The following is a 57,671-nucleotide window of genomic DNA, read 5'->3' as shown; positions in this document are numbered from 1 at the left end:
CTACTAACGAAAAACTTATTTTCTTTCGTTACAGGTAGTTGAACAATTCGTTCTATATACGGTATCGCTCTTTCCATTCCCTCTTGATCTGCACGAGCAAAAAAGACGAGCATAAGTCTACTCATTATCTCTCTTATCCCTTTATTCTCTTTTATTTTCTCCTCACTCAATTCTACTAACCTTTCATCCCAATCTTTCGGTCTTTTATAACTAAATAACTCACTCGATATTTGAATCTCATATAAGTGATTTCTAGCTCTTTCATCATCTTTAATTAAAATAAGAAATTGCATCCCATCACTCATAAGCATTCCTTTTATCGGCACAATTGTAACCGCAAAGATTGCAAAATGGAAAAAGGAAAAATATAAAAGATATTGATAATAACTCACCATATATATGTAACCGGAAGTAATACCAAATAGTAAACTCGTAATCGGTCCACCTAAAGTGAGCCACGCCCACTTTTTCGAAAGATTCGGTGTCTCTATAGAAGGTGGTACTAGTGTTGCAACGCCTCCAAAGTACGCCCACAATTTATTTTCTCGAATGCGTAATTTTCCCTTTTCTTTTTGAATAGTAATGGGTCCTACTGTCATAAATTTAAATGTCAAACCACCTATTACACCAAATACTACATGTCCTAGCTCATGAATGGCTAACACTAACAATGAAATTCCAACTATTGCCCATAAGTTCAAAATTACTTCTAATTTCCCAGTTCGGATTACTCCGTATAAAATGGACAGAATTAGCGCCACTGTCATTGAGCCAGCTGGCCTTCTTAAAATATCCACCTTTTTCTCCCCTTAATAAATCATTTTTCTTTGCATTTCGTACATGAACTTCCCGAGATGCAATATCCAAATAAATGAGATTAAGCCAATTAATACAAAATCGATATCACTAGCAGCTGTATATATAACGGCAGCCCACCATACATATGCCAATATTGTATTCGTAAATTCATACGCTTTATATCCAGCCTCATGCACAATGTGCTTTAATCCTTCATCTGCGTTTTTCGTCCACATTTTCATAGATTCCATATACGTTACACCTTGTTCAGGATATAGCTTATTATAACGATTTTTTGTTATAAGTCCGATAATTACTACAGTAGTTAAACAAACAATAGAAGCTACTAAATTCCACACCGCAAATGAAACATTTGTATCCTGCAACAGTGCACGTCTACATGTAATAACTGCATATACAAACCATGCCTGCGTAACTATATCGCCTACACGTAAATATATACTTATAATGCCTAATTTTCTGCCTTGTACGCTCTCTTCTTCATCGCGTGCCTCTGCTAACATACGTGTATTCTTCCAAGTATAGTACATCATTAAGATTCCAAAAATAGTACATATACCTATAAATGTATTGGATGATAATTTTCTCGGTTCATCCGAGAGTAAATTTAAAGCTATATAAGACGTTAAAAAGCCACCCATCATACTTAATGCTATTTTCCCCACAGAATCAAATTGTTTTTTTCGCTTACTCTTACTCTTCATCGTCCTCTTCCCCCTCTACTAACGTAAATATTTCCTCCACCGGTACATTGAAAATTTGTGCGATTTTTAACGACAATACGATAGATGGTGCATAATCCCCGCGCTCAATTAAACTAATCGTTTGCCGTGATGATCCAATCGCTTTCCCTAAATCCCCTTGTGATAAACGATGCTTTGCTCGCAATTCCCTCACTCGATTTTGAAGCTTCATGTCTTCCCTCTTTTTCATTTATTTAATTAAAATTGTAAATAATATCCTTATCTTTGTCAATTATAATTGTCATTACGACTATAATAATTGACAAGATACTTATTTCTTATCCTGTATCAAATTCCTATAAAGAATGTAAAATGTGCATTAAACATAGTCTTAAAAATAAAAAAGTCAGTGCTTTTGCACTGACTTCCTAAATTCTGACATAGAATGGATTTCATATTAACTTGCGTTTTGTAGTAATACTCGTTTTAACTGCTTACGGAAACGAATACCTAACGTAACCGCTACAATCACAATAACTCCAAAAATGATTTTACCGATATGACCTTCTAGCACTCCAAAGATATCATGTAAGTTTCCACCTAACCAGTAACCACCGATTAAGAAGAATGATACCCAAAATAGAGCACCTGAATAAATTGTAATGGCAAAACGACGGAATGGTAAATTAATAATTCCTGCAAAGTATCCTGTGAAATGACGTACACCAGGAATAAAGAAACCAATAAAAATTAAGAAGTACCCATACTTATCAAACCACATTCTCGTTAAGTCAATTTTTCTTTGCGTTAAAAATACGTATTTCCCATACTTTTGAATGAAAGGCATACCTAATTTATTTCCTAAAAAGTATTGAATCGTCATTCCTACACTTGTCCCAATAAAGGATAGAATAATTAAAATCGGTAAACTTAAATCACCCTTATGTGCTAAAAATCCCGCATATGCTAACGTTGGCTCTCCCGGAAACGGAAGTGCAATATATTCTAACAGCAAGCCGACAAGTACAACATAGTACCCGTATTGCTGAAATAATTCATGAATCCATTCCATGTCATCTCTCCTTTCAATCACGTACAACTTCTTACTATTATTGTATAAAAAAATTGTCGAAATAACTATCACAATAGCTTACATTTTTATTACATTTTTGTAAGGGTCACACTAGTGATTTTCGTTCTTTATTAAATAGTAAAAATCATTTTTCAAGTCGAAATAGCGAAAAGGCGCATTAATAACATGCAGATTTTATCCATTTTTTAGCACTAAAAACCTCTCTTATTTTGTTCTCAATAAAAAACCATCACAAACTCATACTAACTTCATATTAGCTTCATATATGTATTGTAAGATTATATCGGAATTTGTTGAAAAATTTAACCAATATATGACTAAGCATTAATTTGAATAAATATAAGTCGTTTTTCGAAATTGAAAAAAGGGTGAATACGAAATGGAAGCATATAAAATGCACGATTTTATTAATACAAATGTTGAATCTCATCAAAATGAAACCGTTTTTAATTTACAAATATGTGAAACAAGTGAATTTGACGTAAGTTTAACAAAATCTACAACACTATCTTTTATCGTTTCAAAAAAGAATATTAAAATTGTCACGAAAAAATGGATTAATTCAAATCAAGAAAGCATGATTGGCAAAAGCTACATCATTCCAACAAAAGCTTTTCATTATTTCTTACCAATCATCTCTGAAAATGAAGATGAGCTAAATATTCAAGTTCAAAGTTTTGGACTACGTGGTGAGCTTTTATTAAATGAAAGATTACTTATTGATAACAACAACAAACACAACAGCAAAATCACTACATTCTTTGAAACATTAGATGAAAATGTAAATAAAGCATTACGAGGATTACAACTTCATTGTATGTAAGACTCTTACGATAGTAAAAGGAGAATAACAATGAAAAAATTATTATTAAGCGCACTATTATCATTAGGATTTTTAACTCTTCCATTCTCTAGCGCAGAGGCAGCTACAACGAAAGATCAATTAATCGTAGACACTCAGTTAAATAAAATGGATTATTATCAGGATGGAAAATTTATAAAAAGTTTTACTGTCGCTACTGGAAAAGCTGCAACACCTACACCTAAAGGCACTTTTCAAATCGTAAATAAAATTAAAAATCGCCCTTATTATACAGGCAAAATTAAAGGCGGCGATCCACGTAATCCACTTGGTGACCGTTGGCTCGGATTAAATATGGCAGGAACTTACGGAACAACTTATGCGATTCACGGAACTAACAATAATCAAGCAATCGGCAAATGGACAACACTTGGTTGTATTCGTATGTATAACAATGATATACACTGGTTATTTGAGCGCGTTCAGCAACAAGCTACTGTCACTGTAAAATAGCCTAAAAACAAGATTTATGTGTAGCCAAGAATTTTATGTCTTGGCTTATTTTATTTATTCATTTACAGTAGCAAAACAACTGTATTTACATATATAATAGGAATAGATTTGATTAGCTAATATTTAAACATTGATAAACGTAGATATTAAAATTATACAGTTATAATGTTTTATAAATTTTATAATACATACTATAATAGAACTACTGTAATTCTGAACTATTCAGTAACACTAAACTATTCCCCTTGCTACCTTCATGATTATTTTATAGCGGGGGCTTATTATATGTATAAACAATCTGAGTCACTCGAAAAATGATGAATTCGAATATTGCAGTAAAAAGCGTTATTTAGGAGGTGTTACTATGACGCATATACTGGTGATTGAAGACAACCCAGATATACAAGAACTTATTCGTGAATTTCTAATGGCACAAAACTTTACAGTTGATGTAGTTGGTGCTGGAACAGAAGGTATTCTTCTTTTCCAAAAAAATTCATACGATCTTGTCCTCCTCGATGTAATGTTACCAGATATAGATGGCTATAGTATTTGTAAAATTATGCGAGGACAATCTGATGTACCAATCATTATGTTAACAGGCTTACATAATGAAGAAAGTGAAATTAAAGGATTTGAGTTAGGTATTGATGACTATATTACGAAACCGTTCCATTATACTGTATTTATTAAGCGTGTAGAGGCTGTATTAAGAAGGGCAGCAACGAAGGAAGCAGAAGCTGCAACTATACTACAATTCCATGAATTGATGTTAAACTCTACAGCATATGCAGCTTATGTTCATGGTAATCAAATTGAATTGACAACAAAAGAATTTGAAATTATTTATACTTTACTGCAAAATCGAGGAAAAGTATTATCAAGAAGTGATTTGTTGAATAAGGTATGGGGCTATGAACATTATGGTGATGTAAGAGTTATAGATACACATATTAAAAACTTAAGAAAAAAATTAGGAATTCCTTATATTAAAACGGTGAAAGGCATTGGCTACAAAATCGAATCGTAGCAAAGACAACATCACCAAAAATATTTTCATCAAAACCTTATTATTTTGTATTCTTTTATCACTTTGTCTTTATCAAATTATTTACTTTCTAGCTTCAAACTACGATAAAGAACGTTTTGCGAAAGAAAATGGAACGCCGACTACAGAACAGGCCGATTCAGATAAGCAAAACGACGGAAGTAAAACGAAGCAAAATAAAGCTGTGTCAGAGGGGAGCATTTCTAATTTCCAATCTTCTATTATAGATTATAAATCTCTTTCTACAGCTATCAATCACCTTTTGCAGCCTAGCCAAACTGTAAAGGCAAAAGAACATACACAAAATCTTTCGGGGAAAAATAGCACTTCTAATCCGCCTACAGAAGCAGAAAAGAAAGCCGCTAATAATGATGCCTTACATACACAAAATGCAGCAAGTAAAACAAATGATACAAATGATAATCCAAAGTTAGCAGATGCGTTGCAGCAATTAGCTCCACATATTGGCGCGACAATGCTTGCATTATCACTACTCGGATCTTTAATTTATACAAAACTAATTGCCAAACCTTTTCAATATATGAGCGATGCTTTAAAAGATATTATGAATCTTGATTTCTCAGATAAAAAGCTACTTAACAAAAATACAGATCAAACAGATTTTAATTTGCAAGTAGCTGCTTCACAAGTACCAAATATTGTGAAGAATTTACATGCAAGCAATCAAGATTTAAGAAATGAGCTCAAGAAGGAACAACAATTAGAACAATCTCGTAAAGAATTTATGTCTATGGTATCCCATGAATTAAAAACACCAATCGCAGCCGTTATGGGACAACTAGATGGCATGATTCACGGAATTGGAGCTTATAAAGATAGAGATAAGTATTTGAAACGTTCCTACGAGATGATGCAAGACATTAACATATTAACGGAAAAAATGTCGGAATTATCCAAAATACAAAACCCTCAATTTAAACCGAATTTAGAAGTCATTTCTTTATCTAATATTATTGAGGATGTTATGAAGAAAGTAGATTACTTTGTATCTGTAAAACAATTAAATGTACAATCTAATATTAAACACGACGTACAAATTTTAGCTGATCCTAAATTTATTCAAACTGCTATTTTTAACATTATTTCAAATGCAATTCATTATACAATTGACCATCAGCACGTATATATAAAGCTTTATGAAAAACCAAATGGTTACGCATTAGAAGTATTAAATACAGGTTCACAAATTGATGAAGATAAACTTGCTCATTTATTTGAGCCTTTCTATCGCGCAAACCCTGATAAACACGGTTTAGTACAAGGTAGTGGTCTTGGATTATATATCGTGAAACAAATATTAGATAAACATCAGTTTCCTTATGGGATACAAAACACGCCTCAAGGTGTAAAATGTTCTATTGTATTCCCAAAAGCAATGTAAAAACCTACTACAATTTCATACCCCAAATTCATACTTCGTATGAGTGGCGGAATTTTGTAGAGTATATGACTCTGTTTCGTTCGCCCGTTATCCTTATTTGGATAGCGGGCGTTTTTTATTACTTAAAAGGAGGATTTTTTATGGAAAAGTTTAAATATTCATTGCTCGTTTTATTCGGTGCTTGCAGCTATGGCATACTTTCAACTATTTTCAAACTCGGATTCATAAATGGATTTTCAGCACATCAACTATTAGGGGGACAATATGTCTTCGGATGGATTGGACTATTTCTACTCGTTCTTTTCTTTTCACGTCATAAAGTAACAAAAAAACAATTCTTTTCCTTACTAACCGTCGGAACAACAATGAGTATGACCGGGATTTTCTACGCTATTTCTGTAGAAGAACTACCCGCATCTATCGCTGTCGTCCTACTCTTTCAGTTCACTTGGATTGGTGTCATTATCGAAGCAATTGCAAATCGAACATTTCCAAGCCGCGATAAGATTATATCTATCCTTATTTTATTTGCTGGTACATTGTTTGCAGGTGGTGTATTTGAAGGCCTCGGACAAAGTTTTTCTACGAAAGGGATTATCTTTGGACTATTAGCTGCTGTCTCTTTTTCATTCTATGTTTTTGCAAGCGGGCGCGTCGCTACGGATGTTCCGCCTTATACGAAAAGCTTCCTTATGACAACAAGCGCTACTCTTATCGTATGCCTATTCTTTCCGCCAACCTTTTTAACAGACGGTGCTTTGCAAGCCGGTCTATGGAAATATGCTTTCTTCCTCGGATTATTCGGCGTTGTTGTACCTGTCATTTGTTTTTCAATCGGTGTACCAAAGGTTGGAACAGGGCTTGGTACAATATTAGGTGCAGCTGAATTACCAACTGCTATTATTGCTTCTATTACACTTGTACATGAAGTCGTAACGTTCATGCAGTGGATTGGAATTATTTTCATATTAGTTGGGATCTTCACTCCTAAGCTGCTTACGGCTAGGAAAGAAAGGAAACAAAATCGCGTGCATAGCGCTTGAAAAAATACAGAATTTATATAAAAGATATAACTGCAATTAAAATAAGTAAATTTATCTGGAGGTATAAATGACTATTTTAAGCATCGTATTTTTTGCTATTATGTGTATCTTCTTCCTAATAAGATATATGAAAGAAAAGAAATTTTACGATTTACTTCTCATTCCCGTTTGTATATATGCAGGAGCAGTGAAAACTCCTTTCGTAGAGTACTTAAACTTTAATACTACATTTAAAATAACGTATGATATTGCAGCTATTATTCTTGTAATCCTTGCTGTACTTTTCTTTTTGAAAGATAAGAAAGAGAATCATACTGCATAACAAAAGACCTTTCATTTACTTGAAAGGTCTTTTTCTCTATCTCATTTTACCGCTCCATACAGCTTCTCTATCTCATGCTCAATTTGTTTTACATCGATTCGCTCAAATAATGGCTGTACGCTATCAATTCTACTTGGCAACGTATTTTGCGGTTCCCAATTTCGTTTCACAATCGACAATGTGTTTCGAACTCTTTCACTTGAAAATGGTAAAAACGGTTCAAGGAGATTTGCAAAATTAGCGATAAGATACACACAGTTATAAATCGTTTCTTCACATGAAACTGGATCATCTTCTCTTTGTTTCCAAGGCTGCTTTTCATCAAAGTATTTATTTGCAAAACGTACTGCATCAAATATTGTTTCTAGCGCCACCTTAAATTTAGTTTGCTCAATCGCCTCTCCTACACGCTTATATAATCCTTCTACTTTATCTTTCAGCTCTACCTCAATACTTCCCTTCGGCACGATACCACCATAATATTTTTCGATAAACTTTAATGTCCGGTTCACAAAGTTCCCGTATGCACCTAATAATTCACTATTATGACTGTAAATAAATTCCCGCCATGAAAAATCAGTATCGCGATTTTCTGGTGCGTTGACGGTTAAAAAGTAACGAATAGAATCTGGATCATAGCGTTCTAATATGTCAGGCACCCATACTGCCCAGTTTTTACTTGTAGATAATTTTCTTTTTTCAACTGTTAAATATTCATTCGAAACGATATGACGCGGGATTGCTTCCTCCCCTATTCCAAGTAATACCGCTGGCCAAATGACGGAATGAAACGGAATATTATCCTTTCCGTGCACATAATATGTTTTCACTTCGCTATCCCAAAACTCTTGATCATCTTTCCCTGTTTCTTCAGCCCAATGTTTACTCGCTGAATAATAGCCTGTCACTGCTTCAATCCATACGTAAATTTTCTTATCTTCATACCCTTCTACTGGAATTGGTACCCCAATTGGTAAATCACGTGATACGGCCCTATCTAGTAATCCTTCCTTTACATATCTCTCTGTTAGTTGAATCGCATTGTCGCGCCATGTCCCTGTTTGCTTGGCAATTTCTACAGCCCTTTTAATTTGCTCCTGAAATGTATGCAATGCGAAATAGAAATGCTCTGTTTCCTGTACAGATGGTGTACTACCACATAACTTACATTTCTTTTCTAACAAATCGAGTGGATCTAAAATAGCAGAACACGCATCGCATTGATCTCCTCTTGCTGCTTCATGGCAATGTGGACATATTCCTTCTACATAACGATCCGGTAAAAACTGCGTACACGTTTCACAATACGCTTGTTCCACTATTTTTTTATAAATATGTCCTTCTTCTAATAAACGTAAAAAAACATTTTGAACCGTTTCATGATGGTGCTCACTATCTGTACGTGTATAGCAATCATAAGTAAAACCAAGGCTACGAAAACATCGCTGGAACTCTTCATGATACTGATCAGCAATTTCCTTCGCCGTCACACCTTCTTGTTTTGCCCTAATTGCAATCGGTGTTCCATTACAATCACTTCCTGAAACATACAGCACATTCTCACCTTTTGACCGGTAATAACGTGCTAAAATATCTCCAGGTAATAAACTCGCAATATGACCAAGATGTAATGAACCATTCGCATACGGCCAAGCGCCCCCAATAAAAATACTCATCTTACATTCCTCCTTTAAAATATAAAAAGCCCCGCCCCTATCTTAAAAAAGATAAGGGCGGGGCTGTATAAACAGTCGCGGTACCACCTTATTTCGCCAATCACTCACATAATTAGCCTTAACAAGTACGGAGCTCTATGCTCTTATACTGTGGTTTTGATAACGAGTACCAACTCTCGTCGCCGCCTACTATTATCATTTGATAAGTTCAGGACGAAGCTCAAAGGCCATTGTTCAAATGAATATTCTTGCTTCTTCTCAGCTACCGAAGCTCTCTGGAAAGAATGTGTTCATCCTACTTTTCCTTTTCAACGCTTTTACGTATAACAAGTATTGTACGACTTAATCACAGAAAAATCAAACTTTTATCCAGAACGAAAAGGAAATCCCATCCTCCCGCAGAATACCTATACGTTCACAAAAGGAGTGATAACATTGAACCAAAAACAACTAAGCGCTATAAATGAAAAAAGCTGGAATACAGCTGCTTATGAAGCTTGGACGAATCGCCATGGGGCACCGGAGGATTATGCGAAAAAAATTATGGAAGATCCCACACGCGAAGTAGCACATTATTTACCTTATATACAATCTCCAAAAGGAAAACGTATTATTAACTTACTCGGCTCAAAAGGAAATAAAGCTGTCGCACTTGCCCTTTTAGGCTCTGACGTAACAGTTGTTGATATTTCAGCAAGTAATGCAAAATATGCAAATGAACTTGCGGACGCAGCAGGTGTCTCTATCCAGTATGTCGTTTCTGATGTATTAAATGTGCAGCTCTCCGAATCATTTGATATCGTATTGCTGGAACTTGGTGTACTCCATTACTTTCTAGATTTAAAACCACTCTTTCAAAAAATTGCTACTTTACTTAAGCGAGATGGAATGCTTATCCTTCGTGACTATCATCCTGTTTACACGAAATTATTAGGAGTCGACCACCCATCATTTCAGGCCAATGGAAATTATTTCGATGAAGAATTAATTGAAGATGATGTTGCTTATAGCATCCTTCTTACAGAAGCACAGAAAGAATCGCTACCTAAAACAACCATCCGTCGCTGGACGCTAGGAGAAATCATTACAACACTTGCGGAAGAACGTTTTAAAATCGAAAAACTAGTTGAAGAACATGGATCTCATCAAAGATGGGTCTTTTCTTCTACTGCACCAGAAGGAATCGAAGAACGTATCCCTGGTCTATATACAATAATTGCGACAGCATGCAAAAAAGGATCCCTTCACGGATAGGATCCTTTTTGCATGCTCACGCATATAAGTTGAGGTTGGAGATTACCATAATTCTGTAGAATAGGACACAAGATATTTCAACATTTCGTCTCTGACTTACGTCGTCAAAAAGGGGTATGACCAACATAACGAAGAGTAATGTTTTTAGTTGATACTGATAATCGTTATCAACTAATTAGAAGTATACATGATGTCATTTCAAATTTCAATAGCATTTCTAATATTTATTTATGAATTTTATGATATGCAAATGTATACATTTTAAGAACTTTTTCTAATACTAATCTGACTCCTTCCATTATCTGCTATAATTTTCATTGAACAGATTAATAACTTCATAATAATGTTTTTATTAATTTCGTTTTAAATATCTATAAATCATAATAAACAGTTTAAATGAGGGTAGGGGTAACGATGAAATATGTTAGTATTCGAAAAAAACTACTGTTCACACTCTTAAGCATTTCTTCTTTATTTAGTATTGCTCTTATTGTTATTCTTTCATTCGCCATGAATCAAGCAAGTGAAATCGAAACGTTAAAAAATGATGTATCAAAAAGAGCGACGATTTTAAAAGAACGTGGCGATTGGTTCCAAGCACAAGTTGCTGGTTTACAAGAATATTTGCTATCACATGATCAAAAAGGATTAGATAAGTTCAATCGAGAAGGGAAAAAATTAGCTGATACTAGAGAGAAAGTAACAAGTGACAAGAAGCTCCCAGAAGGAATGAAAGAAGCTATTTTAATGGGTGGAAAATGGCGTAGCGTCATAGATAATGAGGTACTACCTCTTGCGCGTGAAGGAAAATGGGACGAAGCATCCAAAATTGCTTTATCACAAACAGATTATGTAAATGATCTTTTAGGTCGTTTTAATAAATATACAAATGAAGAGAATGAGAAACGTGACGCATTAATTGCTGATGTCGAGTCTTCTTCATCACTTATTCAATATATTATTTTCTTCTCACTTATTACATGTACATTAACGTCTATCTTATTAGCATGGTGGTTCTCTGGTAAACTCGTTAAACCAATTCGACAAATTGATGAGAAGTTAAAAGAATTAGCTTCTCAAGACGGAGATTTAACGGCTAGATTACACGTAACAAGTAAAGATGAAATTGGTGACATTGCAAATTCCTTTAATCAAATGCTCACTAACTTACAGCATATAATAAAACAAGTTCAACAAACATCAACAAGTGTAAAAGAAGCTTCCGAAAATGTATTTATCGAAACAACCGCTTCTATGGAAAATACCGCAAGAACCCAAGAAACTATGAATGCTCTTGAACACAATATTCGTTCACAAGTTTCTAGCATTGAAGAAAGTTCAACCGCAATGGATGACATGGCAACGAGTGTTCAGCGTATCGCTGAGTCCGCCTCTTCTGTTACTAGTTTAGCTGTCACAACTTCAGAAAAAGCAGATGATGGGAATAAAGTCATTGAGAAATCTATTACACAAATGCATACAATTAACGAAGCTGTTAACGCTACATCACAAGTAGTTGAGCGACTCATTACACATACAAATCATATTGATACTGCACTTCAATCTATTTCGAATATCGCTGAGCAAACAAATTTGCTCGCTTTAAATGCTTCTATTGAAGCAGCTCGTGCTGGTGAACACGGCAAAGGATTCGCTGTTGTTGCCGATGAAGTTCGAAAACTTGCTGAACAATCTCAACTAGCCGCAACTGACATTAACCATTTACTTCATCAAATTCAAGCTGATACAAAAATAGCAAATGATATGATGACACAAGGTCAAGCAGAAGCTTCTGAAGGAATTACGGTTATTCGTACCGCCGGATCTTCATTCTCAGAAATTGTTAACCACATTAACAAAGTCTCTACACAAATGCAAGAAATGTCTGCAACTGCTGAAGAGATGGCTGCAAGCTCTGAAGAAATGAACGCAGCTTTAAATAATATCGCTTCTATTTCAAACGAAGTTGCTGCAGAAACATCACAAACAGCGCATTCGGCTGGTGATCAAGTAAACAAAATGAGTATCGTGGCTAACAAATCATCTGAAATGAAAACAATCGTACAAGAACTTGAAGTTCTCGTCTCTCATTTCAAAACAAACGCTTAAAGTGAAAATGACACGAGCTCAAAGGTATAGGAATGAAAGTTTTACAGTCTCTCTTTTTTCACTTTAAAATATCTCTTTCTATCTCTCATTCCGTCTGCTATAATTCCTAAAGGAAATAAGAAAGCTTTATTCCAACTGGAGTAAAGCTTTCTTTCAATTTTTTACATTTATTAATTCTAATACTAAGATTTCACAAAGGAGGCTTTTAATTATATGAATTTTGTAAGTATCAGAAAAAAACTTATGTTCATGATGGGAACGATTTGCGCTTTATTTGGTGTCGCCTTAGCATTTATTTTATTTTTTGCTATCGACCAATCTCGTAAAGCTGAAACATTACAAAAAGAAATTTCTCCACTGGCAACAGAATTGAAAGAGCGTGGAGACGCTTATCAAGTACAGCTCTCTGCTTTAAGAGGTTATTTACTACAACATGATCAAGTCGAATTAGACAAGTTTAATGAGATGAGTAAACGTCTTGAGGATTCAAAAGATAAACTTCTTTCTAATCCAAATCTTTCTTCGTCCGTAAAAAGCACAATGGAATTAGGGTCTACTTGGAGAAAGTTCATTGAAGAAAAAGTATTCACTCTTGCAAAAGAACAAAAATGGGAAGAAGCTTTACAAGTAGCTTCTTCAGAAAACGGAACGGTCTATAAAGTAATTGGTGACTTCACAAATTACAGTAATGAACAAGCTAAATTACGTGAACAATCTATTGAAAAAATTGATCAATCTGCACTCTTAATCGAATATGTTATTTTCTTATCACTTGTTGTATGTATTATCGTTGCAATTATTCTTGCATGGTGGTTCTCTGGTAAACTGGTGAAACCAATTCAACAAATTGACACGAAACTAAAAGAATTGGCCTCTCAAGAAGGTGACTTAACGGCACGTCTACAAGTAAATAGCAACGATGAAATAGGTGCTATCGCAACATCATTTAATAAAATGTTAGAAAACCTACAACATATTATTAATCGTGTTCAAAAAACATCAGTGGAAGTACAAACCGCTTCTGAAAATATGCTAGAAAAAACGAATACATCACGTGAGGCGACATTAAGAGTCCAAAGCTCGATGTCCAACTTAAATGCAAGTATTCAATCACAAACTTCTAGTATGGAAGAAAGTTCAACTGCAATGGATGATATGGCAGTAAGTGTTCAGCGCATTGCTGAATCTGCTTCATCTGTAGCGGAACTTGCTGTTGCCACATCTGAACATGCTAGCGATGGCAGTACCGTTATCCAAAAATCTGTTTCACAAATGACAACAATACACGAAGCTGTAAATGCTACGTCAGAAGTGGTTGAACGTCTAATCACTCATACGAAATATATTGATACTGCTGTACAATCTATTTCTAATATTGCTGAGCAAACAAACTTACTTGCTTTAAATGCTTCTATTGAGGCAGCTCGTGCTGGTGAGCAAGGAAAAGGATTTGCTGTCGTAGCTGACGAAGTTCGAAAACTTGCTGAACAATCTAAAACAGCTGCAACAGACATTAATCAATTACTACATCAAATTCAAAATGATACAGAAACTGCTAGCTCTATGATGTCTCAAGGCCGTTCTGAAGCATTTGAAGGTATCAATGTTATTCGTGAAGCTGGTACTTCTTTCACAACAATTGTAGAACAAGTAAATAAAGTATCTACTCAAATGCAAGATATATCAGCAACTGCTGAAGAAATGGCTGCAAGTGCTGAAGAAATGAACGCTTCACTTAATAACATCGCTTCTATCTCTACTGAAGTATCGAGCGAAACTGCCGCAACGGCACAATCTGCTGAACAGAAAGTTATTGTTATGAATGAAATGGCAGTAACTGCCGGAAAAATGAAACAAACAGTTGAAGAGTTAGATCAACTCGTATCTCATTTTAAAACAGAATAGATGTTCAAAAAATATCCCTTCTTTGAAAGAGGGATATTTTTTTGAGCTCATTTCCTGCACATTATGCTCATTTCCGTTATAATGAGAATCGATATCATTAAAGTGTAGGAGGGGCTGCTTATGTCACAAGAAGCATTTGAAAATAAATTACTTGCCAATTTAGAGGCTGTTATTGACCCTGAACTAGGTGTTGATATCGTTAATCTTGGATTAGTTTATGATGTTACAGCAGATGAAAATAATAATGCTGTCATTACGATGACTATGACTTCTATCGGTTGTCCAATGGCTGGGCAAATCGTATCAGACGTTAAAAAAGTATTATCAACAAACGTACCTGAAGTTAATGAAATAGAAGTAAATGTCGTTTGGAATCCACCGTGGTCGAAAGAACGTATGTCACGTATGGCGAAAATCGCATTAGGTATTCGCGACTAAATAAAGTGGAAATTTCATCATTTGCGGATAGCGGGATAAAGAAAAGACCTGACTAGGATGTCAGGTCTTTTCTCTTATTATTTTACACCTACTGCATCATAAGCTTTCGTTACAGCTTGTACAGCTTTAGAGTTTTTACCATATAAATCTTCAGCTGACTGAAGAGCAGCTTGACGCATCATTTTGAAGTCAGAGTTTGCAGTTAAATATTTCGTAAGAGCACGGTAGTAAATTTTTTCTGTCGCTTCACGGCCCACTCCAGTTACTTTCACGCCGTAATGATCTCCGCCTTCAGATACTAAATATGCAGCTTTATTGTTAATACTGCTGTTAATATGAACACCGCCATTATCAGCTGTTCCAGTATAACGTTTACTATAGTGATCTGGGTAACCTTCACTTGGTTTTAATGGATTTGGAATAGACGCTGGGTCTTTAAGAGAGCGAAGTGCATCACCAGGTTTATCAGGTGTATAAATATCAGCACCTAAATCCCAGCTCTTCTTCTCAACCATAACACCCATAATATCAGATAACGATTCATTTAACGCCCCTGACTCATTTTTGTAAACAAGGTTTGCTGTATGTTCAGTTACAGCATGCGTTAATTCGTGACCGATAACATCAAGTCCAGCAGATAATGGAATGAATGTTTTTCCATCGCCATCACCATACATCATTTGCACACCATTCCAAGCTGCGTTATTCCAGCTCTCCCCTACGTGAACAGTTGAAATAAGCTTCGCACCTTTATCATCGAAAGAGTTACGATTAAATGTCTTTTTGTAGTAATCATATACTTTTCCTGCATTTACATGCGCATCAACTGCAGCTTTATCTTCGAAGAACTTAGATTTACTTTCAACTTCTTCTCCTGTATATCCAAGCCATTGTGAGAATAAATTAAACCAGTTCTCGTCCATATTTTCTGCATCAAATGTATGAACACCTTGTCCTCGTTTACCATCAAACAAGTTGAATTGTCCTGTTTTCGTATCTTGAGCAATTTCAAATGATTGTCTAGCACCTAATACTCCGTAACCAAATCCAGTAATGTTATCTACAGCGTTATATTTCTCAATAACATTTCCATTCGTTGCATCAACAAAATAATGCCAATACCCTGGAGCTGGTTTTGAAATCGATGCCTTAACTAAGTATGCAAGGTAGTAATTACCGTCTTTTTCATATACAAATAAATCTTTTTTCACACCATCATAACTCTTTACTTTACCAATTTCTTTCTCAATATCTGCCTTTGCAATTGTTTCTGCTTGTTCCGCAGTAATGCTTGCAGCTGCAGGAATATTTTTATCATCTAAATTCGGAATAACTTGTCCGAAGAATGCTTTTACATTATTCTCTTTATCAAGTGTAACAGTTTGATCAGAACCGTACACAGGAATGTTATTATGTTTCTCAACTAGCTTCACATGTGTCGTATCAGATTCAGCGTCTTTTTCTTCCCCAACGATATTAAAATGCTTTTCAATATTTCCTGCTAATTTAAACATATCTTTCTTACTCTCTAAGTATTGAAAGACTGTCTCTTTTTTATCTAGTCCTTCCGGTGCTTTCCATTCTTCACCTATGTATGCAGGTGTTTTAAATTCTTGATGATATTGAATTTTTTGTTCTTCCGCTTTCGTTGTCGTTGCCCCAAACGCTCCAAATCCCCCGGCGATAACAGTTAACGCTAATGCTGATGAAATGACTTGCTTTTTCACTATAACATTCCCCATTCCCATAAAGATTTTTGACACTTTTATACAATTCTTATTTTCCCAGCTGATACCTCTACCTAAAATTTGAGAAACATTTTTCAGATAATTCTAATCAAAAAAAGAGGACATCTATCGGATGTCCTCTTTTCTATAAACCTTTTATTGTTTTTTCAATTCAATTGCTAAATAGTGTGATTGCTCTTTCGCTTGAATGTGAATATCTTCTTCTACAGATTCTGCTGCATCCCGCATAACAAACGTTTCACCATTTATTACACTGCTTCCTTCAATTTGTACAAGGTACAATTGACGGCCTTCTTTCACTGGAAAATGAATTTCTTTTCCAGCCTCTAATGATAAAGAATATAAATTCGCATCTTGGTGAATTTGAATTGGTGCATTTCCTTCTACTGAAGATACCATATGGAACCATTCATCTTCACGCTTGCTCCAATCAAATTTAAACTCACCATAGTTTGGTTTATGATCTGCGCGGTCTGGTAAAATCCAAATTTGTAATAAACGCAGCGTTTCATCGCCTAAATTATGCTCGCTATGAAATACACCCGTGCCAGCACTCATATATTGAACATGTCCACGCTCAATTGTTCCGCGATTTCCCATGCTGTCTTCATGTGTTAAAGCACCATCTACAACGTAAGAAATAATCTCCATATCACGGTGCGGATGCATATCAAAACCAGTTTGCGCCGCTACTAGATCATCATTAATAACACGTAACGCTCCGAAGTTCATGTTATTTGGATTATAGTAATTGGCAAAAGAAAAATGAAAATGTGTATTTAACCAACCATGATTTGCTCTGCCCATATTTTTATGATCAACTTTTCTAAACATATCCTTCACCTCATACTATCTCGAATTCGAGATTTATTTTAAAATTTTTTCTTACTGTAACTTTTTTAATAGTGTTAATAACTGCTTTTGTTCCTCTATATTTAAATTATGAAACTTCTCTGCTTGGAACGTTTCTTGAGGTGGGACGATTTCCTCATATAAAGCTCTTCCCTTTTCTGTTAAAGAAATATATTTCGTAGTACCCTCTTGTTCACGCAAAATCCACTCAAGCTGCTCCATTTTATTTAAAAGCTGCGTTACATTTCCTTTCGTAACAAATAGCTTATTTCCAAGTTCTTGCTGCGTTAAACGATTATGTCCTCCAACTTGAGCTAACACATCAAACTGGGCGGCAGATATATTCCATTTTTTCAAATGCTGATTCGTCTCACGAATACTCTTATTATAAAAGCGTGACAAACGAAACCATAATAGTAGCCCTAGTCTATCTTCTGTTTTCATTTCATCACCTCGCTTGTTTCATATCATTAGTTTAGAACTAAACTTAATAAAAGTCAAATACTTATTTTTAATAAGTACAAAAAGCACAGCGCTATTTCTCCACTATGCTTTACATTAACTTTCTACTCTTATATTCATCTAATTTCCTCTCCGCGAACTTCCTCGCATCTTTTTCAATCCACCGCTCTTCGTACCGTTCACTTCCCACATACAATATATCTCTCTTATGCTGCATCGCATGGCGGAATTCATGCAGTAGCGTTTTGAGAACTTGATCATACTCTTCCCACATACAAACGAAAATTAATTGCTTTTCTTTATGATAAAAACCACCTACTGGGAATAGGAACTCTTCTTCCTCTTCCCCTAATGATAGAAGCACATCATTTGCATCACACGTATCACAAAAAATAACGGGCGTTTTACATACTCCAATAAGAGAAAACAAATCCTCTCTCAACTTTTTGACATCCCAAGGAAGCTCCGAATCCAACACATACCAATTCTCTACCTGTTGATATACATTTTGAAACTGGAGTTCCATTTCTCTTTATTCCCCTTTCCAAGCACCCTTTTTCTATATGTATGCCACAATATGGTAAATATTAAACGTATTCTTTCATCCTTGAAAAAATGCCAATAAAAAAGGAATCTACGTCGACATAGATTCCATTTCTGTAATCACTTTTTTTTCATCATTTTTTTTAATACAAAATAACCAATTGCACAAACAATAGCAGCAAGTGCAAAGTATTTCACATATGGCCCCGCAACTTTATTAATACTTTCCCACTCTGTTCCTAATTTAAAACCTAAATATACAAACACAATTGACCACGGAATAACAGCTAATGTAGTTAGCGTAATAAACTTAGCATGTGACATTTTCGCAATACCCGCTGGTATCGAAATAGCATGCCGCACAACCGGAATAAAACGTGCGGTAAAGATAACGCCAGTTCCATAACGATTAAACCAATCTTCAGCATAATCAATATGTTTCTTCTGAATTAAAATATATTTTCCATATCGCTCAAGAACAGGTCTTCCTCCATATCGACCAATCCAATAAATGAATAGTTGTGCAATTACACCACCAATTGTACCGAACGCGACAGCGCCCCAAAATGTAATGCTTCCTGTTGATACTAAATAACCTGCATAAGACAATACGATTTCACTTGGAATAACCTCTAGCATTAATCCAAGCATAATTCCCCAATAACCAAGTCCTTCTAAAAAAACTAAAACCGAATGGATCAACTCTCCTAACATCATGTACCTCTCTTTACTGTTTTCATTACAAAAATGAAAGTACAAGCAGGAAATATCTTGTACTTTTATTTTTAAAAATTTAGTTTAGTTAGTCTTCGTATCCCACTTAAAGATTTTATTTAAGAATTTATATACATTCTTCGACTCTTTTGTCAAAAGTGGGCCTAAAATGGATAGTATAAGCACGTATAGTGCTGAGAATGGTTTCAGTACTGACATTAAACCACCGGCGATACCGATATTAGCCATAATGATGGAGAACTCTCCTCTTGAAACGATTGTTAATCCGATATTTGTTGATGCTTTATGAGATAATCCAGCTTGTCTTCCTGCAATCATTCCTGCTACAAAGTTACCGATTATCGTAAGAAGGACAGCACCTAACGTTAACCATATCGCTCCGCCTAATGAGAACGGATCAATACTTAACCCGAAGCTGAAGAAGAAAATAGCTCCGAAAAAGTCTCTAAATGGAACAACAAGATGTTCAATTCGGTCACTATGCTCTGTCTCAGAGAAAACTAATCCTAGAAGAAGTGCTCCAATTGCTTCTGCAACGTGAATTGTTTCTGAAAAACCAGCAATGAAGAATAATGAAGCAAATACTACAATAATAAAGATTTCATCTGAGCTAATATTGAGCAATTTATTTAATAACGGCGTAGCCTTTCTAGCTACTATAAAGAATAGAAGCATATATCCTAAAGCAATTCCAATTGAAGTAAGGGCACCTAAGAAGGAAGCGTGATCTCCAAGTACTAAACCAGAAACAACTGATAAATATACAGCAAGGAATATATCTTCAAACATAATAATTCCTAAAATTAATTCGGTTTCATTATTACCAGTTCTTCTTAAGTCCACTAACACTTTAGCAACGATAGCGCTAGAAGAAATCGTAATAATACCCGCAATAATTAAGATTTCTAGTAATGGGAATCCCATTATAAATCCGTATAACAAACCAAGTGAAAAGTTAATTAAAATATAAATCGTTCCGCCAATCGCAATAGAGCGTCCAGATTTAATTAGTTTTTTCATTGAAAATTCTAATCCTAGATAGAATAGAAGGAATAGAACCCCAATCCGTCCAAGGAAGGAAATTACACTTGCACTTTCAATAAATTTGAGATCGATAACACCTATTGTCGGTGCATGCGGTCCTACTAACATTCCAAGAACGATTAGAAAAGGAATTACTGAGAATTTAAATTTTCCAGCAATTACTGCTGCAATTGCCACTAAAACTAAAGCTGTACCAACTTCAAAAATTAACGTATCCATCTAATCAGTCCCCCCTATTTGAAAGTAATTCATTAATGATTTTTTTAATTTCTTCTCTCTCACCTGAAACTACAAGCATATCTCCTTCTTCAATTACTGTTTCTGGTCCTGGATTAAATAACTTCTTCATGTTCTTCTTCATAACCGCGATTATTGTTACGCTATATGTTTTTCTTATTTCAAGATCGCCAATTGTTTTTCCGATTGCTGGAGCTGTATTCTCCACTTTGAACCACTCAATCGCTAAACCTTCAAAAACCATCTCAACATTTTCTAACGCCCTAGGCTTATATACCATTCCACCTAATATTGCAGCGATTTGTCTCGCCTCTGAGTCACGTAGCGAAATACTTGAGATGCTTTCTTCATGATCTGAATCAAAATGATACATTTCTCTACGACCATCATCATGAATGACAATTACCATCTTTTCGTTACCTTTCGTAACGATTTGAAACTTATAACCAATACCTGGAAGTTCACTTTCTCTAATATTCATTTTTAGCTCCTCCATAACTTATTTATTTTAATTTTCTGTTTTTCTGTCTTTTATTCATCCAATCAACTTTAGAAATTCTAACCACTCAGGATATTTGTGATTTGGAAATCTTTTATTGTAATAATAAGTGGACCCTAAAAAGATACTTAAAGATGTAATGATAAAAAATATATTACTTCTCATTTTCAAACTCTCAAGGCTTACTTTCCATAAAGAATTTTCTTTCAAATTATCCCCACCTTCTCGCTTTAAATTTAGTTTTTTAAAATGTAAATAATTCTAAAAATATTACAATGTAACATAATCATAACACAAAAATGATTTAAGTAACATAATTTTTTAGAAAAATTGATTCTCGTATATTTTTTGCATATAATTTTCTTATTATGAAAAAAAGGAAGTGTATTATATGGTTGATATCTTTAGCAGATTCCTTGAGGTAACGAATAATATTTTATGGTCATATATTCTTATTGCAATGCTAATCGGCTTCGGTCTTTACTTCTCTTTTAAATTAAAATTTGTCCAAATTACTCATTTCAGTGAGATGGTCAGCTTAATTAGTAAAGGGTTTAATCGAAAAGAAAAAAAGAAAGATAGCATCTCACCATTCCAAGCATTTTGCTTAAGTGCAGCAGCACGTATCGGTATCGGAAACTTAGCTGGTGTAGCATTAGCAATTTCAATGGGTGGACCTGGCGCAATATTTTGGATGTGGTTTATCGCAATTATCGGAGCAGCTACTAGTTTTGTAGAATGTACACTTGCGCAAATTTATAAAGTAAAAGATGGAAGTAGGTTCCGTGGTGGACCAGCATATTACATGGAAAAAGGGTTAAACAAACGCTGGATGGGCGTCTGGTTTTCACTTCTTATTACAGTTGCGTACGGATTAATTTTCAATTCAGTGCAAGCAAATACAGTAACAATAGCGTTTGAAAATGCTTTTGGACTAGAGCGAACAATCGTAGGAGCTCTATTAGCCTTATTAGTTGCAGTTATTATTTTTGGTGGCATTAAGAGCATTTCACGTATTACAGAAATGATTGTTCCGCCAATGGCAATCGTTTATATCGGCGTGGCTATTTTTGTCGTTATTAACAACTTCAGTATGTTACCAAGCATTTTCATGGAAATCTTTAACGGTGCATTCGGTTTAGACCAAGCCATCGCTGGTGGTATTGGAGCAGCAATCAAGTTCGGAATTCAGCGCGGTTTATTCGCTACAGAAGCGGGAATGGGTAGCTCTCCTAATGCAGCAGCAACATCTGATGTATCTCACCCTGTAAAACAAGGGCTTGTTCAAGCGTTAGGCGTTTTCGTAGATACATTCTTAGTATGTACATCAACAGCATTTATCGTATTATGTTCTGGACTTTACAAAGGATCAAATTTAGAAGGTATCGAATTAACACAAAACGCATTAAGTTCACAAATTGGACCGTGGGCAAGCACCTTCTTAGCAATTATTATTTTCCTATTCGCTTTCAGTTCACTTCTAGGAAACTACTATTATGGTGAAACAAATATCGCATTCATTAAAGAAAGCAAAACATGGTTAATGATTTATCGTGTTGCAGTTGTCGGAATGGTATTCTTCGGATCAATCGCTGCTCTTAAAACAGTTTGGAGTTTAGCTGATTTATTCATGGGACTAATGGTATTCACAAACTTAATTGCCATCTCATTCCTTAGCAAATTTGCTTACGCTGCATTAGTAGACTATTTGAAGCAAAAGAAACAAGGAAAAGATCCTGTCTTCGTTGCAAACTCTATCCCTGGCTTAAAAAATACAGAGTGCTGGGATGGGCAGGATGTAGAAGAAAAACAAAAGGCCGTTTAACAAATAAAAGCGGAAGTGGCTCGTTCAGAACAGGAGGGTGTTGGAACTCCTGATTACGAGGCGCTTTTTGCCTCGAATGAAGGAGTGAAACAACCGACTGTTCTAGCCGCTGGAGCTGGATATCATTTAAAGCGGAAGCGGCTCGTTCAGAATCGCAGGACACTTCAAGCTCTCGACCTTGAAGCGCTTTTTGCTTCGAGCGAGAGAGCGAAATGACCGACTGGTCTAGTCACCGGAGCTGGATATCACTAAAAGCACAAGCGGCTCGTTTAGAACAAGAGCCATATCTCAAACAAAGGTCCTATTACTTCACCGTAATAGGGCCTTTTATTTACAACAGTTCATAATTTGTTCAAATTAATTCCAGCAAAAGGGTTGATTTATAGAGATTACTAGATTATAATGATTATAAATTAGTAATTGATATCACATAACAACTCAAAAGGAGATTGATCATAATGAAAAAACAAGTAATCGAAGTATTAAACAAACAAGTAGCAGACTGGAGCGTTTTATTCACAAAACTTCACAACTTCCATTGGTACGTAAAAGGACCTCAATTCTTCACATTACACGAGAAATTCGAAGAACTTTACACAGAATCAGCTACTCACATCGATGAAATTGCAGAACGTATTTTAGCAATTGGCGGCAAACCAGTAGCAACAATGAAAGAATACTTAGAACTATCTTCTATTCAAGAAGCAGCATACGGAGAAACTGCAGAAGGGATGGTCGAAGCAATCATGAAAGACTACGAAATGATGCTAGTCGAACTGAAAAAAGGCATGGAAATCGCTCAAGACTCTGACGATGAAATGACATCTGACCTACTACTAGGCATCTACACAGAACTAGAAAAACACGCTTGGATGCTACGTGCGTTCTTGAATCAATAATAATTAAAAGCGGAAGCGGCTCGCTCAGAATCGCAGGGCATTGGAGCTCTCGACCTTGAAGCGCTTTTTGCTTCGAGCGAGAGAGCGAAATGACCGGAGATTCTAGCCGCTGGAGTTGGATATTACTTTAAAGCGGAAGCGGCTCGTTCAGAACAGGAGGGTGTTGGAACTCCTGATTACGAGGCGCTTTTTGCCTCGAATGAAGGAGTGAAACAACCGACTGTTCTAGCCGCTGGAGCTGGATATCATTAAAAGCGGAAGCGGCTCGTTTAGAGTCGCTTTTTTATGTAATGGTCGCACTTAACGGTACACGAAATTATATCAACGATTTTTCAAATATATCGATCATAACTCGCAATATATCAACGATTTTTTCATTATATCGATCATTACCCGCAATATATCAACGATTTGACAAAGGATATCAATTTGCCGACAAATCACGACAATATCAGCGCCCCTCTCCCCTACTTTTATCAATATATTACAATCTCATCTATGTTAAAATATAGGAAACACCCTTTAGCTTTTCCAAATTCATCATTTACTACTTAAATGACGGGAGTGGTTCAGTTGAAAGACTACTTAATTAGAGCATTTTTTGCGTTAATAACAGTTGGGATTCTCTTACTTATAGCTAATATTTTCAATATACGTGTCGAGGTTAAGGACTATGCTTTCCTCGTTGTCGTAGCAATTGGTGGGGGCTGGGGTGGCTGGTACCTGTATAAAAAACAAAGCAATCAAAATGATAAAGGCATTCCAAAGTAATATGGAATGCCTCTTTTATTGCCTTCTGTAATAAATAATGAAATTCAGACCACTAATACAACCAATCGCAATAAACATACAAAACGATTGTGGATCTCCACCTAGATTATACTCATCAACGATAAATCCGGACATAAACAACGTTATCGCTGAAACACCGATACACAATACCGAGATAAACCAAAGCGAAAATTCATTAATCAACTCTTTCTTCTGTCTCAAAACAATTAGCATAACAAGAATAGACGCTGCTAAAATACTTTTAAAAACCGGACGTAAATATACGAACTCCTCCATCTATTTCTCCTTTCCCCAAAACATTACATCTAAACATTAACATATTTAACCAAATTAAAAACACATGCCATCTTAAATTAAAACGACATGTGTTTCCGTATTTGCTATGATAGTTGCTTCCACTTCGTTCCCAAAACAGGACGCTCATAATTTTGGATTGCATGAATTAGTTTATCTGCTGTCTCAGCTGAAACGATCAATTCTTTATTTGATGGATTCATAAATCCTTCTTCTGCTGCACGTTCAACCATTTGCAAAATTGGTCCGTAAAAATCTTTTATGTTTAATAAACCAACTGGCTTATTATGTATACCAATTTGCGACCAACATACAACTTCAAATAGTTCTTCAAACGTTCCGTATCCGCCTGGAAGCGCAATAAAAGCATCTGCAAGCTCTGCCATTTTCGCTTTACGTTCATGCATCGTCTCTACTTCAATTAATTCTGTTAATCCTGTATGCACAATTTCTCCTCGGAATAGACCGCGCGGCATAACACCTGTTACACGTCCACCTAAACGAAGAACTTCGTTTGCTACTTCTCCCATTAATCCAACGCATGAACCACCGTATACAAGCTCATACTCGTTCTCAACAAACATTTTACCTAACTGAATTGCCTGCTCTTTGAATTCTGGTCTCTCCCCTAAATTAGAACCTGCAAACACACAAATCTTTCTCATTCCTACACCCCGAAACTATATATTGTTATGATACAATTGACATTGTACAACATATTGAGGAGATGAGGAAGAAATGGATATCGTTGCATTTCAAAGATGGGTTGAGGAATTTTACGAAAAACGAAGCTGGTCACAGTATAATGCCTTTATTCGCTTAAATTTCTTAACCGAGGAAGTTGGGGAAGTTTCACGAGTCGTTCGTGCTATTGAAATTGGCCGCGATCGCCCTGATGAAGATGCGAAAACAGAAGAAGAGCTAAAACAAGAACTAAAAGAAGAACTTGGCGATGTACTATCTAACCTTATTATTCTTTCGCAAAAATATGATTTAGACTTACAAGACATTATGGACGCACACGTCGCAAAGCTTTCAAAAAGGTTCGAAGTATCTAAATGAGAATATTATCAATTATGGTATAATATTCTTGTCACAATACTAAGGGGGATTTTATGTTATCAAAAAAATTGCACGACGCATTAAATGAACAAATGAACTTTGAATTTTACTCTGCCCATGCTTATATGGCAATGGCTGCTTACTGTACAGCTGAGAGCTATGATGGATTTGCTAACTTTTTCCTTGTACAAGCTGAAGAAGAACGTTTCCACGCAATGAAGCTTTACAACTATATTAATGACCGCGGAGAGCGCGCTATTATTACTGGATTTGATAATCCGAATAACGAATACGAATCTGTATTAAACGCTTTTGAAGTCGCACTTGAGCACGAGCGTGAAGTAACGAAACGTATTTACAACTTATCTGATATCGCTTGGGACGAACGTGAACATGCAACAATTACATTCTTAAAATGGTTCGTTGACGAACAAGTTGAAGAAGAAGCTTCATTCGATAGCATCATTCAAAAATTAAAACGTATTACAAGCGATTCAAACGCACTGTTTATGCTAGATGCTGAATTAGAGAAACGTACATTTACGCCTCCAGCTGAGTAATATTTCAATCACCTTAATACATGTATTAAGGTGATTTTTTTGTTTGCTCTCTATCTTAAAATCACCTTAAATTTCCTCATATTTGACATAGTGCCAGATATAAAATGGTATTATTTTCAATATAAAAACGAATATACGAGGAGAGGAAAAATGAATCAACGTGTAGAAGCTGTTGATGCAATTCGTGGTTTTGCTTTGTTTGGCATTTTACTAGTCAATATGACATTAATTCAATTTGGGTTCTTCACCAGTGAAAAACCAACTTATCTATTTGGCGATCTTGATAAAGGTGCTAATTGGTTTATTCAATTTTTCGGCACACATAACTTTATATCCCTATTTTCTTTTCTATTTGGGCTTAGCATTATTTTGTTACAAAAAAGTATTATCGCAAAAGGAAAAAAATTCTTCCCCACATACATAAGACGTATTATCATTCTTTTACTACTCGGCTACATTCACGGCACTTTTGTTTGGGAGGGAGATATTTTATTTGCATACGGAATAATCGGGATTTTTTTAATGATATTCATCAATCGAAAACCGAAAACTTTGCTTATTTGGGCGATTATTCTACTCGCACTTATTACACTTATGTCTTATCAAACTGATCCATCTACAAATATAAATGATTTCGCATCTTATACTGAAAAAGAACATAAAGTCCATCAAACTGGAAGCTATATGGATCACGTCAACTTTAGATTGACTGAAAATCCTTTTGATTACATGGGAATTGACGGTGCATTCGGATTATTTTTCATATCAGTTTTCGCAATAATTTTTATGTCTCCACTGTTCCTACTCGGAATGTATGTAGGGAAAAAAGGCTGGCTATTTGAGGTCAGTAAACATATACCTGCTGTCAAAAAAATATGGTTTGCCACCGGTCTCTTCTCTTTTACAATTAAAATCTTAGCTATGTTCATAAAACACCCGGTTTTAATTATGTTACAAGATGGCCTTACACCAGTAACTATGACCTTCTTTTACGGAAGCACAATCATTTTATTATTCCATTACAAAAAAGCAACCCGTCTACTAACATACATGGCGAACATGGGGAAAATGTCCGTTAGTAATTACTTAGCGCAATCTATTATCGCAACAACCATTTTTTACGCATATGGATTTGGCTTATACGGGAAAATCGGCTATTTCTTCGGTATTCTTTTAACCATCGGAATTTATACAATTCAATTATTCGTTAGCACCTATTGGCTCCAGAAATACCGAATGGGGCCAGTGGAATATGTGTGGAGACTGGGAACTTATTTAGAGAAACCACGTTTTAAAAGAGACTTGGATAAAGCAAGTTAAACAAAAAAAGCAATGAGCCTACGCTCATTGCTTTTCTTAATTTATTAAAGCATAACCCCAACGATAATCGCTGATAATATACTTACTAACGTTGCACCGTATACAAGTTTTAAACCGAATGATGATACAACGTTTGCTTGTTTGCCATCGATACTCTTCGTTGCACCTGCGATAATTCCGATAGATGAGAAGTTCGCAAATGATACAAGGAAGATAGATAAAATACCTACTGTACGAGCTGATAAATCACCAGCTACTTTACCAAGATCAAGCATTGCAACGAATTCGTTCGTTACTAATTTTGTTGCCATAATTTGTCCTGCTTGTAACATCTCTGATGTTGGAATACCCATTACGAATGCTAATGGTGAGAAGATATATCCTAAAATGCTTTGGAATGTGATTCCGAAAATTGAATCGAATACACCATTAATTGCTGTAATTAATGCCACGAAACCGATTAACATCGCCGCTACTGTTACAGCGATTGAGAAACCAAGCATAATATATTCGCCTAACATTTCAAAGAATGTTTGTTTCTTGTCTTCTTGTAATTCTAAAATATCGTCTTCTTCTTTTACTTCATATGGATTAATGATATGAACGATAATGAATCCACTGAATAAGTTTAATACAAGTGCTGTTACTACATATTTTGGATCAATCATTTTCATATAAGAACCGACAATTGACATCGATACTGTAGACATTGAAGATGCACAAAGTGTGTATAAACGATTTTTCGGTAATTTGCTTAGTTGATCTTTTACTGTAATGAATACTTCCCCTTGACCAACGATTGCAGCTGCTACCGCATTATATGATTCTAGTTTTCCTAAACCGTTAACTTTACTTAATAGGAAACCGACTGCACGAATGATAATCGGTAAAACTTTAATATGTTGCAGAATCCCGATTAATACTGCTAAGAAAATAATCGGTAATAATACTGTTAAGAAGAATGGTGCTTGTCCATCGTTTGCTAGACCACCAAATACGAAATTAACCCCAGCTTCCGCAAATTTTAAAATAGCGCCAAATCCATCTGCGATCCCTTTTACTAATACAAATCCGACCTTTGTATTTAGTAAGAAATACGCAAGTACCAATTGAATGACAAGCATAAGTGCAATTGGTTTATATTTAATTTTCTTACGATCTGAACTAATAAGGAAACCTAGTACAAACACTACAAGTAAACCGACTAGAAACATTACGAACTTCATATGTGAATCCTCCACTTCTCCCACAAGTTATTGGTCGTATAACGTATAACGAATGACGTCTGACCATTGTTGTTAAAAAAATTTAAAACCCCTAAAACTATTCAACTGTCATCTAAAATCAGTAAGCGTTTACATAAATTGCAATTTATAAAAGGTAGCTTCTTCTCTCCTACCATACTTGAAAGTCTGAAATTGATACCACCTACAAATCAAATTGTAAGCGTTATCTAGGTGAAATGCAATATAAATTTTAAAAGATTTTTATATGTTAATATATTCCTAATTAATTGGTTTTTTCATGCAAATTTACCATAAAAAAAATAGCCCTAGCTATGAGCTAGAGCCATCCTTTTTTTATAACATAACACCAACGATAATCGCTGATAGAATACTTACTAACGTCGCACCGTACACAAGGCGTAAACCGAATGATGATACAACATTTGATTGATTTTCATCGATACCTTTCGTTGCACCTGCGATAATTCCGATAGATGAGAAGTTCGCAAATGATACAAGGAATACAGAAAGAATACCAACCGTACGAGCCGATAAATCACCAGCTACTTTTCCAAGGTCAAGCATCGCAACAAACTCGTTTGATACTAATTTTGTTGCCATAATTTGTCCCGCTGTTACCATTTCTGCTTGCGGGATGCCCATTACGAATGCTAATGGTGAGAAAATATATCCTAAAATAGCTTGGAATGTAATACCGAACATTGTATCAAACAAGCTATTGATTGCTGTAATTAATGCTACGAAACCAAGTAACATAGCTGCTACTGTAATCGCAATCGTGAAACCAAGCATAATGTACTCGCTCAGCATTTCAAAGAATGATTGTTTTTTCTTATTTTCTAATTTCAGTGTATCTTCTTCTTCTGTAATATCGTACGGGTTAATAATATGAATGATAATGAAACCACTAAATAAATTTAATACAAGTGCTGTTACTACATATTTCGGTTCGATCATTTTCATATAAGAACCAACGATTGACATCGACACTGTCGACATAGAAGATGCACATAATGTATATAAACGATGTTTTGGGATTTTACTTAATTGATCTTTTACTGTAATAAATACTTCTGCTTGTCCAACAATGGCAGCTGCTACTGCGTTATATGATTCTAGTTTTCCTAGACCATTTACTTTACTTAACAACGTACCAATAGCACGAATAAATATCGGTAAAATTTTAAAGTGTTGCAGAATTCCGATTAAAACCGCAAAGAATACGATTGGTAATAACGCTGTTAAGAAGAATGAAACCTCTCCTTTATTAACAAGACCACCAAATACGAAAACGATTCCAGCTTCCGCATATCCAAGAAGTGCGCCAAATCCATCTGAAATTCCTTTTACTAAAATATAACCAACTTGCGTATTTAATAAGAAATAAGATAATGCTAGCTGAATAATAAGCATAATTGCGATTGGTTTATACTTAATCTTCTTTCGATCGGCACTTATAAGAAAACCGAGTACAAATACAACGAGTAATCCTACAAGGAACATAACAAACTTCATTAATAAAATCCTCCATTTAACTCTTCATTAACGTTGAACGTCTGACCATTCAAAACAAGAAATAATCCGAACTTTCCATTTCTCCTCCAAAATCTTCAATCGGATAGGAAAGATCATAAAACCTCTTATTTCAAAGGCATTTTCCATTCTAACACAAATCACAAATCATATCCGCACTTTTCTTTAAAAAATTACATTTTATTATAAAACGTCTATGAATGTTCGTCTTTTACTATCTGCAAATAGTTGAATAAAACAAAAAAGAGCATCAAGTTTCACTTGATGCCCTTTTCATTATACCGCTTTTTCTTTATCAGCTACCGCTGACTCATCCCAACACTCTGTATTGTTCAAACCTGGAATAGACTCCGCATAAAAGACTGGATCTTTCCCTTGTTTCTTTTGCTTAATATAATCTGATAACGCTGCGAAAGCATACTTAGAAAGGAATACAATTGCTACTAAGTTAATAACAGCCATAATTCCCATAAATAAATCTGCTAAATCCCAAACGATTTGAATTGTCGCTACAGATCCTAGCATAACCATACTAAGTACAGCAATGCGGTATGCATTTAATAGCACTTTACTTCCATTTAAGAATTCAATATTTGTTTCACCATAGTAGTAGTTACCTACTAATGAACTGAACGCAAACAAGAAGATTGCCACTGCTACAAATATAGAAGCCCATGGACCGATATGTTGACTTAACGCCTGCTGCGTTAATTGAATTCCGTTTAAATCAGCTGCATTATGCACATCTGATAAAAGAATAATAAATGCTGTACAACTACAAATTAATAATGTATCAGTAAATACCCCTAAAGTTTGAATGAAACCTTGTTTAACTGGGTGCGTTACGTTTGCAGTCGCTGCTGCGTTCGGCGCACTACCCATACCTGCTTCATTTGAGAATAACCCACGTTTTACCCCTAATAAAATCGCAGCTCCTAATCCTCCGCCTACTACTTCTTTAATTCCGAAAGCATGTAAGAAAATTTCTTTAAATACATATGGAATTGCCGTAATGTTTGTTACAACAACGAATAATGCCACTGCTACATAAATAATTGCCATTACTGGAACAATCATTTCAACCGCGCGAGCAATTCGTTTTACTCCACCGAAAATAATAACTGCAAGTAAACCAGCCATAACAAGACCTACTAATCTACTATCTGTTTTGAACGCCCCATCAAAGGCAGCCGCTACAGTATTAGACTGTACAGCGTTAAAAATCAATCCGAAACTTACTGTTATTAGAACAGAGAACACAACACCTAACCAGCGTTTCTTTAAACCCTTTTCCATATAATACGCTGGGCCCCCACGGAATGCATTCCCATCTTTTACTTTATAAATTTGCGCTAATGTGCTCTCTACAAATGCAGAAGCACCCCCAATTACCGCGATTAACCACATCCAAAATACTGCTCCTGGACCACCTGCTGAGATCGCAATAGCTACACCAGCTAAGTTACCAGTACCTACACGAGAAGCTGTACTCATACAAAACGCTTGGAATGATGATACGCCGCTCTTCTCTTTTTGCGCTTTCCTCGTTTTCGAGCTTGCCCCGTCCCCAAGCAAACGAATCATTTCACCGAAGTAACGAACTTGGACAAATTTCACACGAAATGAAAAATAGAGTCCTAACCCAATTAACATCGCAATAATGATATATGACCAAAGGATATTATTTATATCCCCAATTACCTTAGCTAAAAAATCCATAATTGCATTGCCCCCTCTTCCTAACAATAAGAAAATTATATTCTAAAAACTTTTAGTAATCAAGAACTTTATGTTAGGTTTTATAACATGAGTACGTTAATTCTTTTAACATAAGTGTTTTTTCACATGAAAATATAGCCATTACATGCATTTATCCAATACTTAATAACTTATCCTATTCGACCAGCCATACTTTTAAAACAGGACGTTCCCCACAAATAACGAGAGAGAGAAACAAACAAAAAAGTTATATTAATAATTACCTCTCACCCTTTTCATCATTTACTACAACAAAAAAGGCGAGCATCGAATTTACCTCGATGCTCGCCTTTTCAATTACACTGCTTTTTCTTTATCTGTTACCACTTGCTTATCCCAGCACTCTGTATTCGTTAAACCAGGAATAGAATCTGCACTGAAGACTGGATCTTTCCCTTGTTTCTTTTGCCTTACATAGTCTGTTAATGCCGCGTACGCAAATCGGCCAAGAAGTGTAATCGCAATTAAGTTCGTGATTACCATTAGACCCATAAATAAGTCTGCCATATTCCATACAACTTGAAGCGTCGCAACAGAACCGAATAATACCATTCCAACTACCGCAATACGGTAAATTGTTAACCACGTTTTGCTTTGCTTAATAAATTCAATATTTGTTTCACCATAATAGTAGTTTCCTAAAAGAGAACTAAATGCAAATAAGAAAATAATAATCGCTAAGAAGCTACTTGCCCATGGGCCGATTTGTGAGCTTAATGCATTTTGCGTTAATTCAATACCTTCTAAATTCGTTGCTTTATATGCACCAGAACATAGTACGATAAATGCTGTTGATGTACATACTAAGAATGTATCTACTAAAACGCCGATCGTTTGAATAAAACCTTGTTTTGCTGGATGCGTTACATCAGCTGTTGCTGCCGCGTTCGGCGCACTACCCATACCTGCTTCGTTCGCAAATAATCCGCGCTGAATACCATATTTCATCGCAGCACCGATACCGCCACCTACAGCTGAATCTAAACCGAATGCACCTTTAAAGATTTCCGTAAACACATCTGGTATTAAATAGAAGTTTTTAATGACAACAAAAATAGCTACCGCAATATAAACAAGCGCCATTGGCGGAACAATCATTTCCGACATACGTGCAATACTTTTTACACCACCAAAAATAATAACCGCAACTAATGCAGCTAATACAATACCAACAATATAACGCTCTAAACCAAATGCATTTTCAAACGCTAATGTTACTGTATTCGCTTGTACTGAGTTAAAAATTAAACCATAACTAACTGTAATAAGGATAGAAAACCAAATTCCCATCCAACGTTTATTTAAACCTTTTTCCATATAATAAGCAGGACCACCACGGAAGCCACTGCCATCTTTTACTTTATAAATTTGGGCAAGCGTACTTTCTACGAAACTTGAAGAAGCCCCGATAATCGCAATAACCCACATCCAAAATACAGCTCCAGGTCCTCCCATAGATATAGCTAATGCTACACCAGCTAAGTTACCGATACCAATACGAGCTGCTGAACTCATACAAAACGCTTGGAAAGAAGATACACTACCTTTTTTACGCGTCTTTCCAGTTAATCCATCACTCATTAGTCGAACCATTTCCCCTAAATGAGTAATTTGTACGAATTTCAATTTAATAGAAAAATAAAGACCTAAACCAATTAACATCGCAATAAGAATATATGACCAAAGAATTGTATTTGTTGATGAAATAAATTGCTCTAAAATATTCATACAATTAACCCCTCCTTTTCTCCATAAAACGAATTATATTTAAAAAACATTCAAAAATCAACATTTTTCGACAATTTGCAATTTCCAAATATTAGCCAGGTTCACAGTAACAATGTCCTTATGACTGACTACCCTCCCTCTAACTGTGCATACTAAAACAAAAAATAAATTCACAAACAACCCTATTGACAAAAATACCAACCTGTAACTATAATGATTACAACGGGTTGTAACAAACCTAATTACAACAAATTCATTTACTTTCAGATATACAATTTAACAAAACACTTTGGAGGGATTTATTATGAAAATCGGAATTATCGGAGCAACTGGTAAAGCAGGAAGTCGTATTTTAAAAGAAGCATTGGATCGCGGACATGAAGTAACTGCAATCGTAAGAAACGCTGCAAAAATTACAGAAGAAAACGTAAAAGTTTTAGAAAAAGACGTATTTTCTCTTACATCTAACGACTTGCAAGCATTCGATGTAGTTGTAAATGCATTCGGTGCTCCAGCAGGACAAGAACACCTTCACGTAGATGCAGGAAACGTACTAATTGAAGCGATGAAAGGTGCACCTAACACAAAATTACTTGTAGTTGGTGGCGCTGGAAGCTTATTTGTAGACGAAGAGAAAACAACACGTGTATTTGAGACACCAGGTTTCCCAGGCGAATACCTTGCAACAGCTCAAAACCAAGGTAAAAACTTAGAAATCTTACAACAAACAAATGATATCACTTGGACATTCATCAGCCCTTCTGCACTATTCGCATTAGGAAAACGTACTGGTTCTTATACAGCTGGTAAAGACAACCTGCTTGTAAACTCAAAAGGTGATAGCTACGTAAGTTACGAAGACTTCGCAGTTGCAGCACTTGATGAAATTGAAAATCCAAAACACGTAAACGAACGCTTCACAGTAGTTTCTGAAGCTGAATAATAAAAAAATCTCGTAAAACATAATGTTTTACGAGATTTTTTTATTGTTACACTTGTTTGAAACTAAATAATAAAAAAATCTAGTAAAATTTTACGAGATTTTTTTATTGTTACACTTGTTCTAAACCATTTGGAGTAATCTTAAAGGAAATTTCTTGCCCCTTCATCGCATCCTCTTTTTTAACTAACTCATTCTTTTTGTACCAATTCAAACGACTCGGTTCCGCATGGTATACTTTCAGCACATCTCCATACTCAAATGCCGTTCCATTTACTTGCCCAGCAAAATTCTTTGAAGTCTCTTGTCCTTCTGCCGTTACATGCTTTTTCTTATTTCCATTTTGATCATAAATCGTAAGGCCTATATACTGCTCATTTACAAAGCGATAATGAATCTCCTCATTTGTAAATGTTGCATGTAATTTCTTTTCAGCGTGGTTTAACGTAACAATTGAACGTGTAACATCGGACACACCTTGATAGACTAGACTATCCCCATATGTCACTTCTACAGGAACTTCCGTCACCTTCTTATTTCCAAATCGATCTTTCGTTTCTACTTTCACTTTTTGCTGACCAATTTTTGTCGTATCTATTTCCCCTACAAAACCTACTACTTCTCCACCCTGTACTTCAACAAAGTTCTTCACGTCTAGCGTTTCGCTATTTGTTCCGATTACTACTTGCTGCGGATTTGCTTTTACTGTTTGCTCACCGTCTAATCTTTCAAATCCATTTTCAGTTATTTTGAAGACTAATTCCTTTATCTCTTTACTTTTTCCTTCGCCCACATATACATCTTTTTGATACCAATGTAAACGAGAAGATTCCGCATGATATACTTTCACTACATCTCCATACTCAAATGCAATTCCATTTACTTCCTTAGCAAATTCTTGCGTATTCTCTAAACCTTTTACTGCTATATTTTTCTTCACTCTTCCTTCTTTATCGTACAATGTGAATTCAAAATACTTTTCATCTTTAAAGTAATCATGAATTAGGTTCTTTGTATCTGTCGCACTCAGTTTTTTCGTATCATGATGCAAAGTTACAATTGATTTCAAGTCACCATCTCTATAGCTCAGCCCATATACAAGTAGGCTATCTCCATATGTTACTGTTAGAGGAACTTCTGTCACTTTCTTATTTCCAAATCGATCTTTCGTTTCTACTTTTACTTTTTGTTCACCGATTTTTGTTGTATTTGGTTTTTCTACAAATCCAACTACTTCTCCATCTTTTACTTCAACAAAGTTTTTTGCATTTATTTTCTCTACATCTGTTCCGATTACTACCTTCTGTGGTACTGCCTTTACCTCTTGTAAAGTTTCCATTCTTTCAAAGCCTTTTTCAGTTACCTTGAAGAATAATTCTTTTTCTACTTTCGCCTTACCTTGGCCAGCAAGGCTATTATTTTGATACCATTTCAAGCGGTCCGGTTCTGCATGGAATACTTTTACTACATCACCATATTCAAACTGCATTCCACTCACTTGCTCCGCAAATTTCTTTGAAGTTTCTTGTCCTTCCGCTGTTACACGCTTTTTTGTGTTCCCATTTTGATCATATAGCGTAATCCCCATATACTCTTCATTTACATAACGATAATGAACAGGATTACCTGTAAACGTTGCGTGCAGTTCCTTTTTATCATGTTGCAATGTTACAACCGAACGTATTGCATTATCATTAGCATGAAATACTAAACTATCTCCATAAATTACTTCAAGCGGCACTTCTGTTATCTTCTTATTTCCAAAAGCATCCTTCGTCTCTATTTTTACTTTTTGTTCTCCAATTTTTGATGTATTTGGTTTTTCTACAAAACCAACCACTTCTCCATCTTTTACTTGTACGAATTCTTTCGGATCTAGTTTGTCTACATCCATTCCGACTACTACTTTTTGCAGTTTCGCCGTCACTTCTTGTAAACTATCTTTTAATTCGAACCCTTGCTCAGTTATTTGGAATAATTTCTCTTTTTTATTTTTAACTTTTCCTTGATCTACAAGTTCGTTATTTTTAAACCACTTCAAACGGCTTGGTTCTGCGTGGAATACTTTTATTACATCACCATATTCAAAATCCAATTCATTTAGTTCCATCGCAAATCTTTTTCCCGTTTCTTGTCCTTCTGCTGATACACGTTTCTTTTCAATCCCATTTCGATCATATAGCGTTAAGCCCATATATTCTTCTTTTTCAAAACGGTAATGTATTTCATTATTAGTAAAGTTTACATTTAATTTCTTCTTATTGTGGTGAAGTGTCACTGTCGACATTACATCATCTGAAAGTCCTTGAAAAACTATACTGTCATCATAAAATCCGTTAACTTGGACAGGAATTGAATTTTTATTTCCTTTCTCATCCCCAATTTCTACTAACACTTCCTGTTTCCCATTCTCTAATTTAGGCCATACAATCTTTCCTGTTACTTTTACATTCTCACCTAAATTTCGAACAAGCTTACTTGCTTCATTCTCGTCAGAATCTGTACCAACTAAAAGATTTTGTACTTCATTAGCAGGTTCACCATACGGAACCTTATACAGTTCAACTTGCTTCTCACGAATATCATTACTATCTGTAGCTTTCCAGATTTCCTTTTCTAATTTAGGTAACTTTGATTTTTCTATTTTCTCTCTAATATCATCATTTGGTGTTAATCCCCACTCCTCAAAGAAAGGAATTAAATTTTGCCCTGCCACTTTTGATGTCATATAAATAAATAGCTGCTTTTTCTCTTCATCAGAATGAGGCATTTCACTCTGAGGTAACAAACGATAAGCTTGATGTAACCTAGGATAAAAATGTTCTCCATACACTACATTTAATTGCCAAAACATTGTAAGAGGATTAATGTCATCAATGAATCTTTCTGCTTTAGGCTTCTCTAAATACTCAAATGAGTTTTTATAGTGCTCATCCATTTCTAATTGATTCCCTAACGCCTTTTGAACAGCTAATGAGTAAATATTTACTGTTACTTCCCTTACTTTAGACCACTTCCACGGTTCTTGCTGATGTAAATGACCAACTTCATGCCACGGTCCCCATCCATCCTTCTCAAGTACCTCTATATCTAAAACTCTATTCATTGCAGTTGGAATATATCCTGTATGATAATGTTTCGCAAACATAAAGTCCCCTTTAGCAGGCTTCCGTTTTTCAACAAACTGAACATAATGAGTTGGAGATTTTGCAACCCCAACACTGTCCTCAGATAATCCTGCCACTGCGTTTTCTAAACGGATAATCTTATCATGCAATTTCATTAAATCTGTTGGATCCGTATTCTTCATATATTTCTGCACAGAATCGTAAGTAGTAGTAATTAAGCTTCTCTCACCTTTTAATTCAACTGCATAAGGATCCTTATATTTTTTTAACATTTCATCCCAATCTTTTTTCGTATGCTTACCTAAAATAAATAAAGGAAAGTGACTACCACCATTTGTAACGGAAGCTGTTACTTCTCCTTCGTTATTCATATTATAAAAATATAAAATACCGCCTCTTGAAGATGAAATAACATTTTTTCCTGGTTTTAAATCAAACTCCTCTGGGTCCTTTTCATCATAAGATCTCGTTCCAATAAAAGCTTGGATAGACTGCGTTCCTTTTATGTCAATTGTAATCTCTTCATTTGGCTCTGCATAAATTCCAGTCGGTTCATTAGCGGAAAGTTTCCAAGTAACTCTTAAACGATTATTTTCTTCTTCTACGCTACCTTTCCCCGGCAACTGAAATACTCTCTGCTCAAATTTATTCTCTTCCAACTGCCCGCCCTTATTCTCTTCCAAAGGCGCCGCATATCCTTTTGATGCTTCGAAAGCTACTGGTGATAATAATGTAGATATACATATACCTGCTACTAATACCCTACTCTTTTTCTTCTTTGACATAATCTGTGTCCCCTGTCCTTTTTTTAGACAAACCATCCTATATATTCGTTTAATTAAAAATCCTATTATCTTTATAAAAACATTTAACGAATAGACTAACACCTCGCGCACCTGTATCTATTACTACCGCATTTCCCTCCATGTATTCGCTTTCTTACATTGTACAATTTTTATGTAATATCCCCTCCTCACTTCTCTCTATTTGTGATGAGTTCTCTTGCTACATAAAAAAGAGAATAGTAAAAGATATTTTTCAGTATTGTCATCTATACATCTAAAAATATGAACAACAATAGAGTTTTACATTTTCTTCATATACGACCATCTATAGGTAGTTTTTCCAACTGAATTGTACACGCTTTACACTTTGTTTGATAGTCTCTCTAATTAGAATAATGTTACAATTTCGTGAATAAAATCCATTTATTGTAACGTTTAGATTTCTCCATATTTTATTATTTTTAAATACTTCTTCAAACGTTAAAATAGTGTTTCACTCGATTAATTATTATCTTGATATATCTTTAAAGAATTCATATGAAAAAGCATTGGCATATACCAATGCTTTTTCATTATCTCTTTTGATTCGGTTTATGCGGTTCATTTGGAGTATATGGCTTATTTGGTTTATTTGGAGCCTCAGCCTTTTTCCAACTTACCGCTAACTCTGGACTTGTTTTTTCTTCACTACGCTCAAGTAATACTACTGCATTTTGAATAGTCGGTGTACCTTTATGCGCAATCCCTTGTAATTTCGTTAAATTTCCTGATACTTTAAAGCTAAATCCACCAGCTGGTGTTTGTTTCGGAATTAAAATGCGGAACTTTTCTCCTACATTAAATTCTGTTTTTGTTTCGCCTTTTTCATTTGCAAATTTCACGCCCGCTGGTGCACCTGTTGCTTGCACTTTATACGTTCCGCTTTTTGCATTTGTTTCTACTGTATATAAGCCTGTTTCAAAGAAATCATTTTTTAAGACTGCTTCTTGTTCTTCTGTAGGAGTTACACTCATCGTAATTTCTTGTAGCTCTTCGCTAGCGTTTGCTTTTGCAACGATATCTTTTGTTACTTTCTCTACATTTTTATTTCGGAAATCTAAATCATTAACATCAATTTGTTTTAACGCATTCCATACTGCAAGCTGCGTTGCGTAATGCGCCTCTCTCCAATCAGATACCCCTAATTCTTGTGGACTCTTTTGTGGATATCCATTCAATAGTACACGGTACACATTAATATCCACTTTCCCCATTTCCGGTAAATCTTGACCGCTTGGAGATTTCAAATCTACATTTAAGCAAAAAGCAATTTTGCCATCTGCCGTTTTAATAAGCTCTGTTCGAATTGGCTTCTTCTTGGACTTACTATAACTCCAATTCATTTCATACTTTGTATGGTCCATCACTTCTGCGAATGCTTTTTGAAGTGGGAATAACACAAATAAAACACTTAAAAACATAGCTAAAAGTTTGAACGATTGCTTTATATTCATGTTTACAGCCCCTTAATAACAAACTTAATACTAAGTAGTATTTATTTAGAAACTATTTTTATGCACAAAAAAAGAGTGCTTTTAAGCACTCTTTTTTCTTACCTTAATCTTAGAAATCGAAGTTATCAGGATCTGGACCAACGCGATGATTTTGATTTAACGCATCGATTTTTTCCATATCTTCTTTCGTTAATTCAAAGTTAAATACATCAGCGTTTGCAATAATACGGTGTTCTTTCGTTGATTTTGGAATTGTGATTACTCCATTTTGAAGATCCCAACGTAAAATAACTTGAGCTGTTGTTTTACCGTGTTTCTCAGCAATCTCTTGTAATGTTTCGTTATCTAATAATTGACCTTGCATTAGTGGTGACCATGCTTCCATTTGAATACCTTGTTCTTTACAGAAAGCTTGTAGTTCTTTTTGTGTTAAACGAGGGTGGTATTCTACTTGGTTAATCATTGGTTTAATTTCTGCATCTTTCATTACATCTTGTAAGTGATGGATTTGGAAGTTACTTACACCAATTGCACGTACGCGCTTTTCTTTATAAAGTGTTTCTAGCGCTCTCCATGTATCTTTATATTTTCCTTCTGAAGGCCAGTGAACAAGATATAAATCTAAATAATCTAGTCCTAATTTTTTTAGACTCTCTTCGTATGCAGCGATTGTTGTTTCATACCCTTGATCTGCGTTCCATACTTTTGAAGTAATAAATAATTCTTCTCTTGCAATACCAGTCGCTTCAATACCTGCACGAATTCCTTCACCTACAGCTTTTTCATTTCCGTAAATTGCAGCTGTATCGATGCTGCGGTATCCTGCTTTAATTGCTGATTTTACAGCTTCTACAAGTTCTGGTCCTTCTTCTACTTTAAATACACCTAAACCGAACCAAGGCATTTCTACACCGTTATTTAATACTGCTTTACTTTGTAAGTTTTTCATTTTATTTTCTCTCCTTTTATTTTACTTGATCTCTTTTTTCTAATGTCATGCTCCACGCTGTTAAAATAACAGCGGCTACTACCATAAGGCCACCTACCCAAGCAGTATGGATTAATCCTAATGAATTCGTTACAAGGCCACCTATATAAGAACCTAAAGCGATCCCTCCGTTAAATGCGGCAATATTAATTGCTGAAGCAACATCAACCGCACTCGGAACAAAGCGCTCTGCCAATATAACTACATATACTTGTAGCCCCGGAACATTCATAAATGCGAATAGTCCCATGAAAATAATTGTGATTAATCCAGCTACTTTAAATGGCGCTGTAAATGTTAAAACAAATAATATAATCGCTTGAATCAAGAACATGTAAAATAGCGCTCGAATCGGATTATGATTCGATAATTTTCCGCCGACCATATTCCCTATCGCAATTGCGATTCCATACACTAATAAAATGATAGTAACAGTACTTGCTTCAAATCCTGTTACTTCTTGTAATAACGGAGATAAATACGTAAATGTTACGAATGTACCGCCGTATCCAAGTGCAGTAATAATGAAAACAAGTAATAGTCTTCCATTTTTAATTAATTTAAATTGATCACGAAACGATACAGGTACACCATTTTTTAAATTAGATGGGACGAGTATACTGTTTGCGATGAAAGCAATAATTCCAATTACAACAATCGCCATAAATGACGCTCTCCAGCCAAATTGTTGACCGATAAATGTTCCAATTGGCACACCAGTAATAGTCGCAACTGTTAATCCAGTAAACATAATCGCAATTGCGCTAGCACGTTTATTCTCTGGTACGATTGCAGCTGCAATTGTAGATCCAATTGACATAAACACACCATGTGCAAACGCAGATACAATTCTTGCAATAATTAATACAGTGAAGCTTGTTGCTACCGCCGCAATGCCATTACCAATAATGAAAATAACCATAATCCACATTAATAATGTCTTTCGCGACATACTAGCCGTTAACGCCGTTAAAACAGGAGCTCCTACCGCTGCTCCTAACGCATATAAGGAAACCGTTAAACCGGCTGTTGTAACCGAAACATTTAAATCTTTTGAAATAGATGGTAGTAAACCGACACTAATAAACTCGGTCGTACCAATCCCAAACGCACTAATTGCTAGCGCTAATAAAGCAAACATACTTCTTCGGCTCGTCTGAGCTTCCGAAGATGGTACTGTATATGAACTCAATTGAATTCCTCCTTATTACAAGAAATCCAATCATAATAGTATGATAAAAAGGCCCTTTTATCTTCTAAAAAATATATTTCATACTTACAAATGCTATTATGAATGGTTTCATTCCTTTTTTGAAGAACGCACTTTAAAGTACGATAGGCACTAAAAAGTAACATAGTCACTTTTTGGTACCGTACTACTCATTTGCCTCTTACATGTGCTATTATGAAACATATTTAACATGATAAAAAGTACGTACTTTAAAGTGCTATAGGTACTAAAAAGTAACATTTGTATGATTTAACTTATTTTACTCACAAAGGGAGGATTTCATATGAAGAAATACAATATTCCTGTAGAGGCGACTTTAGAAGTTATCGGCGGCAAATGGAAAGTTGTTATTCTTTGTCACTTAACGAAAGGTACAAAGAGAACGAGTGAATTAAAACGCTCAATGCCTGGTATTACACAAAAAATGTTAACGCAGCAATTACGTGAATTAGAAGACGACGGCGTTATTCAAAGAAAAGTATACAATCAAGTCCCGCCAAAAGTAGAATATTCTCTTACCGATTACGGTTGGTCTTTAGAATCCATTCTTGATTCTCTTTGTTCTTGGGGCGAATGCCATCTTGAAAAAGAAGGTAACACATCGATGCTAATTGCGGAAGGTGAATAATAGGAAAAAGGAAAAACGAACATGAATTTGTTCGTTTCTTCCTTTTTTTCTTTATATATATGTACATTTCTAACTGGAACAAAATATTTTATACGCTTTCATACCTTGTCAGCACTACGTTATACACTCAATATCAAATAATTAGGAATCATTTTTATGTTAACATAGGTGTATATAGTATATAATATAGGATATATATTATATACACTTTCCGGTAACGGAGCTTTTCCATTATGCGGACAAGCCATGTATCGGACAGTTCATAAATAATAAGTAAGACGTTATGGTTTTAGATTTATGTTTGCAGCTTACTTGCTGTCATAAATTTAAAGGCATTTTATTGTGTTTTGTGAAACTTTGTATAAAGTTTCGTAACCGTTTACTATCTTACTTATAAAAAATAAGAGTATTGCTATCGTAAAGGAGAATTGGAGATGCCAGAAACTATGACTCAAACAAAGCCAGAACAAGAAACTGTACAAATTTCTGCTAGCCAAGGACAACTTGATGTACTTGATCAGTTGTTAAAACCTGAGGTACAAGAATCATTAACAACACTAGTAGAACAGCTTCCAAAATTAACTGAGCTTGTTAACATTTTAACTAAGTCTTATGACTTCGCTCAAACTGTTGCTACTGATGAAGTATTAAAAAGCGACACTGTTGGTGCAATCACAGAGCTTGTAGAACCTGTAAAAGATACAGTGAAAAGCATGGCTGCTACTGCAATCGAAGCGAAAGATCGTGCTGACGAAAGCAACGAAGTTATCGGCCTGTTCGGTCTATTAAAATTATTAAAAGATCCACAAGCACAAAAAATGTTCCGCTTTGTGAACGCATATCTTCAAATTAGTGCAGAACGTAACAATAAATAAGTTAACTTATAACAACAATTAGTAAAGACGGGGGATATCATACTATGTCAAAACAAATTGTCATCTTAGGCGCTGGTTATGGCGGTCTTCTTGCCGCTTTAAACGTACGTAAATATTACAGTAAATCAGAAGCACAAGTTACAGTGATTAACCAATACCCAACGCACCAAATCATCACTGAACTACACCGCCTTGCAGCTGGTAACGTGTCTGAGCAAGCAGTTGCAATGCCACTTACAAAGCTTTTCAAAGGTAAAGATATCGATCTTAAAATCGCAACAGTTGAGTCATTCTCAGTTGATAGCAAAGAAATCAAACTAGCTGGCGGCACTACTTTATCTTACGATGCACTTGTAGTTGCTTTAGGAAGTAAAACTGCTTACTTCGGTATTCCAGGACTAGAAGAAAACAGCATGGTATTAAAATCTGCTGCTGATGCAAATAAAATCTACAAACACGTTGAAGACCGTATTCGTGAATACGCGAAAACGAAAAACGAAGCTGATGCTACAATCGTAATCGGTGGTGGCGGATTAACTGGCGTTGAGCTAGTTGGTGAGCTTGCTGACATTATGCCTAAACTTGCAAAAAGCCACGGCGTAAATCCAAAAGAAGTGAAACTTCTTCTTGTTGAAGCAGGTCCAAAAATCCTTCCAGTATTACCAGACCACTTAATCGAACGTGCAACTACTAGCCTAGAAGCGCGCGGCGTTACATTCTTAACTGGTCTTCCTGTAACAAACGTTGCTGGCAACGAAATCGACTTAAAAGACGGTCAAAAACTTGTTGCTAACACATTCGTTTGGACGGGCGGCGTACAAGGTAACCCATTAATCGGTGAATCAGGTCTTGAAGTTAACCGTGGACGTGCAACAGTTGATGCATACCTACAATCTACTTCTCACAAAGACGTATTCGTTGCTGGAGACAGCGCTGTTGTCTTCGCTCCAGACGGACGTCCATACCCACCAACTGCACAAATCGCTTGGCAAATGGGTGAGTTAATTGGATACAACTTATACGCAGCACTAGAAGGCAAAGCATTCGAAGAGTTCGCACCTGTAAACTCTGGAACACTTGCTAGTCTAGGACGTAAAGATGCGGTTGCTACAATTGGAGCAAGCAATACTCCACTTAAAGGCTTACCAGCATCATTAATGAAAGAAGCAAGTAACGTTCGTTACTTATCACACATTAAAGGTCTATTCAGCTTAGCTTACTAATCTGAATATAAGCCCGAATCATGCCCTGCATGGTTCGGGCTATTTTTATCCGTAATTTTCTCTAACTTATTTATTCGGCAGAAGAATCGTATAACCCTTTTAATTATCTAAATTTACTGATTATTTTATATCCAAATTGTGTATACGAAAAGATGGAAGTATTCTTCCTACTCCCATCCTTTCACACAAACTATTCGCCTAACTTCACAAGACTGTAATTCTTCTTCCCTTTACGGATAATAATAAATCGTCCATCAAATGAATTTTCTACAGTAACATCTGTACCCACATCTGTTACTTTCTCACCATTCATAGAAATCGCTCCGTTATTAATATCTTCACGCGCTTGTCGTCTAGATGGTTCAATTCCTAAATCAACTAGCCATTCTACGATGTTTTTCGTCTCTTTTGAAGACTGAAATGTTGGCATTTCTTTAAAGCCTTGTTCAATTTCATCAGCTGTTAACGATTTAATATCTCCGCTAAATAACGCTGCTGTAATTTTCTCAGCTTGCAGGAACGCCTCTTCTCCATGAACAAATTTCGTCATTTCTTCCGCTAATACTTTTTGCGCTTCACGTTTATGAGGTTCCGCTTCTACCTTCGTTGCTAATTCATCAATACGCTCTTTCGTTAAGAACGTAAAGTATTTCAAGTATTTAATTGCGTCACGGTCATCTGTATTTACCCAGAACTGGTAAAATTCAAACGGTGTCGTTTTTTCAGGATCAAGCCAAACCGCACCACCCGCTGATTTACCAAACTTCGTACCGTCCGATTTTAATAATAACGGAATCGTTAATCCGAATACTTTCGCCTCATGACCTTCTAACTTACGAATTAAATCTAAACCACTCGTAATATTTCCCCATTGGTCACTACCACCAATTTGCAGTTGAACATCCTCTTTCGTGTATAAATGATGGAAGTCCATCGCTTGCAAAATTTGGTACGTGAATTCCGTGAAAGAAATACCTGTATCCAAACGGCTTGCTACAATATCCTTCGCTAACATGCTATTGATGCTAAAGTTTTTCCCGTAATCACGTAAAAACTCAATAATATTTATTTCATGTGTCCAATCATAGTTATTTACCATCTTCACTTCGCTATTTCCACCAAAATCAAATAGCTTTTTCATTTGTGCTGTTAACGCATCTACATTATGCTGAACCACTTCTAACGTTTGAAGTTGACGCTCTGATTGTCGTCCACTCGGATCACCAATTGTTCCTGTTGCCCCGCCAATTAAAATAACAGGATGATGACCAGCTAATTGGAATCTCTTCATCATCATAAACGGAATCAAATGTCCGATATGCATACTATCACCAGTCGGATCAACTCCGCAGTATAGTGAAATCTTTTTCTCTTCTACTAGCTTACGTAAGCCTTCTTCGTCAGTCTGTTGATTAACGGCGCCGCGCCATTCTAATTCATCAATAATATTCATCTTTTGTCATCCCCTTTATTTTTTAAAAACAAAAAAGCCCCTATGTCTACGATAGACATAGGGACGATTATTCACCGTGTTACCACCCAGTTTGTATAAATAGCATAGCTACTCATACCACTCTTAGCAATAATATCGATTGCCAGTCCGCTTAGCATTACCTAAGATACTCCAGAGTGTAATTCACAAGTTTGTTTGTGCTAGGTTCCAGCAACCCCTAGCTCTCTCGTTAACAGTGACAAACTGCTACTGGGCTCTTTCAACGTATGTTATTTGTTAAATTATTAGCCATTATATTGAATTGAAAACAAATTGTCAACAATACCCAAATATTATTTTAAAATAATTCATATCTTCATACGTATTTCTTTATTCCTTATCTTCTCCAATAATCCTTACTTCTCGCTCCAACTTCACGCCAAATTTCTCTTCAACTGTCTTTTGTACGAAGTGAATTAAATCGATGTAATCTTGTGCTGTTCCGTTATCAACATTCACCATAAACCCAGCGTGTTTTAAAGAAACTTCTACTCCACCAATTCGCTTACCTTGTAGTCCTGAGTCTTGAATTAACTTACCAGCAAAGTTATTTGGTGGGCGCTTAAATACGCTACCACATGAAGGATATTCTAGAGGCTGTTTTGACTCACGTTTAAACGTTAAATCATCCATTTTTGCTTTAATTTCTTCATGTACACCTTCTTCAAGTTCAAATCTCGCTTCAAGAATAATGTAATGGTTGTTTGCAAATACACTCTTACGATATCCAAATTCAAATGCTTCTTTCGTCAAAGTACGTAGCTCTCCATCACCTGTCATTACGACAGCTTCTGTTAATACAAACGAAATTTCACCGCCGTATGCACCAGCATTCATATATAATGCTCCGCCAACTGAACCTGGAATACCACAAGCAAACTCAAGACCCGTTAAGTTATGGTCTAAGGCAATACGTGATACGTCAATAATTGCTGCACCACACTGTGCTACAATCGTCGTTCCTGTTACAGTAACACCTGTAATATGAATTAAACTTACTGTAATCCCGCGAATTCCACCATCTTTAATAATGACATTCGATCCATTTCCTAAAAACGTAACTGGAATATTATATTCGTTCGCATATTTAATAACTTCTTGAATTTCATCATAATTTGTAGGCGCAACAAAAACATCTGCTTTTCCGCCAACTTTAATATGCGTATGATTCTTTAACATTTCATCTTGTTTAACATGTCCTTCAGGCAATACCGTACTTAAATATTTATAAACCTCTTGCATATTCATTTTACGATTCCTCTATTTCTATATTCATTTTATCCCGTTATACGGGCCCATAATATCCCCACGTACATGAAAGAACCTAAAGTGGTGGATACAGTGTACCCAAAATCAATTCGAGACACCTATAAACCTCTTAATTTATAAGAGGTGCCACTCATATTAAAATATATATTGCATAATAAAGCAACCCAAATGGACTACTAAACTTGACATGTCATCAGAAAGACAACAATTTGTAAAATATGTGACTTTTTCAAAACACTATCCCTCAGTATCTTACTATACCACACAAAAAGAAAGTGGTATTTTTTTGTACTTTTTACTTTATTTACATCAATAAAAAAAGAGCACATCCGACAGAATGTGCTCTTTCTATACTCTTTATATTACTTTTCGTTCTCTTCTTTTTCTTTATCAAACCATAACAGCTCATCGTTATCAACTTCACCATTATAATTGATTAAAATTTCTTCTCCTGCTTTTATATCCTTATAAGCATAGAAGTTAAACGTATGGTTCTCGAAGACAATATCATACGTTGCATTCGGTGTATATGAATGATTAAATAACATACCGTATCCTAAAAGGATTGCCGTATGATTGATTCCATACTCAAATGCGTAGTCAGCAAGTAATGTTTTCTCAATATGTTCATGCTGTTCATTCGGATAAGAGATAACTGGTGCTGCGTGTATCAACTCACCTTTTTTAATATCACGAGTTGCAAATACACCTCTATTAAATTCTCCATCACTAAGTTCAGAAGTCTTAACTTCGATCATATGCGTCACCTATTTAATTCTTTCTTTGAAGTATTTTAATTCCGCTATTAGCTGAATTTTATCTCCTTAAGCTTGGCAGAAAACGCGCAGAAAAGCAATTAAATTCCTATCAAGTATTCGTTTCAATGAAAAAAGAGCACATCATTCGTGCTCTTTCCAAGCAATATTACTTTTCTAAAATATCTTCTAACAACTTCACTTGCTCGCTAACAGTTTGTAACGTCTTCACTGACGTATCATTTCGATGTTTTTCTTCTTCCACACTCGCTAGCACTTCTTCTGTAGCTGTAGAAGTTTGCTGAATTACGTTAGAAGCATGCGTAACATCCTTTACGATATTCGTCGTTTTAACTTGGAAACTTTCTTGATGAACAACAACCTCTCGCATTACTTCATTAATCGCATCAATAAACTTCCCTAAATCAGTTACATTTGTTAAAACGCTTGCTAACATCTCGTTACATTCTTCTTGTACTCTTTCTGACTTTTCTACTTGCACTTCTACCTTACTTGCTTGATTACTAAACTCCTTCAAAATCCCTTGAATTCTTCCCGCAGAACGATTTGATTCTTCAGCAAGCTTTAACACTTCACTCGCTACAATAGCAAAACCTTTTCCATGCTCGCCTGCCCTCGCAGCTTCAATATTTGCATTTAAAGCTAGCAAACTCGTCTGACTTGAAATATTCGTTATTACATCTACAATTTCATTAATTTGTTTCGATTGCATCATTAAATCTCTAAATATAATTCCAGACTGTGAAACAACATCATTTAAACTTCTCATGTTAGTTTCAAAATTTCTTAGAGTATGTACACTACCTTTTGAAATTTCTAAGCTTTCATCCACACGAGCCGATGCAGTTCTTACTTGAGAGATGATTTGTTCAATATTTCCCTCCATATCATTCAATACTTCTACCGAACGATACATCATCTCTGATTGTGATTGCGTACCAACTGCCACCTCTTCAAAGGCAAAATTAATTTCACTCATCGATTCCATCGACGTGTTCATATTTTGTCTTAAATGATTGAAATTACTATCTAGTTTCACAACTGTTTCTTCAATAAGTCTTTGCGTCTCTTCTAACTCCTGAGCTTTGCTCATTACTTCTTGCTTCTCATCACTTAAACGAAGGAGCAAATTAGAACCGATTTTCGTGACGCCCCACATAGCGATTGTTACAATCGCTAACAAACTTGCGAAATTAGCAGCTTCAGACGAGGCTGTATAAGCAAAAAATTGCTCCGGCCAATAGCTACAAAGGATAAATGTGATCACAACAGCTACCCCGCCAAGAATTAAAATGAGACGCTCACTTAAGTAAATAAGTGAAACAGCTAATGTAAAATAGACCATTTGAAATACAGCCGGGCTTTCATTAAAAGCTTGTACCATAATGTAAGACATTGTAAGCAACATAAATGTCATGATATATTTATACGCTGATTCCATACTTTTTATAAAAGTAAACAGCGTTCCAAATGCAACGACAGAAATACCACAAATCCAAAACGCTATTGCTCTCTCTGTAAAAATATATCCATAATACCCAATTGCGATTATCCCAAGAAAGAAACTACAAATCGTTATAAACAGTAATAAATGATTTTTCTGTGATTCTTTCTCAAGGTTAGAAAAACAAGTCCTCTTTAACCACTCCATATGAAGCCCCACCTTCTACTTATACATATCAATTACTTCAGTTTAAATACCGCACTTACTGGGTTATGATCGCTATTTTCAAACTTTAAATCTTTCCCTTGTACATTTACAATCTCTACATTCGGTGAAACGATAAAGCCATCAATAATAGTGACGAAATTTTCACCTTCTACATATTTCTTTACATCATCTCTCACAGTCATAACAGACGGATCTACAGCCCACTTAAAGCCACCGTCCGTAAAGTCCTTCGGTAACTCTACTAACCACTCAGGGCGCTCTTTCACGAACTTCGGATCACTTAATTGAGCGTTTGAAACTAATTGATTCCAATCTCCGCCCATTATTACGTAATCACCATTTTCATAATGCTTGTTCATATATTCTTTTAAGTACTCTACTTGCTGTTTTCTAATTTTCCCGCCTTCATCATAAGCAGACAAATGTAAATTTACGAGTCTAACATGTTTCCCATTATTAACAGGAATTTTATATTCCACAATTGCTCGATCTAAATCAAACAAACGCTTTGGCCAAGGCTCCATTCCAGGAAGCTGGAACCTCTTCGCTTCTTGAACAGTGTATTTAGAAAACGTACTTAATCCAGCCTCCGCATATCCCATTGGATTTATTATTGGCACTGGAACCCATTTCGTATCGTAGTTCTTGCCAAATGACGAAACATAATCAGGTAATCCTTTTTTCAAAAATTCATGTTCATTTACATCAAATGAACGAAGTGACTTTATATCAACTTCTTGTAATAGTGCAAAATCACTATTCTCATTTTGTAAAAACGAAAGCATATTCTTTAAATTAGTTTCCGTTTGCTCTTTACTACTTGAACCAGATCCCTTTCCACCATCCATAAAGAAATCTTGATCCTTATCTAACCCAGCATATCCAATATTAAATGTTGTAACTTTAAACTCATTTCCAGTCGCTAATACGCGCTCCTTATTATTCTCCACCTTCAAGCTTATAACATCAGCAGGCTGTTCTTTAGTAAGTGTCATATACGCTAGAAATCCTCCTACAATGCCCGCTACTACTAAAACACATGTAAATACGATTTTTAAAAATTTCTTCAAATAAATGACTCCTTTTCACGCGAATTTATTTTTCTTTATTTTCAGTCAAATAAAACAAAACGACACACATAAGAAACATTTTATCATAATTAAAACCGTATATCACTATATTTAGTTGATAAGTAATCGATCCCATTTTAATTACTTGAAAAACCTTCAGACATCAAAAAAAGAAACGTTACACCCACCTCCTCACTGGAATTTAAACGGTATATTTAGTACACTATATGTAATGATCCTAGGCGATGGAGTTCGCCATAAACGCTGCTTAGCTAATGACTCCTACCAGTATACATACTGGTAGGAGTCTATTTTTTTGAGCAATCTATTTAAAGAGGTGAGAAAATTGATTTATATTATCGTCGGCATTGCCGGTATATTAGGAGCTCTTTCTCGTTATTATTTAGGTCTTAATATCACCACATTTTGGCATCATTCATTTCCATTAGCAACATTACTCATTAACTTAATCGGTTGCTTCTTCTTAGCGTGGCTAACTACTTATATCGCCCGGCTAAACATCTTACCTTCAGAGGTCATCACAGGCATCGGAACTGGATTCATCGGTTCCTTTACGACTTTTTCAACATTTAGTGTAGAAACTGTGCAATTGATCAATCATTCTGAGTGGAGCATAGCCTTCTTATATGTATCATGTAGCATACTTGGTGGCCTCATTATGTCTGGCCTTGGCTATACACTTGGAGATTTCTTAATTAAGAAATCTCTTACGGAAGGTGATTACTCATGATAGAAGCCTTATTAGTCGCAACAGGAGGATTTTTCGGTGCGATTACACGATTTGCAATTAGCAATTGGTTTAAGAAAAGAAATAAAACACAATTTCCACTTGCTACATTCCTTATTAATATAACAGGGGCGTTTTTACTTGGATATATAATCGGCAACGGAGTTACTACAGGCTGGCAACTATTATTAGGTACTGGATTTATGGGTGCATTCACTACATTTTCTACGTTTAAACTAGAAGCCGTTCAACTTCTCAATCGAAAAAATATTAGCACTTTCCTTTTATACTTAAGCGCTACGTACATAATTGGTATCCTCTTCGCATTCCTTGGAATGAAGCTAGGCGGAATATGAAAAAAAGCGACTCTATTGAGTCGCTTTCTTTCATAAGAAATATGTCCCGCCATATGGAATAGAAAATAAACCAGCTGGATGTACATCGTAATGTACAATTTGCATCGGAAGCTGTGAATACGGCATATACTGACTTTGCATCATTTGTGCAAAATATGCTTGTTGTTGCATTTGAATAGCTTGATTCATAGCATGAATTGTTCCCTGTGCCCCAGCCAGCGTAATAGCTGCTCCTACTTGTCTTCCATTATAAAAATGATGGTTCATCATGATTCATCTCACTTATTCTTTTTCTTCCATATGGTATGTTTCTATTTCATAGTGAGTATTTTGTCCCTATTGGTAACCCCTATTTATTGCCCTTTTTCAGCTTTGAAGTAATAAATCCAAATAATAATACGCCAATACCACTAAGGAACAATACATAACTTATCGGTACTAGGAAAAAGAAAGGTTCTTCAAGGAATCCATCCGCTCCTACTTTACTGTTTGAAGCATGTATAGTTAAAGAAATAATCGCTAAAATCATGAAAGAAATAGCTACTACGTATTTATTTTTCATTTCACATTCTCCTCTACTCATGTAATTCTCCTTAGATTCTTAACATCATATTATCCAAAAAACCATTAACAGTCAATAATTATTTATCGTTTAACAATAAATAATTATTGACTAGAATAATAACAAAAAGGTTTACGAAGCATATTAAATCACTTCGCAAACCCTCTGTATTATAAATATTTACACTTCAAACCTCTTGCTTAATACAATATACATTGCGCAAAATAGCACGAATATCCCAGCATAAATTAACAAAATCTCTACACTAAACATATCCGACAATGGCCCAAATATTATCATTCCTAGAGGAAGCGCGCATGAATTCGCAATTTGTACAAGACTGAACATCCGTCCGTGCATTGATGGTTCTACTTTTTCCTGCAATAACACAGTAACTGGTGTATTGAAGCACGGCATCGTTATACCAATTAAAAAATTAAATACTAAATACATAATAAATATCGGTGCTATTCCGAGTCCAATCATAAGCAGTCCATATAATGCACAAGCTAGCGCTGTTGTATGCATACGATTACGAAAACCACCCCACGCGGCAATCAATACGCCACCAGCTGCCGCACCAGCACTAAAGGTCATCTCACTAGCAGTAAGTCTCCACATTTCGGCCCCGAAAGAACGAGTTACCATTAAAGGTGTTAAAAAAGCAGCTGGACTTATTAAAATCATGATGATAATCAATAAAACGATTAGCCTTTTAATAAATACATTTTCTTTTAAATAAGAGAATCCTTCTTTAATTCCTTGTAGATTAGATTTTTGCTTATTCTCTGCATTCACATGTCCCTCTACTTGAATGATAAGCATAATACTAATTCCAATCATAGCCGTAATAACATCAATAAAAAATGTTGTTTCAATGCTGGCAATAGAAAGAATCGCCGCACTTGCTGCTGGAGAAAGAAACATAATTAAAGATGTAATACTGCTATTTATTCCATTTACTTTCATAAGATACTCTTTCGGAACGATTTGCGGAATTAATGCATTCACAGCTGGCGTTTGTACTCCTGTTCCAGCTGAACGAATGAGTAACACAATAAAAAGTAACCAAATACTTTTATATCCTGTTAAAAATAAAATTGCTAAAACTAACGTCGCAATCGCTATAATTCCATCCGATAACATAATCATCTTTTTACGGTCATAACGATCAATCCAAACACCTGCAAACAAAGATATCGCAATTTGTGGTAGAAAACCGCAAACAGTTGAAATAGTCAACATCACTCCTGATGATGTTGTAAGGGTGATATACCATATAATCGCGTATTGTACGAGAGAGGAACCGAACAACGAAATAGTTTGAGCGGTCAAAAATAATATAATTTTCGTTTTCCAATTGTTTTCACTCATATGTTTCACACCCCCTTAACTATTCCTGTCTCTATATGAAAGATGCTATCTGCCCAATCAAGATAAAAACTCGCTTCGTGAGATACGAGTATAATGCTGCCCTTAAACTTAATTAGCGCCTTTTGTAAAGCTTCCTTCGCTTCTGCATCTAAATGATTTGTCGGCTCATCTAAAATTAATAAGTTACAAGGTGATAATAATAATCCGCACAGTTTCACCTTCGATTGTTCACCACCACTTAACGTACGAATTTCTTGCGAAACGTGCGTATCCTTCACTCCACACGCAGCTAAATGATGGCGTATTTCCTTCATATTCAGTTTAGGAAACTGTTCTGAAATAATTTGAAGCGGCGTTAAAGAATCATTGCTCCAATTTAAATCTTGCTCATAATATCCAATCTTTATTTGCTCTGAAAAGTGAAACTCTCCAGAAATACTATCAATATTTCCAACGATTGTTTTTAATAAAGTAGATTTTCCTACTCCATTGAAACCTGTAATAACAAGTTTTTGCCTACCCATTACTGAAAAATTCAACTTTGGTAAGAGAGCGAAGTCGTAACCAACTTCAAGGTTATTTACTTCAAGAACTGTCTGAACTGAAATGGGAAGTTCCTGAAAATGAATAGACGGTTTATGAGTAAAACTTGGTGGCGCAATTCTTTCCATACGCTGTAATTGTTTTCTACGACCTTGCGCTATTTTTGAATTCACCCCAGCAATATTTCTACGAATATACTCTTCCGTTTTTTCAATTTTCTTTTGCTGTGCATAATATTGGCGAATATAATCTTTTCGCAAATGCTCCTTTTGTCTTACAAAATCTGAGTATTTGCCGTAATACTTCTTAACTGTTCCGAACTCTACATCACATATGCAAGAAGTTACCTTTTCCAGAAAATCAAAATCATGTGATACGACAATAAACGCTCCTTCAAAATTCATTAAATAATTAGCAAGCCACTCCACATGCTCCTTATCGAGAAAATTCGTCGGTTCATCTAGCAATAAAATATTAGGCTCTTCTAATAAGAGCTTCGCTAAAATTACCTTTGCACGCTGCCCTCCGCTTAATTCACCAATCACACGATTCATCCCAATCACATCAATACCTAAACCGGCTGCCACCTTATTCGTAATACTATCTACTGAATAAAAATCATGAGCCTCGAGCAGTCCTTGAATTTCTGCCGCTTTCAATAGTTGATTTTCATCTCCAGTCATCGCACTTTCTTCATATAACTTGTTCATTCTCTTTTCCATTTCATACAAATCATAAAAGGCTCTCTTTAAATATTGTGAAATGGTGTAACCCTCATCAATTTCTGCGTATTGATCAAGATGTCCAATTTGAATATTAGGTTGCCACTTTATGTCTCCCTTATCAGGAATAATTTCCCCCACCAATATTTTCATTAATGTGCTTTTTCCTGCACCATTCTGTCCAACAATTCCCATATGCTCCCCTTTATGCAAATCAAAAGAAGCATTTTCGTATAATACTTTATCTATAAAACTATGTGATAAACTTTCCACTTTAAGTAAACTCATTTTTATTCCTCTTTTCTTGAAATTAAAAAAAGCAGAGAGATAGCGTCATTCGACACTAGCCCTCTGCTTCGTGGTTTTTCCTATACTACTCCAATTTATAGTAAAGACTCATCGGAATAATATACACAAAGGGCCATAGACAAAGCATTGTCTATGGCCCCTTAATCTATTTTATACACCAGCTGAAAAACCATAACGAAATAAGCATAGATAAACTATACTTTTTTAGAAAAGTTATTCAGCCGATGAATATAGGGGATTTATGCCCCTTGATTAAGCTCCGTACAACGCTTCACCGTATACATTTGTGCGGAGCAAAGTTTTCTAATGAGTTTTACAAATTTTATATAAAGCATATTATGCACCTTCCTTAATACTTAAAAAGGATTTTAGCATACGGTTTTACGAAGCGTCAACATTACTTCCGAATCTTTCAACTACTTGTTTTCAAAATATTGCTTCTGAAACATACACATTCTTATCGCATTATGATAGTTACCATCAACGAAAAACTCATCGATAAGCTCACCTTCTACCATAAACCCAACTTTTTTATAAACATGTACTGCCTTTTCATTTTCCTTATCCACAACTAAATAAATCTTATGCATATTTAGTACGGAAAAAGCGTAATCCATCGCTAAACGCGTCGCATCCACTGCATAACCATATCCTTGATAATTCGGATCAATAATGATTTGGAATTCTGTTCTACGGTGAATATAATCGATTTCTACTAACTCAACTAATCCAACCATTTCATTGTCTTTCTCAACGATAAATCGGCGTTCGCTTTGATCATGTATATGTTTATCATATAAGTCTTGCAGCTCCACAAATGCCTCATACGGCTCTTCAAACCAATACGACATAATATGCGCATTATTATTCAGTTCGTGTACAAACTTTAAATCTTCTCGTTCTAATGGACGTAACTTCAATTCCTGACTCATTTCTATAACCTCCAAGTAAAAGAAACCTCTTCACTTAATTTCTCAATTTTTTTCAATTTCAAACGCCCTATTTACATTGTAAACTTTCAAGCAACTTGAAGGTCAAGATATAAAAAAGTAGTGCAAACTTATGTCTGCACTACTACTCTTTTCTCAAATCTCTCATATTTGATATGTATAAAGCAATGACTAAAACAAGAATTGCTCCTGCGTATAATAACGTCTCCATCGGTTCCTCATGAGACACAATAATCAATCGAATTAAGGCCGTAATTCCGATATAAATAAAATAACGTAACGGGAAATGATA

The 57,671-nt window shown here is 35.4% G+C and carries 55 protein-coding genes, 1 riboswitch and 2 other annotated features (2 of these 58 cut by a window edge); of the genes, 22 read left to right on the top strand and 33 right to left on the bottom strand.

All coding sequences use genetic code 11. From position 1 onward, the window contains the following. The 4 genes from DN401_RS08055 to DN401_RS08040 all read right to left on the bottom strand — a co-directional run. Nucleotides 1–767, bottom strand: the 5' portion of a protein-coding gene (locus DN401_RS08055; RefSeq protein ID WP_002182986.1) for a zinc metalloprotease. 286 nt of this gene lie to the left of the window's left edge; the window shows 767 of its 1,053 coding nt (coding positions 1–767); its start codon is at nucleotides 765–767; its stop codon lies beyond the left edge, outside the window. 42 nt (nucleotides 768–809) lie between these two features. Beyond that, entirely contained in the window at nucleotides 810–1,523 is a 714-nt protein-coding gene (locus DN401_RS08050) for a DUF3169 family protein (RefSeq protein WP_000837753.1), read from the bottom strand. Continuing rightward, complete coding sequence (locus DN401_RS08045) at nucleotides 1,513–1,734, bottom strand: helix-turn-helix transcriptional regulator (protein ID WP_000776168.1); 222 nt, start codon at nucleotides 1,732–1,734, stop codon at nucleotides 1,513–1,515. Before DN401_RS08045 ends, DN401_RS08050 begins: the two co-directional genes overlap by 11 nt. 225 nt (nucleotides 1,735–1,959) lie before the next feature. Further along, complete coding sequence (locus tag DN401_RS08040) at nucleotides 1,960–2,574, bottom strand: DedA family protein (protein ID WP_000454754.1); 615 nt, start codon at nucleotides 2,572–2,574, stop codon at nucleotides 1,960–1,962. 400 nt (nucleotides 2,575–2,974) lie between these two features. Between DN401_RS08040 and DN401_RS08035 the strand changes: the two genes are divergently transcribed. From DN401_RS08035 to DN401_RS08010, 6 genes are all read left to right on the top strand, one after another. Continuing rightward, nucleotides 2,975–3,418 carry a DUF3978 family protein gene (locus DN401_RS08035; RefSeq protein WP_000388769.1) on the top strand — a complete coding sequence of 148 codons (444 nt, stop codon included), beginning with the start codon at nucleotides 2,975–2,977 and terminating at the stop codon, nucleotides 3,416–3,418. A 30-nt stretch (nucleotides 3,419–3,448) separates the two neighbouring features. Then, complete coding sequence (locus DN401_RS08030) at nucleotides 3,449–3,910, top strand: L,D-transpeptidase (RefSeq protein WP_000735063.1); 462 nt, start codon at nucleotides 3,449–3,451, stop codon at nucleotides 3,908–3,910. A 364-nt stretch (nucleotides 3,911–4,274) separates the two neighbouring features. Then, nucleotides 4,275–4,940 (top strand): response regulator transcription factor, encoded by a 666-nt coding sequence (locus tag DN401_RS08025; RefSeq protein ID WP_000148833.1) that lies wholly within the window; start codon nucleotides 4,275–4,277, stop codon nucleotides 4,938–4,940. Then, the gene (locus DN401_RS08020) at nucleotides 4,918–6,360 is read left to right on the top strand and encodes a sensor histidine kinase (RefSeq protein WP_000201958.1); all 1,443 of its coding nucleotides are present in this window, start codon (nucleotides 4,918–4,920) and stop codon (nucleotides 6,358–6,360) included. The genes DN401_RS08025 and DN401_RS08020 overlap by 23 nt, the downstream gene beginning before the upstream one ends. Nucleotides 6,361–6,500: 140 nt before the next feature. After that, the gene (locus DN401_RS08015; RefSeq protein ID WP_000410482.1) at nucleotides 6,501–7,403 is read left to right on the top strand and encodes an EamA family transporter; all 903 of its coding nucleotides are present in this window, start codon (nucleotides 6,501–6,503) and stop codon (nucleotides 7,401–7,403) included. A gap of 67 nt (nucleotides 7,404–7,470) precedes the next feature. Continuing rightward, the gene (locus DN401_RS08010; protein ID WP_000154129.1) at nucleotides 7,471–7,725 is read left to right on the top strand and encodes a hypothetical protein; all 255 of its coding nucleotides are present in this window, start codon (nucleotides 7,471–7,473) and stop codon (nucleotides 7,723–7,725) included. Nucleotides 7,726–7,766: 41 nt separating this feature from the next. On the opposite strand, the gene metG is transcribed toward DN401_RS08010, so the two are convergent. Further along, nucleotides 7,767–9,401 carry a methionine--tRNA ligase gene (gene metG, locus DN401_RS08005; RefSeq protein ID WP_071740913.1) on the bottom strand — a complete coding sequence of 545 codons (1,635 nt, stop codon included), beginning with the start codon at nucleotides 9,399–9,401 and terminating at the stop codon, nucleotides 7,767–7,769. Between the two features lie 50 nt (nucleotides 9,402–9,451). Continuing rightward, nucleotides 9,452–9,722, bottom strand: a binding site (T-box leader). 114 nt (nucleotides 9,723–9,836) lie between these two features. On the opposite strand from metG, the gene DN401_RS08000 reads away from it, so the two are divergent. The 4 genes from DN401_RS08000 to DN401_RS07985 all read left to right on the top strand — a co-directional run bounded on the left by DN401_RS08000 (nucleotide 9,837) and on the right by DN401_RS07985 (nucleotide 15,107). Continuing rightward, nucleotides 9,837–10,655, top strand: coding sequence for a class I SAM-dependent methyltransferase (locus DN401_RS08000; RefSeq protein ID WP_149287652.1), 819 nt, complete (start codon nucleotides 9,837–9,839; stop codon nucleotides 10,653–10,655). A gap of 414 nt (nucleotides 10,656–11,069) precedes the next feature. After that, nucleotides 11,070–12,764, top strand: coding sequence for a methyl-accepting chemotaxis protein (locus DN401_RS07995; protein WP_000878446.1), 1,695 nt, complete (start codon nucleotides 11,070–11,072; stop codon nucleotides 12,762–12,764). Nucleotides 12,765–12,977: 213 nt separating this feature from the next. Next, nucleotides 12,978–14,669 carry a methyl-accepting chemotaxis protein gene (locus tag DN401_RS07990; protein ID WP_001012211.1) on the top strand — a complete coding sequence of 564 codons (1,692 nt, stop codon included), beginning with the start codon at nucleotides 12,978–12,980 and terminating at the stop codon, nucleotides 14,667–14,669. Nucleotides 14,670–14,789: 120 nt separating this feature from the next. Next, nucleotides 14,790–15,107 (top strand): metal-sulfur cluster assembly factor, encoded by a 318-nt coding sequence (locus DN401_RS07985; RefSeq protein WP_000076422.1) that lies wholly within the window; start codon nucleotides 14,790–14,792, stop codon nucleotides 15,105–15,107. A gap of 77 nt (nucleotides 15,108–15,184) precedes the next feature. Here the strand turns inward: DN401_RS07985 and nprB are convergent, their stop codons facing one another. The 7 genes from nprB to DN401_RS07950 form a co-directional block, all read right to left on the bottom strand. Continuing rightward, nucleotides 15,185–16,834, bottom strand: coding sequence for a neutral protease NprB (gene nprB / locus DN401_RS07980; protein WP_000745123.1), 1,650 nt, complete (start codon nucleotides 16,832–16,834; stop codon nucleotides 15,185–15,187). Between the two features lie 156 nt (nucleotides 16,835–16,990). Then, nucleotides 16,991–17,689 (bottom strand): pirin family protein, encoded by a 699-nt coding sequence (locus DN401_RS07975; RefSeq protein WP_000488927.1) that lies wholly within the window; start codon nucleotides 17,687–17,689, stop codon nucleotides 16,991–16,993. A gap of 51 nt (nucleotides 17,690–17,740) precedes the next feature. Then, nucleotides 17,741–18,151: a MarR family winged helix-turn-helix transcriptional regulator gene (locus tag DN401_RS07970; protein ID WP_000845467.1), complete on the bottom strand. Its 411-nt coding sequence runs from the start codon at nucleotides 18,149–18,151 to the stop codon at nucleotides 17,741–17,743. Nucleotides 18,152–18,260: 109 nt separating this feature from the next. Next, the gene (locus tag DN401_RS07965; RefSeq protein ID WP_000422806.1) at nucleotides 18,261–18,695 is read right to left on the bottom strand and encodes a DUF3920 family protein; all 435 of its coding nucleotides are present in this window, start codon (nucleotides 18,693–18,695) and stop codon (nucleotides 18,261–18,263) included. Between the two features lie 137 nt (nucleotides 18,696–18,832). Further along, entirely contained in the window at nucleotides 18,833–19,426 is a 594-nt protein-coding gene (gene uptA, locus DN401_RS07960; RefSeq protein ID WP_000900214.1) for an undecaprenyl phosphate transporter UptA, read from the bottom strand. Nucleotides 19,427–19,510: 84 nt separating this feature from the next. Further along, nucleotides 19,511–20,710: a cation:proton antiporter gene (locus DN401_RS07955; protein WP_000380223.1), complete on the bottom strand. Its 1,200-nt coding sequence runs from the start codon at nucleotides 20,708–20,710 to the stop codon at nucleotides 19,511–19,513. Nucleotides 20,711–20,714: 4 nt separating this feature from the next. Further along, on the bottom strand, nucleotides 20,715–21,209 hold the full coding sequence (locus DN401_RS07950) for a cation:proton antiporter regulatory subunit (protein WP_001026075.1): 495 nt from the start codon (nucleotides 21,207–21,209) through the stop codon (nucleotides 20,715–20,717). Between the two features lie 409 nt (nucleotides 21,210–21,618). Between DN401_RS07950 and DN401_RS07940 the strand changes: the two genes are divergently transcribed. The 3 genes from DN401_RS07940 to DN401_RS07925 all read left to right on the top strand — a co-directional run bounded on the left by DN401_RS07940 (nucleotide 21,619) and on the right by DN401_RS07925 (nucleotide 24,722). Then, nucleotides 21,619–23,052 (top strand): alanine/glycine:cation symporter family protein, encoded by a 1,434-nt coding sequence (locus DN401_RS07940; RefSeq protein ID WP_000227591.1) that lies wholly within the window; start codon nucleotides 21,619–21,621, stop codon nucleotides 23,050–23,052. A 458-nt stretch (nucleotides 23,053–23,510) separates the two neighbouring features. Beyond that, nucleotides 23,511–23,951: a Dps family protein gene (locus DN401_RS07930; protein WP_000745085.1), complete on the top strand. Its 441-nt coding sequence runs from the start codon at nucleotides 23,511–23,513 to the stop codon at nucleotides 23,949–23,951. Between the two features lie 573 nt (nucleotides 23,952–24,524). Continuing rightward, the gene (locus DN401_RS07925) at nucleotides 24,525–24,722 is read left to right on the top strand and encodes a hypothetical protein (protein ID WP_000656312.1); all 198 of its coding nucleotides are present in this window, start codon (nucleotides 24,525–24,527) and stop codon (nucleotides 24,720–24,722) included. Nucleotides 24,723–24,737: 15 nt separating this feature from the next. On the opposite strand, the gene DN401_RS07920 is transcribed toward DN401_RS07925, so the two are convergent. Both DN401_RS07920 and DN401_RS07915 read right to left on the bottom strand, forming a co-directional pair. Beyond that, nucleotides 24,738–25,019 (bottom strand): hypothetical protein, encoded by a 282-nt coding sequence (locus DN401_RS07920; protein ID WP_000390910.1) that lies wholly within the window; start codon nucleotides 25,017–25,019, stop codon nucleotides 24,738–24,740. A 104-nt stretch (nucleotides 25,020–25,123) separates the two neighbouring features. Then, nucleotides 25,124–25,702 (bottom strand): LOG family protein, encoded by a 579-nt coding sequence (locus tag DN401_RS07915; RefSeq protein WP_001225754.1) that lies wholly within the window; start codon nucleotides 25,700–25,702, stop codon nucleotides 25,124–25,126. Between the two features lie 73 nt (nucleotides 25,703–25,775). On the opposite strand from DN401_RS07915, the gene DN401_RS07910 reads away from it, so the two are divergent. The 3 genes from DN401_RS07910 (at nucleotide 25,776) to DN401_RS07900 (ending at nucleotide 27,979) form a co-directional block, all read left to right on the top strand. Then, on the top strand, nucleotides 25,776–26,099 hold the full coding sequence (locus DN401_RS07910) for a MazG nucleotide pyrophosphohydrolase domain-containing protein (protein WP_000355744.1): 324 nt from the start codon (nucleotides 25,776–25,778) through the stop codon (nucleotides 26,097–26,099). Between the two features lie 53 nt (nucleotides 26,100–26,152). Then, complete coding sequence (locus tag DN401_RS07905) at nucleotides 26,153–26,659, top strand: ferritin (RefSeq protein ID WP_000949403.1); 507 nt, start codon at nucleotides 26,153–26,155, stop codon at nucleotides 26,657–26,659. 150 nt (nucleotides 26,660–26,809) lie between these two features. After that, nucleotides 26,810–27,979, top strand: a complete 1,170-nt coding sequence (locus tag DN401_RS07900; protein WP_001076350.1) for a DUF418 domain-containing protein — start codon at nucleotides 26,810–26,812, stop codon at nucleotides 27,977–27,979. 44 nt (nucleotides 27,980–28,023) lie between these two features. On the opposite strand, the gene DN401_RS07895 is transcribed toward DN401_RS07900, so the two are convergent. The 4 genes from DN401_RS07895 to DN401_RS07880 all read right to left on the bottom strand — a co-directional run bounded on the left by DN401_RS07895 (nucleotide 28,024) and on the right by DN401_RS07880 (nucleotide 34,245). Beyond that, a complete protein-coding gene (locus tag DN401_RS07895) occupies nucleotides 28,024–29,205 on the bottom strand; it encodes a NupC/NupG family nucleoside CNT transporter (protein ID WP_000673874.1) in 1,182 nt (393 codons plus the stop codon). A 354-nt stretch (nucleotides 29,206–29,559) separates the two neighbouring features. Continuing rightward, on the bottom strand, nucleotides 29,560–30,741 hold the full coding sequence (locus DN401_RS07890) for a NupC/NupG family nucleoside CNT transporter (protein ID WP_000673841.1): 1,182 nt from the start codon (nucleotides 30,739–30,741) through the stop codon (nucleotides 29,560–29,562). A gap of 294 nt (nucleotides 30,742–31,035) precedes the next feature. Further along, the gene (locus DN401_RS07885; RefSeq protein WP_063220567.1) at nucleotides 31,036–32,478 is read right to left on the bottom strand and encodes an alanine/glycine:cation symporter family protein; all 1,443 of its coding nucleotides are present in this window, start codon (nucleotides 32,476–32,478) and stop codon (nucleotides 31,036–31,038) included. A gap of 336 nt (nucleotides 32,479–32,814) precedes the next feature. Beyond that, a complete protein-coding gene (locus tag DN401_RS07880; RefSeq protein WP_001022931.1) occupies nucleotides 32,815–34,245 on the bottom strand; it encodes an alanine/glycine:cation symporter family protein in 1,431 nt (476 codons plus the stop codon). Nucleotides 34,246–34,549: 304 nt separating this feature from the next. Here DN401_RS07880 and DN401_RS07875 point away from each other — a divergent pair, with 304 nt between their 5' ends. Beyond that, nucleotides 34,550–35,188, top strand: a complete 639-nt coding sequence (locus DN401_RS07875; protein WP_000689906.1) for an NAD(P)-dependent oxidoreductase — start codon at nucleotides 34,550–34,552, stop codon at nucleotides 35,186–35,188. A 109-nt stretch (nucleotides 35,189–35,297) separates the two neighbouring features. On the opposite strand, the gene DN401_RS07870 is transcribed toward DN401_RS07875, so the two are convergent. The 4 genes from DN401_RS07870 to DN401_RS07855 form a co-directional block, all read right to left on the bottom strand. Further along, on the bottom strand, nucleotides 35,298–39,098 hold the full coding sequence (locus DN401_RS07870) for a putative mucin/carbohydrate-binding domain-containing protein (RefSeq protein WP_000038264.1): 3,801 nt from the start codon (nucleotides 39,096–39,098) through the stop codon (nucleotides 35,298–35,300). A gap of 572 nt (nucleotides 39,099–39,670) precedes the next feature. Further along, nucleotides 39,671–40,591, bottom strand: a complete 921-nt coding sequence (locus DN401_RS07865) for a thioester domain-containing protein (protein WP_001022532.1) — start codon at nucleotides 40,589–40,591, stop codon at nucleotides 39,671–39,673. A gap of 109 nt (nucleotides 40,592–40,700) precedes the next feature. Further along, complete coding sequence (locus DN401_RS07860) at nucleotides 40,701–41,540, bottom strand: aldo/keto reductase (protein WP_000793532.1); 840 nt, start codon at nucleotides 41,538–41,540, stop codon at nucleotides 40,701–40,703. Nucleotides 41,541–41,556: 16 nt separating this feature from the next. Beyond that, nucleotides 41,557–42,720, bottom strand: a complete 1,164-nt coding sequence (locus tag DN401_RS07855; protein ID WP_002026553.1) for an MFS transporter — start codon at nucleotides 42,718–42,720, stop codon at nucleotides 41,557–41,559. A gap of 373 nt (nucleotides 42,721–43,093) precedes the next feature. On the opposite strand from DN401_RS07855, the gene DN401_RS07850 reads away from it, so the two are divergent. The 3 genes from DN401_RS07850 to DN401_RS07840 all read left to right on the top strand — a co-directional run bounded on the left by DN401_RS07850 (nucleotide 43,094) and on the right by DN401_RS07840 (nucleotide 45,536). Further along, on the top strand, nucleotides 43,094–43,438 hold the full coding sequence (locus tag DN401_RS07850) for a winged helix-turn-helix transcriptional regulator (protein ID WP_000760481.1): 345 nt from the start codon (nucleotides 43,094–43,096) through the stop codon (nucleotides 43,436–43,438). A 434-nt stretch (nucleotides 43,439–43,872) separates the two neighbouring features. Next, nucleotides 43,873–44,313, top strand: coding sequence for a DUF1641 domain-containing protein (locus tag DN401_RS07845; RefSeq protein ID WP_001115309.1), 441 nt, complete (start codon nucleotides 43,873–43,875; stop codon nucleotides 44,311–44,313). 44 nt (nucleotides 44,314–44,357) lie between these two features. Then, nucleotides 44,358–45,536, top strand: coding sequence for an NAD(P)/FAD-dependent oxidoreductase (locus tag DN401_RS07840; RefSeq protein WP_000043202.1), 1,179 nt, complete (start codon nucleotides 44,358–44,360; stop codon nucleotides 45,534–45,536). A gap of 190 nt (nucleotides 45,537–45,726) precedes the next feature. On the opposite strand, the gene tyrS is transcribed toward DN401_RS07840, so the two are convergent. From tyrS to DN401_RS07815, 5 genes are all read right to left on the bottom strand, one after another. Then, nucleotides 45,727–46,989: a tyrosine--tRNA ligase gene (tyrS, locus tag DN401_RS07835; RefSeq protein ID WP_001021088.1), complete on the bottom strand. Its 1,263-nt coding sequence runs from the start codon at nucleotides 46,987–46,989 to the stop codon at nucleotides 45,727–45,729. Nucleotides 46,990–47,045: 56 nt separating this feature from the next. Continuing rightward, nucleotides 47,046–47,261, bottom strand: a binding site (T-box leader). A gap of 97 nt (nucleotides 47,262–47,358) precedes the next feature. Continuing rightward, a complete protein-coding gene (gene murB, locus DN401_RS07830) occupies nucleotides 47,359–48,276 on the bottom strand; it encodes a UDP-N-acetylmuramate dehydrogenase (protein WP_001057102.1) in 918 nt (305 codons plus the stop codon). Nucleotides 48,277–48,659: 383 nt separating this feature from the next. After that, nucleotides 48,660–49,055: an SET domain-containing protein gene (locus DN401_RS07825; RefSeq protein ID WP_000573649.1), complete on the bottom strand. Its 396-nt coding sequence runs from the start codon at nucleotides 49,053–49,055 to the stop codon at nucleotides 48,660–48,662. 166 nt (nucleotides 49,056–49,221) lie between these two features. Next, complete coding sequence (locus DN401_RS07820) at nucleotides 49,222–50,724, bottom strand: DUF4077 domain-containing protein (protein ID WP_149287651.1); 1,503 nt, start codon at nucleotides 50,722–50,724, stop codon at nucleotides 49,222–49,224. Nucleotides 50,725–50,756: 32 nt separating this feature from the next. Next, nucleotides 50,757–51,815 (bottom strand): endonuclease/exonuclease/phosphatase family protein, encoded by a 1,059-nt coding sequence (locus DN401_RS07815; protein WP_000714050.1) that lies wholly within the window; start codon nucleotides 51,813–51,815, stop codon nucleotides 50,757–50,759. A gap of 232 nt (nucleotides 51,816–52,047) precedes the next feature. Beyond that, nucleotides 52,048–52,107: riboswitch (Fluoride riboswitch) on the top strand. 54 nt (nucleotides 52,108–52,161) lie between these two features. Between DN401_RS07815 and crcB (DN401_RS07810) the strand changes: the two genes are divergently transcribed. Together crcB (DN401_RS07810) and crcB (DN401_RS07805) are read left to right on the top strand one after the other, a co-directional pair. Continuing rightward, nucleotides 52,162–52,566, top strand: a complete 405-nt coding sequence (crcB, locus tag DN401_RS07810) for a fluoride efflux transporter CrcB (RefSeq protein WP_000639315.1) — start codon at nucleotides 52,162–52,164, stop codon at nucleotides 52,564–52,566. After that, the gene (gene crcB / locus DN401_RS07805; RefSeq protein ID WP_000568587.1) at nucleotides 52,563–52,919 is read left to right on the top strand and encodes a fluoride efflux transporter CrcB; all 357 of its coding nucleotides are present in this window, start codon (nucleotides 52,563–52,565) and stop codon (nucleotides 52,917–52,919) included. The genes crcB (DN401_RS07810) and crcB (DN401_RS07805) overlap by 4 nt, the downstream gene beginning before the upstream one ends. Nucleotides 52,920–52,949: 30 nt before the next feature. Here the strand turns inward: crcB (DN401_RS07805) and DN401_RS07800 are convergent, their stop codons facing one another. The 6 genes from DN401_RS07800 to psiE form a co-directional block, all read right to left on the bottom strand. Next, on the bottom strand, nucleotides 52,950–53,189 hold the full coding sequence (locus tag DN401_RS07800; RefSeq protein WP_000980930.1) for a DUF3947 family protein: 240 nt from the start codon (nucleotides 53,187–53,189) through the stop codon (nucleotides 52,950–52,952). A 79-nt stretch (nucleotides 53,190–53,268) separates the two neighbouring features. Beyond that, nucleotides 53,269–53,481, bottom strand: a complete 213-nt coding sequence (locus DN401_RS07795) for a DUF3955 domain-containing protein (RefSeq protein ID WP_025118109.1) — start codon at nucleotides 53,479–53,481, stop codon at nucleotides 53,269–53,271. A gap of 180 nt (nucleotides 53,482–53,661) precedes the next feature. Further along, complete coding sequence (locus tag DN401_RS07790) at nucleotides 53,662–54,855, bottom strand: MFS transporter (RefSeq protein ID WP_001293752.1); 1,194 nt, start codon at nucleotides 54,853–54,855, stop codon at nucleotides 53,662–53,664. A 5-nt stretch (nucleotides 54,856–54,860) separates the two neighbouring features. Then, nucleotides 54,861–56,408: an ABC-F family ATP-binding cassette domain-containing protein gene (locus DN401_RS07785; protein ID WP_000054858.1), complete on the bottom strand. Its 1,548-nt coding sequence runs from the start codon at nucleotides 56,406–56,408 to the stop codon at nucleotides 54,861–54,863. Between the two features lie 437 nt (nucleotides 56,409–56,845). Beyond that, nucleotides 56,846–57,361, bottom strand: a complete 516-nt coding sequence (speG, locus tag DN401_RS07780; RefSeq protein ID WP_000076830.1) for a spermidine N1-acetyltransferase — start codon at nucleotides 57,359–57,361, stop codon at nucleotides 56,846–56,848. Between the two features lie 142 nt (nucleotides 57,362–57,503). Beyond that, nucleotides 57,504–57,671 carry the final stretch of a phosphate-starvation-inducible protein PsiE gene (psiE, locus tag DN401_RS07775; RefSeq protein ID WP_000834704.1) on the bottom strand. It continues 237 nt past the right edge of the window, so the window shows 168 of its 405 coding nt (coding positions 238–405); its start codon lies off the right edge, out of view; its stop codon occupies nucleotides 57,504–57,506.

Source organism: Bacillus sp. BF2-3, from assembly GCF_008368795.1.
Lineage (GTDB): Bacteria > Bacillota > Bacilli > Bacillales > Bacillaceae_G > Bacillus_A > Bacillus_A cereus.
This window is presented reverse-complemented; position numbering and strand designations above follow the sequence as displayed.

Coding starts and splice junctions, on each gene's coding strand:
- DN401_RS08040 (WP_000454754.1), bottom strand. CDS start 2,574: ATGGAATGGATTCATGAATTATTTCAGCAATACGGGTACTATGTTGTA.
- DN401_RS07790 (WP_001293752.1), bottom strand. CDS start 54,855: ATGAGTGAAAACAATTGGAAAACGAAAATTATATTATTTTTGACCGCT.
- DN401_RS07870 (WP_000038264.1), bottom strand. CDS start 39,098: ATGTCAAAGAAGAAAAAGAGTAGGGTATTAGTAGCAGGTATATGTATA.
- DN401_RS07975 (WP_000488927.1), bottom strand. CDS start 17,689: ATGTTTAGAAAAGTTGATCATAAAAATATGGGCAGAGCAAATCATGGT.
- DN401_RS07845 (WP_001115309.1), top strand. CDS start 43,873: ATGCCAGAAACTATGACTCAAACAAAGCCAGAACAAGAAACTGTACAA.
- DN401_RS07915 (WP_001225754.1), bottom strand. CDS start 25,702: ATGAGAAAGATTTGTGTGTTTGCAGGTTCTAATTTAGGGGAGAGACCA.
- DN401_RS07985 (WP_000076422.1), top strand. CDS start 14,790: ATGTCACAAGAAGCATTTGAAAATAAATTACTTGCCAATTTAGAGGCT.
- DN401_RS07955 (WP_000380223.1), bottom strand. CDS start 20,710: ATGGATACGTTAATTTTTGAAGTTGGTACAGCTTTAGTTTTAGTGGCA.
- DN401_RS07860 (WP_000793532.1), bottom strand. CDS start 41,540: ATGAAAAACTTACAAAGTAAAGCAGTATTAAATAACGGTGTAGAAATG.
- speG (WP_000076830.1), bottom strand. CDS start 57,361: ATGAGTCAGGAATTGAAGTTACGTCCATTAGAACGAGAAGATTTAAAG.
- DN401_RS07855 (WP_002026553.1), bottom strand. CDS start 42,720: ATGTTTGCTTTATTAGCGCTAGCAATTAGTGCGTTTGGGATTGGTACG.
- DN401_RS07800 (WP_000980930.1), bottom strand. CDS start 53,189: ATGATGAACCATCATTTTTATAATGGAAGACAAGTAGGAGCAGCTATT.
- DN401_RS07840 (WP_000043202.1), top strand. CDS start 44,358: ATGTCAAAACAAATTGTCATCTTAGGCGCTGGTTATGGCGGTCTTCTT.
- DN401_RS07825 (WP_000573649.1), bottom strand. CDS start 49,055: ATGATCGAAGTTAAGACTTCTGAACTTAGTGATGGAGAATTTAATAGA.
- DN401_RS07865 (WP_001022532.1), bottom strand. CDS start 40,591: ATGAATATAAAGCAATCGTTCAAACTTTTAGCTATGTTTTTAAGTGTT.
- DN401_RS08025 (WP_000148833.1), top strand. CDS start 4,275: ATGACGCATATACTGGTGATTGAAGACAACCCAGATATACAAGAACTT.
- DN401_RS07940 (WP_000227591.1), top strand. CDS start 21,619: ATGGTTGATATCTTTAGCAGATTCCTTGAGGTAACGAATAATATTTTA.
- DN401_RS08045 (WP_000776168.1), bottom strand. CDS start 1,734: ATGAAGCTTCAAAATCGAGTGAGGGAATTGCGAGCAAAGCATCGTTTA.
- DN401_RS07905 (WP_000949403.1), top strand. CDS start 26,153: ATGTTATCAAAAAAATTGCACGACGCATTAAATGAACAAATGAACTTT.
- DN401_RS07965 (WP_000422806.1), bottom strand. CDS start 18,695: ATGGAACTCCAGTTTCAAAATGTATATCAACAGGTAGAGAATTGGTAT.
- DN401_RS07950 (WP_001026075.1), bottom strand. CDS start 21,209: ATGAATATTAGAGAAAGTGAACTTCCAGGTATTGGTTATAAGTTTCAA.
- DN401_RS07990 (WP_001012211.1), top strand. CDS start 12,978: ATGAATTTTGTAAGTATCAGAAAAAAACTTATGTTCATGATGGGAACG.
- uptA (WP_000900214.1), bottom strand. CDS start 19,426: ATGTTAGGAGAGTTGATCCATTCGGTTTTAGTTTTTTTAGAAGGACTT.
- DN401_RS07900 (WP_001076350.1), top strand. CDS start 26,810: ATGAATCAACGTGTAGAAGCTGTTGATGCAATTCGTGGTTTTGCTTTG.
- DN401_RS08010 (WP_000154129.1), top strand. CDS start 7,471: ATGACTATTTTAAGCATCGTATTTTTTGCTATTATGTGTATCTTCTTC.
- DN401_RS08035 (WP_000388769.1), top strand. CDS start 2,975: ATGGAAGCATATAAAATGCACGATTTTATTAATACAAATGTTGAATCT.
- crcB (WP_000568587.1), top strand. CDS start 52,563: ATGATAGAAGCCTTATTAGTCGCAACAGGAGGATTTTTCGGTGCGATT.
- DN401_RS07970 (WP_000845467.1), bottom strand. CDS start 18,151: ATGAAAACAGAAGATAGACTAGGGCTACTATTATGGTTTCGTTTGTCA.
- DN401_RS07995 (WP_000878446.1), top strand. CDS start 11,070: ATGAAATATGTTAGTATTCGAAAAAAACTACTGTTCACACTCTTAAGC.
- DN401_RS07920 (WP_000390910.1), bottom strand. CDS start 25,019: ATGGAGGAGTTCGTATATTTACGTCCGGTTTTTAAAAGTATTTTAGCA.
- DN401_RS07820 (WP_149287651.1), bottom strand. CDS start 50,724: ATGGAGTGGTTAAAGAGGACTTGTTTTTCTAACCTTGAGAAAGAATCA.
- DN401_RS07785 (WP_000054858.1), bottom strand. CDS start 56,408: ATGAGTTTACTTAAAGTGGAAAGTTTATCACATAGTTTTATAGATAAA.
- tyrS (WP_001021088.1), bottom strand. CDS start 46,989: ATGAATATTATTGATGAATTAGAATGGCGCGGCGCCGTTAATCAACAG.
- murB (WP_001057102.1), bottom strand. CDS start 48,276: ATGAATATGCAAGAGGTTTATAAATATTTAAGTACGGTATTGCCTGAA.
- DN401_RS07880 (WP_001022931.1), bottom strand. CDS start 34,245: ATGAATATTTTAGAGCAATTTATTTCATCAACAAATACAATTCTTTGG.
- DN401_RS07885 (WP_063220567.1), bottom strand. CDS start 32,478: ATGGATTTTTTAGCTAAGGTAATTGGGGATATAAATAATATCCTTTGG.
- DN401_RS07890 (WP_000673841.1), bottom strand. CDS start 30,741: ATGAAGTTTGTTATGTTCCTTGTAGGATTACTCGTTGTATTTGTACTC.
- DN401_RS07930 (WP_000745085.1), top strand. CDS start 23,511: ATGAAAAAACAAGTAATCGAAGTATTAAACAAACAAGTAGCAGACTGG.
- DN401_RS07850 (WP_000760481.1), top strand. CDS start 43,094: ATGAAGAAATACAATATTCCTGTAGAGGCGACTTTAGAAGTTATCGGC.
- DN401_RS07910 (WP_000355744.1), top strand. CDS start 25,776: ATGGATATCGTTGCATTTCAAAGATGGGTTGAGGAATTTTACGAAAAA.
- DN401_RS07895 (WP_000673874.1), bottom strand. CDS start 29,205: ATGAAGTTCGTAATGTTTCTAGTCGGTTTACTTGTAGTGTTTGTACTA.
- DN401_RS08050 (WP_000837753.1), bottom strand. CDS start 1,523: ATGAAGAGTAAGAGTAAGCGAAAAAAACAATTTGATTCTGTGGGGAAA.
- DN401_RS08015 (WP_000410482.1), top strand. CDS start 6,501: ATGGAAAAGTTTAAATATTCATTGCTCGTTTTATTCGGTGCTTGCAGC.
- DN401_RS07795 (WP_025118109.1), bottom strand. CDS start 53,481: ATGAAAAATAAATACGTAGTAGCTATTTCTTTCATGATTTTAGCGATT.
- DN401_RS08030 (WP_000735063.1), top strand. CDS start 3,449: ATGAAAAAATTATTATTAAGCGCACTATTATCATTAGGATTTTTAACT.
- metG (WP_071740913.1), bottom strand. CDS start 9,401: ATGAGTATTTTTATTGGGGGCGCTTGGCCGTATGCGAATGGTTCATTA.
- DN401_RS07875 (WP_000689906.1), top strand. CDS start 34,550: ATGAAAATCGGAATTATCGGAGCAACTGGTAAAGCAGGAAGTCGTATT.